The following is a 57,671-nucleotide window of genomic DNA, read 5'->3' on the forward strand; positions in this document are numbered from 1 at the left end:
CTTGATGAACACATTAAAATAAACGGCATGGAAGAATTTTTCGGTCGTGTATTAGTTCCAACAGAAGAAGTTGTTGAAATGCGTGCTGGTCAAAAACGTCGCAGTGAAAGAAAATTCTTTCATAGTTATGTTTTAGTAGAAATGGCCATGAACGAAGAAGCTTGGCATTTAGTTAAAAGTACGCCTCGTGTTCTTGGTTTCATCGGTGGTACTTCGGACCGCCCAGCACCAATTACAAATAAAGAAGCTGATGCGATCTTAAATCGTCTTGAAGAAAATGTTGATAAGCCTAAGCCTAAAACATTGTTCGAACCTGGCGAAGTTGTTCGCGTTACAGATGGTCCTTTTGCTGACTTTAACGGTGTTGTTGAAGAAGTGGATTACGAAAAGAGCCGCGTAAAAGTATCTGTATTAATATTTGGTCGTTCTACACCTGTTGAACTTGAGTTTGGTAAGGTAGAAAAAGATAAGTAATTCGTCAAGAAAAATTTATCTAAATATTGTAAAGGGTTGCGATTGTCTATATAATGCGCGACCCTTTTGTGTGTGATTTAGTTCATGTACAAAAAATGAAACTGGGAAGCCGCTGAGTAAGAAACCTCGTTCTTACTAGGCTAAGACCCAAAAAAGAGGAAGCTAAAATGGCTAAGAAAATTGAAGCGCTAATCAAGTTGCAAGTTGCAGCTGGTGCAGCGAACCCAAGTCCTCCAGTTGGTCCTGCTCTAGGTCAACATGGTGTGAACATCATGGAATTCTGTAAAGCGTTTAACGCAAAAACTGGTGAAATGGAAAAAGGCGCGCCAGTGCCAGTTGTTATTACGGTTTATAACGATCGTTCTTTCACATTCGAAACTAAGACTCCACCTGCAGCTTATTTACTTAAGAAAGCAGCTGGTATCAAGTCTGGTTCAGGTCGTCCTAACACTGAAAAAGTGGGCACAGTAACTCGTGCGCAGTTAGAAGAAATTGTTAAGACTAAAGAACCTGATCTAACAGCAGCGTCTATGGACGCAGCAGTACGCACCATTGCTGGCTCTGCCCGTGCAATGGGCTTGAATGTAGAGGGATAATCAATGGCTAAATTAACTAAACGCGCACGTTTGATACGTGAAAAAGTTGATGCAACTCGCGAATATGGCATTGACGAAGCGGTTACTCTTTTACAAGAGCTAGCTACTGCAAAATTCAAAGAAAGTATCGACGTTGCGATCAATCTTGGTATTGATCCTCGTAAATCTGACCAGAACGTTCGTGGTGCTACTGTACTACCTAACGGTACTGGTAAAGATGTACGTGTTGCGGTATTTACACAGGGTGCTAACGCAGACGCAGCTAAAGCAGCTGGCGCTGACATCGTTGGTATGGAAGACCTAGCTGAGCAAGTTAAAGCCGGCGTTATGGACTTCGACGTAGTTGTTGCATCTCCTGATGCGATGCGCGTTGTTGGTCAATTAGGTCAAATCTTAGGTCCACGTGGCCTAATGCCTAACCCTAAAGTTGGTACAGTAACTCCAGACGTAGCTACAGCAGTTAAAAATGCTAAAGCTGGTCAGGTTCGTTACCGTAACGACAAAAATGGTATTATCCATGCTTCTATTGGTAAAGTTGATTTTGATAAGGTTGCGATTGCGCAAAACCTTGAGTCACTATTAGCTGCTATCGTTAAAGCAAAACCGTCTTCAGCAAAAGGTACTTACGTAAAGAAAATTTCTCTTTCTACTACGATGGGTGCTGGTCTTGCAGTTGACCAAGGTTCTCTTTCTACTGAAAGATAATCTACGAATTCGGGTTGAAACATGAACTTAGGTTCGTGTTTCCGTCCAAGACCGTAGGTGTTGATAAGCTTAGCTTAGAAACTTAATTTCCTACGCAGATGGTGATGACCCCAGAAGAATACCTTCTGGCTTTCACCGAAGCTGTTTAAGACTTAGTCTTAAACTTAAGTAAAAGAGTTGATTGTAAAATCAATTCAAACCAGGAGAAAAGCTAATGGCCCTAAATCTTGATGGCAAAAAAGCAGTAGTTGCTGAAGTCCAAGAAGCAGCCAAAGGCGCTCTATCAGCAGTTGTTGTTGATGCTCGTGGTGTATCTGTTACTGCAATCACAAATCTTCGTAAAGAAGCACGTGAAAACGGCGTATGGATGAAGGTTGTTCGCAACACTTTAGCCAAGCTTGCAGTTGCTGGTACTGACTTCGAATGTCTTTCAGACGTATTCGTAGGTCCAACTCTTATCGCATTTTCTCATGAGCACCCAGGTGCTGGTGCGCGTATCTTTAAAGATTTCGCAAAGAAAAACGAAAAGTTTGAACTTAAGAGTGCATCGTTTGAAGGCAACGTAGTAGACGTAGACGTGCTTGCATCTCTACCTACATACGACGAAGCTATCGCACGACTAATGAGCGTTATGAAAGAAGCCTCTGCCGGCAAACTAGTGAAAACACTAGCAGCTGTAAAAGAAGCGAAAGAAGCTGCTTAATTTATAGTTTCATTTATTTGAACTATTTAGCAGTTTTTGGTGAAAGTTATTTAAAGCGAATTAATCGCTTACAAAGTAGGAATTTAAAATGTCTGTAACAAACGAACAAATCTTAGAAGCAATTGCAGAAATGTCTGTAATGCAAGTTGTAGAACTTGTTGAAGCAATGGAAGAAAAATTCGGTGTAACTGCAGCTGCTGCTGTTGTTGCTGGTCCTGCGGCTGGTGAAGCTGCTGAAGAGCAAACTGAATTCGACGTAATGTTAACGGCTGCTGGCCCTAACAAAGTTGCATCAATCAAAGCTGTACGTGCTGCGACTGGTCTTGGTCTTAAAGAAGCTAAAGGTATGGTTGAATCTGCACCTATCGCTGTTAAAGAAGCAGTTTCTAAAGGCGAAGCAGAAGAGCTTAAAGCAGCTCTTGAAGAAGCAGGCGCGTCTGTTGAAATCAAATAATCTAACTTTTGTTAGATTATCTGCCTAAGTTTTAGGCATGGGCTGGTGATAAAATATCACCGGCCTTTTTGCGCTATATCAGTTGAAAACTTTTATATTGCAATAAAATGACAGTAATATCATTCTGCTAATCGCATATAAAGAACGATTTTACTGTTAAAAGGTAGTCTGTTTAGTCTATTACTAACAGGCTTATAGGGTCAAAAATCAGCAAGCTGAGGAACCACATGGCTTACTCTTATTCTGAAAAGAAACGAATTCGTAAGGATTTTGGCAAGCGCGAACACGTTTTGGACATGCCTTATCTTCTACAAGTTCAGCTTGAATCTTATAATAAGTTCATTGAAGCGGACGTAGACGGTAATAACGGCATTGAAGCTGCATTCCGTTCTGTTTTCCCTATTAAGAGCTATTCAGGTAGCGCAGAGTTACAATTTGTTAGCTATCGCGTTGGTGAACCTGTATTTGATGTTAAAGAATGTCAAATCCGTGGTGTCACATACGCTGCACCACTGCGCGTAAAACTTCGTTTAGTTCTTATGGATAAAGAAGCTGCTCCAGGTACTGTTAAAGATATCAAAGAGCAAGAAGTTTACATGGGCGAAATGCCATTAATGACAGATAACGGTACTTTTGTAATCAATGGTACTGAGCGTGTTATCGTGTCCCAGTTACACCGTTCACCTATAGTGTATTCTTCGATCACGACAAAGGTAAAACACACTCATCTGGTAAAGTTTTATATAATGCACGTGTTATTCCTTACCGTGGTTCTTGGTTAGACTTTGAGTTTGATCCTAAAGATAACCTATTTGTACGTATTGACCGTCGTCGTAAATTACCGGCAACTATCATCCTACGTTCATTAGATTATTCTACAGAAGAAATTCTAGAATTATTCTTCGATAATATCGCTATTGAAATCAAAGGCGATAAAATCTTAATGGAACTTCAACCTTCACGCCTTCGTGGTGAAACTGCTGTTTTTGATATTAAAGATCAAGACGGTGAAGTGATTGTTGAAACTGGTCGTCGTATTACAGCCCGTCATATTCGTACGATGGAAAAATCGAAGATCAGTAAGATAGAAGTTCCACACGAATATATTATCGACAAAGTTCTTGCGAAAAACTATGTTGATGAATCAACCGGTGAAATCGTTGCTAACGCTAACGATCTAATTTCTCTTGAACTACTCGCTAAACTAGCTGAAGTAGGTCACAAGAAATTTGAAATTATCTACACTAATGAGTTAGATCACGGTTCATATATATCTGACACTCTACGTGTTGACTCTTCATCTGACCGCTTAGAAGCATTAATCGAAATTTATCGTATGATGCGCCCTGGCGAGCCACCGACAAAAGACTCTGCAGAAGCGTTGTTTGACAATCTGTTCTTCTCTCTAGAACGTTATGACTTGTCTGCTGTTGGCCGCATGAAGTTTAACCGTCGTGTTAGCCGTGACGACTTAACGGGTGAAGGTACACTAAGTAAGCAAGACATTATTGACGTAATGAAAACCCTTATCGACATTCGTGACGGTAAAGGCGACGTTGATGATATCGACCACTTAGGTAACCGTCGTATCCGTTCTGTTGGTGAAATGGCAGAAAACCAATTCCGCGTTGGTTTAGTACGTGTAGAACGTGCTGTTAAAGAGCGCTTAAGCCTTGGTGACTTAGATAGTACTACGCCACAAGACTTAATTAACGCTAAGCCTATTTCAGCTGCAATCAAAGAATTCTTTGGTTCTAGCCAATTATCTCAGTTCATGGACCAAAACAACCCGCTTTCAGAAGTGACGCACAAACGTCGTATTTCTGCATTAGGCTCAGGTGGTTTAACACGTGAACGTGCAGGTTTCGAAGTTCGAGACGTTCACCCGACTCACTATGGTCGTGTATGTCCAATCGAAACACCTGAGGGACCAAACATCGGTTTGATCAACTCATTGTCAGTTTACGCGCGAGTTAACTCATATGGTTTCTTAGAAACACCATATCGTCGTGTTGTTGATGGTGTAGTGACTGGTGAAATTGATTACCTTTCTGCAATTGAAGAAGACAAGTTCGTAATCGCTCAGGCGAGTGCGGAAATGGATGCTGAAGGTCGTTTAACTGACGAACTAGTTCCATGTCGATTTAAAAATGAATTTACTATTACGAGTATTGACCAAGTTCAGTACATGGACGTAGCACCACAACAGGTTGTATCTGTTGCGGCAAGCTTAATCCCGTTCCTTGAACACGATGATGCTAACCGTGCCTTAATGGGTGCGAACATGCAACGTCAAGCCGTTCCTACTTTACGTGCTGATAAGCCGTTAGTTGGTACTGGTGTTGAAGCCGTAGTAGCAAAAGATTCTGGTGTAACAGTAGTCGCGAAACGTGGTGGTACAGTAGATTATGCTGATGCTTCTCGTATCGTTGTTAAAGTTAACGAAAGTGAGTGTCGTCCTAATGAAGCCGGTATCGATATTTACAACTTAACTAAATACACCCGTTCTAACCAAAATACTTGTATCAACCAACGCACAACAGTTAGCGCTGGTGAACCGGTACAACGTGGTGACGTATTAGCTGACGGTCCTTCAACGGATCTAGGTGAATTGGCACTTGGTCAAAACATGCGCGTGGCATTCATGCCGTGGAATGGTTATAACTTCGAAGACTCGATACTCGTATCTGAGCGCGTTGTTAAAGAAGACCGTTTGACTACAATTCACATTCAAGAACTAAGCTGTGTTGCTCGCGACACGAAATTAGGTCCTGAAGAAGTAACTGCTGATATTCCAAACGTTGGTGAAGCTGCGCTAGGTAAACTAGATGACTCTGGTATCGTTTATATCGGTGCTGAAGTTAAAGGCGGTGACATCTTAGTTGGTAAAGTTACGCCTAAAGGCGAAACACAGCTAACTCCGGAAGAGAAACTTTTACGAGCAATCTTTGGTGAAAAAGCGTCTGACGTTAAAGACAGTTCGCTTCGCGTTCCTAACTCAGTATCTGGTACGGTTATCGACGTTCAAGTCTTTACTCGTGACGGTGTTGAGAAAGACAAACGTGCATTAGACATCGAAGAGATGCAATTAGCGCAAGCTAAGAAAGACTTAAATGAAGAGTTTAGAATCCTAGAAAACAATACATTCGCTCGTACGCGTGAATTATTAGTTTCTGGTGGCGCAGACGCAGCTTCTTTAGCTGGTCTAGTTGGTGAGAAGTTATTCCAACAAAGCCTAAGCGACGAAACTAAGCAAGACGAACTAGAGCAATTAGCGGCTAGCTACGAAGAGCTTAGAACTGAATATGATAAAAAATATGAAGTTAAACGTCGTAAGATCACTCAAGGTGATGACTTAGCACTATAGGTGTACTTAAAATTGTTAAAGTATATCTTGCTGTTAAACGTCGTATCCAATCTGATGATAAAATGGCCGGTCGTCATGGTAACAAAGGTGTAATCTCTACTATTGTTCCAGTGGAAGATATGCCTCATGATAAATATGGCGAGCCTGTTGATATCGTATTGAACCCGCTAGGTGTACCGTCGCGGATGAACGTTGGTCAGATACTAGAAACACACTTAGGTATGGCTGCTCGTGGTTTGGGTGAAAAACTTGACCGCATGATTAAAGAGCAGAAAGAACTTGCGGAAATCCGTGAATTCCTAGGCAAAATCTACGCATCTGGTACTTCTCGTCAAGAAGTTGATATTGATACTTTCTCTGATGATGAAGTTCGCCGTTTAGCACAAAACTTGCGTGCTGGTGTGCCAATTGCGACTCCAGTATTCGACGGTGCTGCCGAAGAAGAAATCAAAGACTTATTTGAACTTGCCGATATGCCTCGCAGTGGTCAATTTACCCTGTTTGATGGTCGTACTGGTAATGCGTTCGAACGTAAAGTAACTGTTGGTTACATGTACATGCTTAAACTTAACCACTTGGTTGATGACAAGATGCACGCACGTTCAACTGGTTCATACAGCCTAGTAACTCAGCAACCACTTGGTGGTAAAGCTCAGTTCGGTGGTCAGCGTTTCGGAGAGATGGAAGTATGGGCACTAGAAGCTTATGGTGCTGCTTACACGCTTCAAGAAATGCTAACTGTTAAGTCAGATGATGTTAATGGTCGTACTAAGATGTATAAAAACATCGTTGATGGTGACCATCGCATGGAACCTGCGATTCCGGAATCATTCAACGTATTGTTGAAAGAAATCCGTTCGTTAGGTTTAAACATCGAGCTGGAAGAAGAGTAAATCTAAAGGTAGCCCTTTAGGTTTCTGTAGAAATTGAGTGGTGGGGTAGACAATTGCGTTTGCCCCAATGTTTCACTCCGACAGGAGAACAAAAGTGAAAGACTTACTTAAGTTTTTGAAACAACAAAATAAAAGCGAAGAGTTTGATTCGATTCGAATCGGCTTAGCGTCTCCGGACGTAGTTCGCTCATGGTCTTTTGGTGAAGTTAAAAAGCCAGAAACCATCAACTATCGTACGTTCAAACCTGAACGCGATGGGTTGTTCTGTGCGCGTATCTTTGGTCCAGTAAAAGATTACGAATGTTTGTGTGGTAAATACAAGCGTCTTAAGCACCGTGGTGTTATCTGTGAAAAATGTGGCGTAGAAGTGACATTGACTAAAGTACGTCGTGAACGTATGGGTCATATCGAACTTGCAAGCCCAGTTGCACATATATGGTTCCTAAAATCATTACCGTCTCGTATCGGCTTAATGCTTGATATGACGTTACGTGATATTGAACGTGTCCTTTATTTTGAGTCTTATGCCGTTGTTGAAGCTGGCATGACGACACTTGAAAAAGGTCAAATGTTGTCTGAAGAAGAATATTTAGACTCATTAGAAGAGCACGGAGATGAATTTGAAGCGAAAATGGGTGCTGAAGCCGTTTTCGATCTTTTAAAAGACATCGACATCAATCAGCAATATGCTGAGATGAAAGAAGAACTTCCTACTGTTACGTCTGAAACAAAACGTAAAAAATTAACTAAACGCCTTAAATTAATGGAAGCGTTTGTTAATTCTGGTAACCGTCCTGAATGGATGGTTATGACAGTATTGCCTGTTCTTCCACCAGATCTTCGTCCATTGGTACCACTAGATGGTGGCCGTTTTGCGACGTCTGATTTGAATGACTTATACCGTCGTGTTATTAACCGTAATAACCGTTTGAAGCGTCTTTTAGACCTTGCTGCGCCTGATATTATCGTTCGCAACGAAAAACGTATGTTACAAGAAGCGGTTGATGCATTACTAGATAACGGTCGTCGTGGCCGCGCTATCACAGGTTCTAACAAACGTCCTCTTAAATCTTTGGCTGATATGATCAAAGGTAAACAGGGTCGTTTCCGTCAGAATCTACTAGGTAAGCGTGTTGACTACTCTGGTCGTTCTGTAATCACGGTTGGTCCTACTCTTAAATTGCACCAGTGTGGTCTTCCTAAGAAGATGGCACTTGAGTTATTTAAACCATTTATCTATGGCAAACTTGAACTTCGTGGCATGGCTACGACGATTAAAGCAGCTAAGAAAATGGTTGAGCGCGAAGTAGCGGAAGTTTGGGATATCTTAGATGAAGTTATCCGTGAACATCCAGTTATGTTAAACCGTGCACCAACGCTTCACAGACTTGGTATTCAAGCGTTTGAACCAGTTCTAATCGAAGGTAAAGCGATTCAGTTACACCCATTAGTATGTGCGGCATATAACGCCGACTTCGATGGTGACCAAATGGCTGTACACGTACCTTTGACTTTAGAAGCTCAGTTAGAAGCTCGTGCGTTGATGATGTCAACAAACAACATTCTTTCTCCAGCGAATGGTGAGCCAATCATCGTACCTTCACAGGACGTTGTATTAGGTTTGTACTACATGACTCGTGACCGCATTAATGCGAAAGGCGAAGGCATAGTATTCAAAGATGCAAAAGAAGCTGAGAAAGCATACCGTACAGGTTATGCCGATCTTCATGCACGTGTAAAAGTGCGCATGACTCAAGTGACTTTTGATGAAGATGGAAATCGTTCTGAGCACACAGGTCTTGTTGCTACGACTGTCGGTCGTGCAATCTTATCTATGATCGCGCCAGTTGGATTCCCGTTTGAATTCATGAACCAGGCGTTAGGCAAAAAACAAATCTCAATGTTGATCAACGAGTGTTACCGTCGTCTTGGAATTAAAGACACTGTAATTTTCGCTGACCAAATCATGTATACCGGTTTCCACTACGCGATGTTAGCGGGTAACTCTATCGGTATCGACGATTTAGTTATTCCAGATGCTAAATATGACATTATTGAAGACTCTCAAGCAGAAGTTGCTGAAATTCAAGACCAGTTCCAACAAGGTCTAGTAACAGCTGGTGAGAAATACAATAAAGTTATCGATATCTGGTCAACGGCTAACGAAAAAGTTTCTAAAGCCATGATGGACAACCTTTCTACTGAAACGGTTATAAACCGTGACGGTGTAGAGGAAACTCAACCATCATTTAACAGCGTATTTATGATGGCTGACTCTGGTGCTCGTGGTAGTGCCGCTCAGATACGTCAGCTAGCTGGTATGCGTGGCTTGATGGCTAAGCCAGATGGCTCAATCATCGAAACGCCAATCACTGCAAACTTCCGTGAAGGTCTGAACGTACTACAGTACTTCATCTCTACTCACGGTGCGCGTAAAGGTTTGGCCGATACGGCTTTGAAAACAGCTAACTCGGGTTACCTAACTCGACGTCTTGTTGATGTAGGCCAAGATTTGGTTATCAACGAAACAGACTGTGGTACGACTGAAGGTATCACGATGAAGCCATTAATCGAAGGCGGCGACGTTGTTGAGCCACTTCGTGAACGTGTACTTGGTCGTGTAACACTTACAGATGTAACAATTCCTAAGTCGAACGAAGTTTTAGTTGAAGCTGGCACTATGTTAGACGAGAAATTGTGTGACTTGTTAGAGCAGCATTCAGTTGACGAAGTTGAAGTACGTTCAATCATCACTTGTGAAAACGATTTTGGTGTTTGTGCATACTGTTACGGTCGTGACCTAGCACGTGGTCACCTGATTAACCAAGGTGAGGCAGTTGGTGTTATCGCTGCTCAATCTATCGGTGAACCAGGTACACAGCTTACGATGCGTACTTTCCACATCGGTGGTGCGGCATCTAGAAACACGGCAGCTAACAGTGTTCAAGTTAAGAGTGACGGTACTGTTCGTCTTCATAACGCGAAACACGTTACAAACCGTGATGGTAAGATTGTAATCACATCTCGTTCTGCTGAAGTAACAATTATTGACGACCAAGGTCGTGAACGCGAGCGTTATAAACTGCCATATGGTGCGGTTATGACTATCCAAGACAATGATGACGTTAAAGGTAACGACATTGTTGCAAACTGGGACCCGCATTCGCATCCAATTATTGTTGAACGTCCAGCGAAGATCCAATTCTCTGACGTTGAAGAAGCGAATACTGAAGTACAGACAGATGAACTAACTGGTTTGACTCGTACCGTTGTTAAAGACTTGTCTTTAGCTAACGCGAAAGAGCCGAAACTAATTGTAGATTCTGGCGAATCAGGTATGCAGGAAATTCGTTTACCTTCATTCACTACGATTGAAGCTAAAGACGGTTCTCAAGTTGTACCATAGGTGACGTATTAGCACGTATACCTCAAGAAGGTTCAAAAACTCGTGACATCACGGGTGGTCTACCTCGAGTTGCAGACTTGTTCGAAGCTCGTAAGCCAAAAGAACCTGCTATCCTTGCTGAAATTAGCGGTACTGTTAGTTTTGGTAAAGAAACGAAGGGTAAGAAACGCTTAGTTATTACTCCTGAGGAAGGCGATGCGCACGAAGAGATGATCCCTAAATGGCGTCAACTTAACGTGTTCGAAGGTGAATCAGTTTATACTGGTGAAGTTATTGCTGATGGCCCAGAGGCTCCGCATGACATCCTACGTCTACGTGGTATAACTGCATTCTCGAACTACATCGTAAATGAAGTTCAAGAAGTATACCGTCTACAAGGTGTAAAAATTAACGACAAGCACATTGAAGCTATCTGTCGTCAAATGTTACGTAAGGCTATCATCACTGATGCAGGTCAATCTGAGTTCCTAATTGGAGAACAGGTTGAAGTATCTAAAGTGAAAATTGCTAACCGTAAGTTATTGGCAGAAGGTAAAGACTTAGTGAAATTTGACCGAGACTTACTCGGCATAACTAAGGCTTCTTTGGCAACTGAATCGTTTATTTCTGCAGCTTCGTTCCAGAAACGACTCGTGTACTTACAGAAGCAGCTGTTTCTGGTAAACGCGATGACTTACGTGGTCTGAAAGAAAACGTTATTGTTGGCCGTCTAATCCCAGCGGGTACTGGTTTCAGTTACCACTTGGAAAAGCCGCAGCCGCAGCCGCGTTTGATAAAGTAGAAGATACTGAATCAGTAACTGCAGAAGATGCTGAACAGCAACTTGTCGCAGCGCTTAATGTTGGGAATGAGTAAGTCTCAACATTAGATAATAAAAACCCGCTAATTTAGCGGGTTTTTTGTGTCTCGACGTTAGTCAATTACAAATAAAATGCTGACCAACTGGACCAAAATGATCACAGCTGGTCGTGGTAGGTTCTAGAAAAATCCCAATGGATTAATGTCGTAGCTCACCAATAGATTTTTGGTTTGCTGATAATGTTCTAAAGCCATTTTGTGGGTTTCTCTGCCGATACCTGATTTTTTGTAGCCGCCAAATGCTGCATGAGCTGGGTACATGTGGTAACAGTTGGTCCAAACTCGTCCAGCTTGAATCTTCCTACCCATTCTAAAGGCTTTATTCATATCACGGGACCATACACCTGCCCCTAATCCAAACTCTGAGCTGTTGGCTAATTCAAGAGCTTCTGCTTCATCTTTGAATTTTGAAACTGAAATGACAGGGCCAAATATTTCCTCCTGAAAAACACGCATTTTATTATGGCCTTCAAGCAATGTAGGTTGGATGTAATAGCCGGTACTCAGATCACCATCAATTGATTCGACATTACCGCCAATTAGTACTTTCGCTCCTTCATTCTTACCTATTTCAATGTAAGACATGATTTTATCAAATTGCTCTTTGGATGCTTGAGCGCCCACCATAGTTTCAGTGTCTAATGGATCGCCTCGCTTAATAAGTTTACTTCGGGCGATAACCTTTTCGATAAATTCATCATAAATGTCCTCGTGAACAAAAAGACGAGACGGGCAGGTACATACTTCCCCTTGGTTGAAATACGCTAATACAGCGCCTTCAATGCATTTACTTTGATATTCGTCTTCGTGATCAAACACGTCTGGGAAGTAGATGTTTGGTGACTTACCACCAAGTTCAACGGTTGATGGAATAATATTTTCTGCAGCACATTTTAAAATATGAGAACCTACAGGAGTCGAACCAGTGAAGGCAATTTTGGCGATTCTATCGCTAGTTGCTAATGCTTGTCCGGCTTCGACACCAAAGCCATTTACGATATTTAGGACGCCTGGAGGAAGGACGTCTTGAATGAGTTCTGCAACAACAAGTATCGAAGCTGGTGTTTGTTCCGCTGGTTTTAGGACAACACAGTTACCAGCTGCTAATGCCGGACATAGTTTCCAAGCCGCCATTAATATAGGGAAGTTCCAGGGAATAATTTGGCCAACGACGCCAAGTGGTTCGTGTATGTGATACGACATCGTGTTTTCGTCTATTTCGGCTAGCGATCCTTCCTGTGCTCTGATGCAACCGGCAAAATAGCGGAAATGATCAATGGCTAAAGGAACGTCTGCCGCTAAGGTTTCTCGTACCGCTTTACCATTGTCCCAAGTATCTGCGACCGCAATTAGTTCTAGGTTTTGTTCCATGATATCAGCGATTTTCAGCATTAAATTTGCTCGTGTAGCCGCTGGAGTTGTGCCCCAACTGTCTTTGGCTTTGTGTGCTGCATCTAACGCAAGGTTTATATCTTTTTCATTAGAACGTGGAATTCGACAAAATGGCTGGCCGTTCACGGGACTCACATTATCGAAATATTGGCCATCAACTGGTTTTACCCATTCTCCACCAATAAAGTTTTGGTATTCATCTTTAAATTGTACGACGGCACCTTGGTGCCTCTGGTCTTTATAAATCATGGCAATTGCCCCTGTTGTGACTATTTATTATTAATTTTATAAGGGTGGTTTTCTGTACAAACCAAGAGTAAATTAGCTAGTATCTAGTGATGTTGCTGTGCTGTAAGTTCGCTTTTATTTGCTGACAGTCCGAAAGGAGAGGTTGATGATCCAAAATAGAATCGTGAAACGAACACCTAAAGTCTTAGTTGAGAACAAAGTTAGTTTTGCCGCGGAGAGCTCTGAACTCAGTATTTACGATACATATCAAAGTGCTAGCAAAGTGGGACTGGTGTCCGACCAACTGATGTTTTGTGGCATGGTATCAGGCAAAAAGATTATGCACTCCGGCGACGTACACGATGTCTTTTTACCCCATGAATCTTTTGTTATGGCCCCAAATCAAGTTGTGGAAATTGATTTCCCGAAGCAAATATAAACACGCCGACAACGTGCTTAGCTATTGAGATTGCGCCTGAACGAGTTCATTTAGTCGCCGACCAATTAAATAAAGTAAGTCCTAAAAATAAAGAGTTTGGTGATTGGCGTTATCAACATAAGGTACTTCACACTCACCATACAACGCAGACTCAAGCGCTGCTTGATCGTATCGTAGAAATTTTTACCGAAAACAATCCAGATCGACAATTTTTGATCGACCTTGCGGTAACTGAATTAAGTGCACGGTTGTTGCGACAACAAACGCGGGACTTTATTGTAGCTTATTGTCAACATGACCCTGAAGCGAATCAAATTAACGCTGTAGTGAATTACATTCTTGCAAACCTCGAACAACCACTTGATATCGAACATCTTTGTAAAATGGCTTTTATGGGCAGAACCAAGTTTTTTAGCGAATTTAAAAATCACCTAGGATGTTCGCCTATTGTTTTTCAACAACAGGAGCGATTGAAAAAAGCAGCTCGCTTATTAGAGAAAGGAATGCAAATTACAGAAGCAAGCTTCATTGTTGGCTTTCAAAACACAAGTCATTTTAGTAAAGCTTTTCGGGCGTTTTTTGGGCAGAGTCCAACATTATATAAACAACAAAAATCAAATATTTACAGGTTAAATTAATTCATCCAAAATTGTTTTAGTGATTTAACTTATTGTATTTTATGTAAAATAAGTGGGTTTGATAAGCGCGGAGCCCACTGGTGTGGATGGCACTCGTTAACTAAATAAATATTGCTGTCCTCTAAATCTTACTAAGTTTCCAAATTCCTACTGATCTTTTATTTTGATCCTAGTCATTCGCAGGTTGACAGGTTGATTTTCGAGCATTAGAATACGCCACCCCTTAATTTAGGGAGGCGCGATTGTGCGTCTATGGGTAGAAATCAACTAATCAGGAGCTTTAAATGGCAACTATTAACCAGTTGGTACGTAAGCCTCGTCGCTCTAAGACAAAACGTAATATGTCTGAAGCATTGGACGCATGTCCTCAAAGACGTGGTGTATGTACTCGTGTTTATACAACTACACCTAAGAAGCCGAACTCTGCACTACGTAAAGTAGCTCGTGTTCGTCTTACTAATGGTAACGAAGTTACATCTTATATCGGTGGTGAAGGTCATAACCTTCAGGAGCATAGCGTAATCTTAATCCGTGGTGGTCGTGTTAAAGACTTACTACAGGTGTACGTTTCCACACTGTACGTGGCGCACTTGACTGTGCTGGCGTTGCAGACCGTCGCGTAGGCCGTTCGAAATACGGTACTAAAAAGCCAAAATCTTAACGGTTCTCCGTTAGTAAGGCCAAGCAAACTTAATTATTAGTTTTGGGTTATTCCTGAAGCATACCGGAGAATTAAAATGCCAAGAAGAAGAGTCGTAGGTCAACGTAAAGTTCTTCCTGATCCTAAGTTCGGATCAGAGTTATTGACCAAATTCATCAACGTAGTAATGTTAGATGGCAAAAAAGCTGTAGCTGAGAAAATCATCTACGGTGCGTTAGACGTAGCATCAGAGAAATCTGGCAAAGCTCACCTCACAATCCTTGAAGAAGCACTAGACAACGTTCGCCCTAGCGTCGAGGTTAAATCTCGTCGTGTTGGTGGTTCTACGTACCAAGTACCTGTAGAAGTTCGTCCTGTGCGTCGTAATACACTAGCCATGCGTTGGTTAGTTGAAGCTGCCCGCAAACGAGGTGAGAAATCAATGGCTTTACGTCTAGCTCACGAATTAGCTGACGCTGCTGATAACAAAGGTTCTGCTGTTAAAAAACGTGAAGACGTTCATAAAATGGCAGACGCGAATAAAGCATTCGCTCATTACCGTTGGTAATCAACAGATTTTAGATGGAACCATTAAGAGGAATTTATGGCGCGTAAGACACCAATTGAGCAATACCGAAATATCGGCATCGTTGCTCATGTTGATGCCGGTAAAACGACAACAACTGAACGAGTACTTTTTATACTGGTCTTTCTCATAAGATCGGCGAAGTGCACGATGGTGCGGCGACTATGGACTGGATGGAACAGGAGCAGGAGCGTGGTATAACCATTACTTCTGCTGCTACCACCTGTTTTTGGCGCGGTATGGATGGTCAGTTTACTGATCATCGAATTAACATTATTGATACCCCAGGGCACGTAGACTTTACGATTGAAGTAGAGCGTTCATTACGTGTTTTGGATGGTGCAGTAGTTGTTTTGTGTGCATCTTCGGGTGTGCAACCGCAAACGGAAACGGTTTGGCGTCAAGCTGATAAGTATCATGTACCGCGTATGATCTTTGTAAACAAGATGGACCGCACAGGTGCAGACTTTTTGTCTGTTGTACAACAGATAAAAGATCGCTTGGGTGCTACACCGGTTCCAGTTCAATTACCAATAGGTGCCGAAGATAATTTTCAGGGCGTTGTTGACCTCTTTAAGATGAAAGCAATTAACTGGACTGAATCTGACCAAGGTATGTCATTCACTTATGAAGACATTCCAGCGGATATGGCAGAGTTAGCTGAAGAATACCGCCAAGAGATGATCGAAGCGGCTGCGGAAGCTAACGACGATTTGATGGACAAGTATCTTGAAGGTGAAGACCTGACAGAAGTAGAAATCAAAGCGGCCTTGCGTCAACGAACACTCAAAAATGAAATTGTTCTTTGTGCATGTGGATCGGCATTCAAAAATAAAGGCGTACAAGCTGTGCTAGACATGGTTGTCGAATTTATGCCTGCCCCCACAGATGTTCCAGCAATACAAGGTATCAATGAAGATGATTCAATTGGCGAACGCCATGCTGATGACTCTGAACCCTTTGCGGCACTTGCATTTAAAATTGCAACTGACCCATTTGTTGGTACCTTAACCTTTTTCCGCGTTTATTCTGGTGTTGTGCAAACTGGTGACAGTGTGTTCAATCCAATTAAAGGCAAAAAGAACGTTTTGGGCGTATCGTACAGATGCACTCAAACAACCGTGAAGAAATAAAAGAAGTAAGAGCGGGTGATATTGCCGCGGCCGTAGGCCTTAAAGCAGTAACCACAGGTGAAACTTTGTGTTCACCAGATCACAAGATCACGCTTGAACGAATGGAGTTTCCAGATCCAGTTATTTCTATTGCGGTAGAACCAAGATCGCAACCAGACCAAGAAAAAATGGCCGTGGCGCTAGGCAAGCTAGCAGCAGAAGACCCGTCGTTCCGAGTGGCAACTGACGAAGAATCTGGCCAAACCATTATTTCTGGCATGGGCGAACTTCATTTGGATATAATCGTTGACCGTATGCGTCGCGAGTTTAACGTTGACTGTAACGTCGGTAAGCCTCAAGTGGCCTATCGAGAATGTATTACTTCAGCGGTCGAAATTGAAGGGAAATTTATACGTCAATCAGGTGGTCGTGGCCAATATGGTCATGTCTGGTTGAAGTTAGAGCCTATGAGCGTAGAAGGCGACAAAACCTATGAATTCGTTAACGAAGTTGTAGGCGGCGTTATCCCTAAAGAGTACATTCCTGCTATTGATAAAGGTATTCAAGAGCAAATTAAGAATGGTGTACTTGCTGGGTACCCAGTATTGGGCGTCAAGGCAACATTATTTGATGGTTCATTCCATGATGTTGACTCTAATGAAATGGCGTTTAAAATTGCCGGTTCAATGGCATTCAGAGATGGAGCCTTGAAAGCATCACCTAAGTTACTCGAGCCGATGATGAAAGTAGAAGTCATTTCGCCTGAAGGTAATATGGGCGATGTTGTTGGTGACCTCAACCGCCGTCGAGGAATGATTGACGGTATGGACGATGCATAAGGCGGACTAAAAGCCATTAAAGCGCAAGTACCTCTGGCTGAAATGTTTGGATATGCAACTGCGTTGCGAAGTGCAACTCAGGGGCGAGCTTCGTACTCCATGGAATTTATGAAGTACGCTGAAGCACCTAACAATGTCGCAGACATAATAATGTCTGGCAGACGATAACTATTATTTAATTATTGCGACCTATAAATAGGTCAAATTATCAATTTAAGGAAACTTAAAAATGGCTAGACAAAAGTTTGAACGTACGAAACCGCACGTTAACGTTGGTACAATCGGTCACGTTGACCACGGTAAAACTACATTAACAGCTGCAATCTCTGCAGTTCTTTCTAAAACTTACGGTGGTGAGTCTCGCGATTTCGCACAAATCGATAATGCTCCAGAAGAGCGTGAGCGTGGTATTACAATCAATACTTCTCACATCGAGTACGATACTCCAACTCGTCACTACGCACACGTAGATTGTCCAGGACACGCCGATTATGTTAAAAACATGATCACTGGTGCTGCTCAAATGGACGGCGCGATCTTAGTAGTTGCAGCGACAGACGGCCCTATGCCTCAAACTCGTGAGCACATCCTACTTTCACGTCAGGTTGGTGTACCTTTCATCATCGTATTCATGAACAAATGTGACATGGTTGATGACGAAGAGTTACTAGAATTAGTAGAAATGGAAGTTCGTGAACTTCTTTCAGAATACGAATTCTCAGGTGACGATTTACCACTAATCGCTGGTTCTGCGTTAAAAGCTCTAGAAGGCGAAGCAGAATGGGAAGCAAAAATCATTGAGCTTGCAGAAGCACTTGATACTTATATCCCAGAGCCAGAGCGTGACATTGATAAGCCATTCATCATGCCTATCGAAGACGTATTCTCAATCTCAGGCCGTGGTACAGTAGTAACAGGTCGTGTTGAGCAAGGTATCGTAAACACTGGTGACTCAGTTGAAATCGTAGGTATCAAAGATACAACGACAACAACTTGTACAGGTGTTGAAATGTTCCGTAAATTGCTTGACGAAGGTCGTGCAGGTGAGAACATTGGTGCATTGTTACGTGGTACTAAGCGTGAAGACGTAGAACGTGGTCAAGTATTAGCGAAGCCTGGTTCAATCCAGCCTCACACTAAATTTGAATCAGAAGTATACGTATTATCAAAAGAAGAAGGCGGACGTCACACTCCATTCTTCAAAGGTTACCGTCCACAGTTCTACTTCCGTACAACTGACGTAACAGGTGCTGTTGAGCTTCCTGAAGGCGTAGAAATGGTAATGCCTTATGGTGATAACATCAAGATGGTTGTTGAGTTAATCGCACCAATCGCGATGGACGAAGGTCTACGTTTCGCAATCCGTGAAGGCGGACGTACTGTTGGTGCTGGTGTTGTAGCGTCAATCATTGCGTAATTTAAAGTCTCTTTAGAGAGAGTTTAAATTCAAAGAAGGTCACTTAGGTGGCCTTTTTTTATGGCTGAAATTTATGCAGCGGGATTATTTCGGAACAGTAAGGGCTAGAGATGGCTAAAGTAAACAAGTTGCCGGAACTGTCACCGGTAGGGCGTTTTAGTGGTTGTTTTTAGTGGCTGTTTATAGTGGCTTACACAGCAGGCCAAGTTTAATTCCCGACGATAACGTATTTATCCTTACCTTCTTTTTTGCTTGATACATAGCTTCATCGGCGTCTTTGAGTTCCAATTCAAAATCCGTCGTACTCGTAGCTTGGTTGATTTTTATGCCAAGACTAATTGTAAAGTAAATTTCGACATCCTCGATGGTCACTTTGGTATTTCTAACAGCTGCTAACAGCCGGTTTGCTAAGTTTTCCGTATCTTCATTTTCTTTAACGATGACGGCAAAAGCAAATTCCTCACCGCCATAGCGGCAGAACGCGTCTTCCTTTCTAAAAGTATTGGCAAAGCAACTCGCAACAGCTTTAAGCACTTCGTCACCAACACTATGTCCATGGCTATCATTAATTTTTTTGAAATTGTCTACATCGATAAAGCCAAACGCAACCGGAAGCGCTTGTCGCTGTGCTGAGTAAATGACTTTAGTTGCTTGATCGATAAAGTATCGTCGATTTGGAATATTGGTGAGTTGGTCTATAAATGCGATTTGCTCCAGAGTGATCTTAGCCGTCATTAATTCATTTGTTCGTTCTTCCACTCGTTTCTCTAAAGTAACTTTAAGCGCTTTGAGATCCTCATTTTTTGTTTTGAGTTGTTCTAAATGAAACTTACGCTCTGATACATCACGTTCTATCGCCGCGAAGTGAGTGACTTCACCATATTTGTTAGTAAGCGGCATGATGTTTATTTCGAGCCAATATGGACGTCCAGAACTATCATAATTTAGTAAGGTTTCAGTCACCGCCTCTTGTTTAGCCAGTGCGTCGTGAATACGTTGAGTAGATTGTTTGTCTGTTAATGCGCCTTGTAATATTCGCGGCGTCTCGCCGATGACTTCATCTTGTGTATAACCAGTAAGTTGTTCAAACGCCTTATTAACATAAATAATGTTGGGGCCAACAGGACTGTCAATCGGATTTGCTTCGGTAACGATTACAATATCTTGAGTATTTTCAACAATATCTCTGAACGAAAAAAGCTGTTTAGATTCGGTAATGTCATTAAAAGTGACTACGATAAAACTCGTTTCAGGGCTGCCGCTATTTTCCATGTAGGCATTGACCAAAAACCAACTAATATCTGGTTGAGAGCCGTCAATTGCTCCAACAATTTCATTTTCTAGGCGAGTGTTTTGATTTTTGACTTTATTAACGGGGTAGTCGTCAACGCCAATGATTTTTCCAGCTTCGTCAACAAAGTGCCACTCCGGGTCATAGGCTGTTTTACCGATTATTTGTTCATAGGACAGTCGCATTAGGCGCAAGGCTGTTGGGTTAGCATACACAACAGAGGTATCCCAAGCGTGAATAACAACGCCTATATGTGCGTGTTCTAGAAGTCTCTTTAAATTTAAATCATTTGCTAAACCAGATTCACTATTTTCCATTTGCATGTACCTGTTGTTAGTTAAATTAACCTTAGGACACAGTAATTAAATTTGAAACCTTATTAAACAAAGTATTTTTTGATAATTAATGAACAGGTGTAAACTTTTTAGTGAAAGTTCAAATGCTTGTCTACACTAATAATTAGCTATTTTAAAATCCGTTGGAGTTGGTTGCTTGAGCAAGACTCAAAATAAAACAAATTACGTGGTCGTATTAACAATCTTAATTTGCTTTGCATCCGCATTTTTAAAGGCGGGAGAGTTATCATGGCAACTGCGAAATTACACCAAAAGTGATGGCTTAGCACAAAATGCCATAACCGCAATTACTGAAGATCGTTCCGGTATGATGTGGATTGGAACTCAAAATGGCATTCATAGATTTGACGGATACGAATTCGAAATATTTCATCAAAATGTGACAAAAAGCGCTTTAGGCTTGCAAAGCGATTACATTCGAAACCTACTTGTTAGTCACAATGGCGATCTTTGGGTTGGAACAGCAAGTGGCTTACACCTTTATTCCTTTGAAAAAATCAGTTTATACCTATTGAGCCCAACATTCACTTTGGCGCAGTACAGGATATTGTCTTGTCACCAAGCGGTGAGATTTGGGTAGCAATGACGAATGGCTTATTTCGGGTTGAAGTTGCAACTAAAAAGTTAATTCCAAGTGGCTACAACAATCAAAATGTCACATCGATAAAAGTATCAGAAGGCGGTATTTACGTTGTCCTAGAAGAAAATAGGATTGAGTTTATGGGCGATTCAAAGTCAGTCCCAAAACTATTATTTAACGTCGCTAACAACCAAACGATTTATGGCTTTGAAGTTATCGATGAAACAAATCTAGTGGTAGCCACTAATTACGGCTTGGTTGCAGTAAAGCCGGATAGAACTGAGTTGTTATTCAAAGATATATTACCGTCTGTTATGGCTGCGTATTTAGACATAAACTCGGTTTTATGGGTGACGACTGGCAATGCATTGTTTCAGATTGAATCGCCGTTGAAAGACGGTAGTTACCCAAAAATCGTTCAGGCAAATTTTGATGTCAATCAAGTGCTTTCTTTCTTTGTCGACTCCAGTCAACAGATTTGGTTAGGAACGCAAAACGACGGATTATTTTTGCAAGCTCGAAATTCATCTTGGATTGAAGCCGTCACGGATAGCGGTTCCGAAGGTAATTCGCTGAGTACCATAGGCACAAGTGTGGCGGCAATTGATATCGATAGTGCGGGTGACGTTTGGCAAGGCAGTAACGAAGGTATTGCAAAGTTAGATTGGAACAACAACATCACGACTTACTATCCGTTAGGCATGATGCACGATGGCATAAGCAGCCAAATTTCAGTAATTGAAATTGATAGTGGTGATGATGTATGGGTAGGTTATCGAAATGGGCCACTAGCTAAGTTTAATGCAAAAACAAAAATGTTTGAGAGCCAAACATCTGATCTCAAGCTTTTTATAACGGATATTATTGAATTAAATGCCGACACTCTGCTCTTTACAACAAGAAGCAATGGCGTATTTACTTTTGATAAAACAGATAAAAAGCTGGATCAGTTTTCAACCAAAACGGTGACCGACCCTAGTTGGATAACAAACCGGTTTCAAACGTCTTTAAAAGTTACTGACGAATTGGTGTGGTTAGGGTCATTTGATAGTGGTTTGTTTTTATTTAATATCAGCCAAAAGACCGTCGAAAAGCACTTTGGCAAAAGCGAAACAGCCCCTTTTTTACTGCAAATTTAGTGGTAAGTTTAATGACCACTGATGAAAACAACCTCTATGTTGGGACTACAAATGGATTGTCTTTATTAGATATTTCCGCTAACAAAATAGATCACTTTACCCATGTTCCTTACCTTACTCACCAAACCATCTATGGCATAGTGCAGGATAGAGATGGTTTTATTTGGTTAACCACAGATTCAGGGATCATTCGACTTGAGCCAAGTGGTAACGATTTACGAGTGTTTAGTATTGAGGATGGCCTGCCAAATAATGAATTTAACTCCAACTCACTATTTCAAAATGATCAATTTATTTATGCCGGAGGGGTGGGTGGGGTAGCCAAACTTGATACTTCAAAAATACCAAGTATTGGAAATGCACCCGAGGTTTATTTGTCCGACTTATACCTGTTTGGTAAAAAGGTAGTCGTTGGCGACGAGTCGAAGCTATTGAACAAGTCCCTAGAGAAGTCAAAGCGAGTAGCGTTAGACTATTTTCAAAACGCATTTAGCATAGGTTTTGGTGCGATAAACTTTCAAACACCGTTAAAAGTTAAGTACAAATATCAGCTACAACCATTTGATCAAAATTGGACGATAACAGACCATAAAAGGCGACTGGCAACTTACACTAATCTAGATCCTAGTACATACATTTTTTCTGTCCAAGCGTCGATTGACGGGGTTAATTGGAGTGAATCTAAGGCACTACAATTTGACATATCTCCAGCACCTTGGGCTTCGCCATTCGCTTATTTTATTTATCTTACCACTGCTTTATTTATATTGAGTTTGGTACTAATTTTAGTTCGGCGTAAGCGTCAATTTGAACAAAAAACTTTTCAACAGATCAGTAAAAAAGAGCAAGAATTGTCATTGGCTTTGTGGGGAGTGGTGATGAGTTTTGGAATTTTAATGTAAGAGAAAATACCTTGCACCGACGAAACTCGCTAGGTTCGGCAGAATATAGAGAAATGCAAAGCGGCGACGACTTTGAAGCCCACATTCACCCTGATGATGCCGGACAGGTGCGTAAAGCCCTAACTGCCAGCATTTTTGAAAGTATTGATTCTTTTGAGGTCACTTATCGGTTGAAAGATAAAGCTGGTAAATGGTTTTGGGTGCTAGGTAAAGGAACCGTAAGTGAACGAGACCCTGTCACCGGTCGACCAACGTTAATTTCGGGGCAAATAAAAACATTGATGAATTAAAGCGCGCAGAGGAAGCCTTAACATTAGCTAATGATGAATTAGAAGAAAAAGTAAAAGAAAGAACCTTTGAACTAGTTGAAGCGAACAAAGAAATTACACAAACATTGTTTCAATTAAAGTCGATGCAGGAAAAGCTTGTTGAATCGGAAAAAATGGCCAGCTTGGGGAATATGGTTGCAGGAGTTGCGCATGAAATTAATACGCCTTTAGGAGTTGCAATTACGTCATTGTCGTACTCCGAAAAGTCGATGGCTGAGTTATTAGAAAGAGCAAAAAACAAAAGTTTATCAAACGCCAAATTTTCTAAATTGGGTGAGGAAACCATGACGGGACTTTTGTTAGCGCAACGCAACTTATCGAGGGCAGGCGAGTTAGTTAATAGTTTTAAACAAGTTTCTGTTGACCAGTCGAGTGAACAAATACGCGAGTTTAATCTCAAAGATTTAGTCGATGATACCGTAGCGACATTGAGGCCAAAGTTTAAAAATACTGAGTTTTCGATTAGTGCCGATATCCCTGATGATATAAAAATGACGAGTTATCCTAGCTTGTTGTCTCAGGTTATAGTCAACTTTATTACTAACTCACTTACCCATGGCTTTAAAGGCATGAAAAAGGGCTCGATTGTATTATCAGCGTCTTACAATTCGCAAGACTCCATTATCCTTATTTATAAAGACTCGGGCATTGGAATTGACGAGGCTAACTGGGAAAAGGTATTTGAACCGTTTTTTACCACGAATAGAAACAAAGGTAATACCGGTCTAGGTATGCATATTAGTTATAATCTTGTGACCCAAAAATTGGGTGGCGATATCGTATTAAATAGTCGTCTAGGCGACGGCGTAGAAATATATATCAACTTACCAATTAAAGTAAAAAGTGATAAATAACTAGGCGTATGGGATAGGATCTCATAAACTATTTTAAAGTAAATTTGAGTTAGTTGTTTTATCCGCTATTAAGGCGGTCAAGCTAACCAAGATAAGTGCAATTGTAATTTTTCTGGGATGTATCAATGAATAAAAAGTTAGTTTCTTTAGTTATTTTGATGTCGGCTGTTTCTGCTTGCTCAACGTCTCCAACGGGACGCAATCAATTGGCATTCGTGTCAAAAGACAAACTTGCTACCATGGGAACTGAATCATTTGAACAAATGAAACAAGAAATCCCAATTAGCACTAATCAAGCATTAATCAATTTTGTGCAGTGTGTGGCGGACGAAATCACACCAAATGTGAGTAAAGAAGCACACAGCGGCGATTGGGAAGTTGTATTATTTGACTCTCCACAAATTAATGCATTTGCACTGCCGGGCGGTAAAATTGGTGTTTACACAGGCATCCTCGATGTTACCGAAAATCAGGATCAATTAGCTGCAATCATGGGTCATGAAGTAGGGCATGTAATTGCAGAGCATTCAAATGAGCGTTTGTCTTCAAATCAAGCGGCCTCAGGCGTACAACAATTGGCCGGCGTATTATTAGGTGGTCAAGATGAACAAGTACAGAAGTATTCACAAGCAGCATTAGGTATGGGGCTACAATACGGCATATTAATGCCTTATGGTCGTACTCACGAAAAAGAAGCTGATATCATAGGTCAAGAGCTTATGGCTAAGTCTGGTTTTAGACCAGAAGCGGCAGTTGATCTTTGGCATAACATGGCAAAATTAAGCGACTCTGCTCCAATGGAGTTTTTATCAACGCATCCATCTAATGAAACGCGTATCGATAAGCTAACTGAGCATTTAGCAGTGACTAAACCTATGTTTGATAGCAGTACGCAAAAACCAAAATGTTATAAACCAAGTTAAATTAAGTCTGTTTGAATTAAATTGGAAACATCATAAACGGAGTCGACGTACTCCGTTTTTTATATGCTCAATTTGTAAGAAAGCAATAATAATGAGGGCAAAATACGTCGCGTCAATTGGCAGAACGCCGTCATCCCCGCAGCTTGTAACGTTAGTTCGCCTTGTAGGCTGTGCCTTTCTTTGCCTTGCAGGCGGCTATTTCGACTGCGTCGACCTTACTTTTGCAACAGCCGCTCTTGTTTCTAAGATCATGTAACCAAAAGGCCGCTTTCGACCAAATCCCTAATCCTTATTTAAGATTTATATTATCGTCGAAGACGGAATGTAAATTCGTCCGTGAATACATTCCTTGCAACGGCGTCCCTGCCGTTCACTTCGAGATATAAATCTCAACTAAGGGGATTTAGACGAAGGAAAAAGTCACCTGAACTTTAGGTGTAATAACACGTTGTTTTAAAGAAAAACCGTCATTCCGATTAAACAGAAAAAAACGTCATCCCCGTAGCTTGTAAAATTAGTCAGCCACAGCGATATTAGGGACCTCCAACCGAGTGCAGAGGAAGTCCATAGTTCGCCTTAAATTGGCTCAAATTGTTCAGAACAAAAAACGTCATCCCAAAAGAGCCACAGCGATATTAGGGATCTCCAACCGAGTGCAGAGGAAGTCCATAGTTCGCCTTAAATTGGCTCAAATTGTTCAGAACAAAAAACGTCATCCCAAAAGAGCCACAGCGATATTAGGGATCTCCAACCGAGTGCAGAGGAAGTCCATAGTTCGCCTTGTAGGCTGTGCCTTTCTTTGCCTTGCAGGCGGCTATTTCGACTGCGTCGACCTTACTTCTTGCAACAGCCCAAAAAGTAGGCAAAAGGCCGCTTTCGACCAAATCCCTAATCCTTATTTAAGATTTATATTATCGTCGAAGACGGAATGTAAATTCGTCCATGAATACATTCCTTGCAACGGCGTCCCTGCCGTTCACTTCGAGATATAAATCTCAACTAAGGGGATTTAGACGAAGGAAAAAGTCACCTGAACTTTAGGTGTAATAACACGTTGTTTTAAAGAAAAACCGTCATTCCAATTAAACAGAAAAAACGTCATCTCCGTAGCTTGTAAAATTAGTCAGCCACAGCGATATTAGGGACCTCCAACCGAGTGCAGAGGAAGTCCATAGTTCGCCTTAAATTGGCTCATAATAACCAGAACATAACTTCCTCAGCGCTTTGAAGGAGATCTCAAATATCGCTTCGCGATTTTGAGATGACGGGTAATACGCAGAGGCAGTCCATAATTCGCTTTAAGCTTTTTACCTATTCCGCTAATAAGGCGGCCAGCACATAAACTAGTGGTGCGTTCCAGTTAATGGCAATTTCATTGGTCGCGAAGCTACACCAGTCATCGATGTAAGTGCGAGCCGGTTCGGTATAGAGGTAATTACAGCCATCTTGTCTCCCGCTGTGTGGACCACCTGCAACCATACCCGGAATAGGTTCTGCAATGCCGTCGCTGTCTGAAATACGATGGTGTGGAAACATAGGACTTTTTGAACCAAATCCAGTCACAAAAGAGTAGTCCGTCGGGTTACGTCCTAATACGTAGTCAAGAATGTTTATGGCCACTTCCCGATACGTTTGGTCGTCTGTCAGTTTATGTGCCTGCATTAGGATCAATGCTTTGTTTAACGCCACTGAATTGCTGCCCCAAACAAAGTCAGACGCTATCATAGGTACTTTATAGCTGCTGTCTTGGTATTGACCAACAAGCTTGTCGGCTAAAGTAAGCTGATCCGCTTTAATCTCGGCATATTTAACCGGGTCGATAATGTCTTCACCCTGAAATAGTAAAGTACTTGTGGCTAAATAAGCCACGTAAGACCATGACGGCACGGCGACATCGCTACGATACTTAAGGTAATGATTAAAGTAATCGATGTTTTTTGTGGTAATAAATAACTCTGCAGCAGCCTGAGCAAATTCATCATTAAAAAACGAATCACCATATTCGCCACTACTGACATCCGCGGGTTGTTGATAGATTTCCATTGGATGCGCTACAGCCCAACTCCAAGCTGATTCGGCGGCGGCCAACCATTGCTCACGTTTACCTGACATTGCAGTGTCAAATGGTTGATACACGCGATTCGACATTGCTAAAACAGCGGCAAAATTTAGTGTTGCGGCGGTGGATTTACCTATCACATAGCGGTCTCTTTTATCCTCGTCTGGCATTTCTTGACTAAGTACCAATTTAACGTAGTGAGCTTATGGTACACACCACCGTCAGGGTCTTGCATTGTCGCAAGCCAATCTATGTTCCAAAGAGTTTCATTTAGAATATCTGGTATTAGGTCATCTGTTTCTGGGATATTAATCGCGCGGTTGTCGTAAAAATCAGGAAAGTGCTCGTATGCAGCCAATAAAGTGTATGTGGTAATGCCCGAATTAACGACGTATTTGCCGTAATCACCCGCGTCATACCAGCCTTTAGGGAGGAAATAACCGTTAACTCCGGGCGCTCTGTGCTGGCGGCAGAAGCGTGAACTTTAACCTGCTCATCTGAATGCCCAGCGGCACGGGTCCATTGTTGACTATAAGGGGCTTCGATAGCTGTACCCGAACGGTTAAAATAATAAGATTTCAAAGCCGCGTCATGTAAAGGGTCAAATACTGTTGAACCAATATCAAAGTTGTGAGATTCATCTACACCAGCGACTCTTATGAAATACTGACCTTCAGTTTTAAATGGTGAAAAGTCTGCAATCTTAAACTGCGTATCGCCGGCAACTTGCCAACTTGCGGCTGTGGATAAGGTTCCTTCAAATACAACGGTGCCAGTATCCTTTGAAACTAAGGCAAATGAACTACTCGAAACATTAGGTACAACTGCAACTTTGTTTTCATTCGGTAAAAAGCCGACTTGGTTGAGTTGGATTTGTTCTACGGTGGTTTCCTGTTGTTCTTCTGGAAGTTCATTTTGTGTTGTTGGCGGTTCAGATTTATCGCCATTCGAACTGCCACATGCGACAGTCAAAGTGGCTAGCAACGTAATTGCTAATATTTTATTAATATTCATTTTTTCCCCGGGTTCAATTTTTATTCAATTGCACACTTTGCAACTACAGGTTAGTTGCAAAACGTTTTAATAAACGTCATTGTCTGAGAATGATTTTTTATTCTAATTTACTGTGGCAGACTTTAATCGACTCGGTTATTTTATAAAATACTGAGAAAAAGTCGTTCAACTATAGTCTTTGGCCGTACAACTTTATGCAAAAGTGTTTATTTGAACCATAAAAAGCAATATTTAGCATCGTGATTAATTATGATAGGTGAATAAATTTACCGTATTGAAATATTCTCTCTTAGAGACCAAATGTACTATTTTTCCAAAAGGTAAAGGCAATTAATGAAATCGGTCATCTTTAATACGCACGATTTGGTATTAATCTTCACTATGTATATATGTATACTTTTTGCGCTTTTCCTCGTGACTTTAAAAAAGGGCAAGAAACTAAGTAACTATTTACTCGCTGCTTTTTTATTAACGCAAGCGGCAATTCCACTCGATAATTTGATTAACTTTGGCGAAGCATTTCGACTTGTTGCCTTGGAATATTCGCCAAATTTATTTTTCACCTTTGGATTAGCCTATTGGCTTGAAGCCCCCTTACTTTTACTCTATATCAGATCATTAATTTATCGCGATTATAAACTGGCAAAAATGGACTTATTGTACTTCGCGCCGTTTGTGCTTTTTGCCATATATTTTGCGAACACTTGGTTGATGCTTGATGATCAAGTCAAACTGGCGGCATTGCTTGGCAATAGCATTGAGGAAACGCCATCTGTCGACAGGGTGCTACATATTATTCGAGAAAGTTTACGGTTTGGCTTTGGTGTTTTATGTTTAATTGAATTACATCGCTACCAAAATCAAATAAAAAATGAAGTCGCATTTTTAGAAGATGTAGATTCTAACCTGATTAAAAGTCCTTGTTGTCGGCTTTTTAGTGATAAGAATAGACGCTATCTTTGTAGCGTTAGCGATTATCTTTTCATACGAAATTGGCATTTTAGTCGACCACGAAACCCTTGGCCTTACTTCAAATTATGTTGTGATGTTTTTGATCACCGGCCTGATATTTTTTAGTGCGGGCTATTCTTCAATTTTTAAAGGCATAGATACCGAGCTTGTCAATGAAAAACACGATGAAAATTTAACGCCATTTGATGCGGAACAAATTGCCCAAATAGAGCGCTACATGCTGGAACAAAAACCGTATTTGAATCACTTGCTCACGCTCGAAAATCTAGCCAATCAATTGGATATTTCATCCCGTCACTTGTCGTCGATTATCAATCGTCACTTTGAGAAAAACTTTTTGAGTTTATTAATTTGTATCGGATTGAAGAAAGTAAGTCATTACTTACAACCGCACAAAACAAAAAAATGACCATGTTAGACATTATGGATTTAGCGGGTTTTAACAGTAAGGCAACGTTTAATACGTTTTTCAAAAAGCTGGTGGGCGTGACGCCAACACAATTTAGAAAAGATTATTGGCAATCGCAAAATCAAGACGAGAGTTAGATTGATGTAACCCTACAGCAATACAGTAGGGTTCCTATTTAAAAACTTTTTAGCTGTTTTGTTATGACAGCATTTGTTGGATATAAGCGTGGTGATCTGGCATAAGGTTGGCTGAATTTGCAATTACTGACTCAATATTTTGCAGTCGTCGTTGAATTTCAACATCAGATAGCCTGTCGACTAGTGGATGATAATTATTGGCTTTTATCCCCTGACCCTGCATAACCGCAAGCCACGACGTTTCATTAAACAGCTCATCATCTTGACGAAATATCCGGCCAGTTTCTTTATACATTTCTATTTTTTGCTGCAACGTTGATGGTATCGGCATAGCTTGGCAATAGCGCCAGAAATCAGAGTCATCGCGTTCAGTCGCTTTGTAATGCAATACAATAAAATCCCTAATTCGAAGGTATTCCTTTTCTGTTTGTTGGTTAAACAAATCAATGTCGCATTGATTGATATTTTTGTACGGGAACAAGGTCATTAATTTGGCAATAGCTGATTGAATTAAATGCAACCCAGTTGACTCGAGTGGTTCGACAAAACCAGCGGCAAGGCCAATCGCAATACAGTTTTTGTTCCAGCTTTTTTGCGCATTCCAGTCGTCCAGCGCAACATATTAATATCAGCGATGGGTGAGGATTCCAGTTGTTGTAATAATACCTCCTGAGCGGCGTTATCGTCGATAAAGTCACTTGAATAGACATAACCATTGCCAATTCTGTTTTGCAGCGGAATACGCCAAGTCCAGCCCACACTTTGGGCGGTTGATTTAGTATAAGGTGTAATGTTTTGAGCTGTTATTGTATGGCAAGGTACTGCAGCTGCTCGGTTACACGGTAGGTAATGACTCCAATCGTCAAATCCGGTTTTTAGAGCTTGTTCAATTAATATCCCTTTAAAACCAGAACAATCGATAAACAAATCGCCAGTTATCTGCTGGCCGTCTTCAAGAAATAAGGTCTGAATATTACCGATATCGGCATTTAAGCCAACGTCCATCACTTTGCCGTTTAGCTTAGTCACGCCGCGCTTTGTTGCATAACTGGACAAAAATTTTGCATATAACGTCGCGTCAAAATGATAGGCATAGTTAATGCCCGCTAACGGTGAGTTTTGTTGTTGCTGCGGATGCATAAATTTATTTTGATATGCGGCAACCGCCGTGAGTGAGTATTGCGAGAGGTCACTCGCCTTACCAAGTTGTTGCATCTTCAACCAATAATGATGAAAGGGTAGAGCGTCAATATTGGTGCCGTATGTACCAAAAGGGTGAAAATAGGCGTGGCCTTTTTTTGCCAATCAACAAATTCAATACCGAGTTTAAATGTCGCATTGGTGAAGTCTAAAAATTCTTTTTCATCGATGTCTAAAATTCGATTAAATAACTGTACCTGCGGGATAGTCGCTTCGCCTACAGAAACAGTACCAATTTGGTCTGATTCAATAAGAGTGATGTCACATAGTTCGGGGCCTAACACTTTAGCCAGCGCCGAAGCTGTCATCCATCCGGCTGAACCACCACCGACAATTACGATAGACTTAACGGTGTTGGGATTCGTCGTGTAACTCATTACGTTTACCTCAAGTAAAAAGCTGCCAACCATAAATGGCGGCAGCTTTTGCTCCAATTTAATTACCGATTCGACCTAATAAATCATTAGGTCTCACGACAAATTAAAACACTCGGTTTTAAAAATTACCTTTAACAACTAGGCTAAACCGGCGGTCACTTACAAACCATGAACGTGAGGCTTGGTTGCCGTCGTTGTCTATTTGCATTGTTGTATGTGCAACTTCATTGGTTAAGTTGCTGCCTTGAAGACCGACTTTTATGTTTTCACTGACATCATAAAATATCGAAGCGTCAACTTGTCCACCGGCTTTGTTATATATAGGCAACTGAGTGATAACATCTTTGGTCGTTAACAAATAATCTGAGCGCCAGTTGTACGCAATACGTGCGTTAACACCGTATTTTTCATACATACCTACAAGATTGAAGTTGTCTTGGGATAGACCCTCTAATGGAAGGTTGTCAAACGCTATGCCTTCACCTTCTTCAGAGTTAGGTTTATCCGGGGATAAGCCTGGGTTTGGTGAACCCTCTTCATCGATATAAGTGTAGTTGAATTGAATACCTAAGCCACTAAACGCCCCGGGTAAAAAGTCGAAAAATTGCTGATACGCTATCTCCGCCCCTTTTATCGAACCTTCATCACCATTTGTCGCCCCGTCTACTTGCACTATTTGCGTTGAACCGTTGTTGGTGTATTCACGGTCAACTGAGCCATTAATAAAATAATTGCTCAGATCTTTGTAGAATAAAGAGGTTGTTAACGATCCCACGCCTTCGGCAAAATACCACTCTAATGCTAAATCATAACTGTAAGACTCCATTGGTTTTAAGAATGGATTGCCAGATTTAGCGGTATAACGTGAATATCGTGCATCTGTGATTTCTCTGTCGTCGCCATCACCAGTATAGGTGATGACCTGATCTTCAGCGGTAATGGCTACGTAGTTTCGCAGGTTACCTAAATCTGGTAAGGCAATGGCTTCAGAAAAACCAAAGCGAAGCAACAATTCATCAGTTAAGTTAAACTTGACGTTTACGCTAGGTAAAACATTTGAATACGAGCTCGATGCAGTTTGTTCTACAGAACCCGCGTCACCAAACGCAGCTTGATCAGCTGGTAAAAAGTGATCTGGGTCAGTGGTTGGCTGAGCCGGATCGCCTACGGAATCAGGGAACGTAATAAACCCTTTTGTATCGTTTTCAATTTTTACATATCTAAAACCAAGGTTACCGCTGAAATCAATATCGCCGATTTCACCCTCAAAATTTGCTTTGACATAAATGGCATTACTGGTTTCAACGGTGTCATTTATTTCATTTGGAATAAAGTGGCCTTCGGCGCCATCACGACTACCCAATGCACTCCAGCCTGGGGTTAAGCTAGCAAAAGCACTTTCAGCATTCGTGTAATCGGTTGCTAAAGAGACTTTAGGGAATAGAAACGCTTCTTCGCCTGCTGAATTTAAAACACCGCCGCGGGCAAAGTTGTCAAACGAAATCTGCTCGTATTGATTGTTTAAGCTTGCACCTAATTCATCGCCCTCAGCGTCAAACCAAGCACTGCCATTGCCAGCCCAAGCTTCAGATAACCAACCCCAGTTGTAAGTGGATTGGCGAGTGATTTGCTCGCGCTTAGCGTGTCGAACACCTATTTTTAAAGAGGTGAAAAACCCTTCGTCCAACGTATATTGCGCGTCAGTTGCAAAGGCTAATTCGTTACCCTCATTGTCTGAGATGTGGTCCATTGCACTACGCCAAAAATAGTTGTGCGGGTTAGTAAAATACCCCGTCTCACCGTTATTAGCGGGATTGATAATAGAAATATCTGGATGTTCATCGCCGTGTTGAGCAATTCCAACGACGGCTCTGCTTGCACCCATTACTGAAAAATCTAAAATTTCAGATGTTGAGTTTACATACTGAAGATCAAGGTTAAATGCCCAAGTATCATTCGGGCGGTAGCGAATGTTAAAACCAAAATCATCAACAAGCGAATCTTGATTTCGTTGACGAGTGATCATGGCATGTTGCGCACCAAATTCGCCACCAGGTTGTCGTTCGGCGTCGTTTCCGCGCCATCCCGCTGTTGAGGTAATTAGACCCGATTCAAATAAGCCTTGGTCGGTCACTTCAAAAGAGGTGCCCGCGGCTGGAACTAAGTCATTGATAACGGCGTCGTCTGCCATTTCAATTGCGTTTTCAGTCCATGCTAGTGATGAGTCAGAACGAATAAACTGCGCGGTTGCAAGAATTGTGCGGTCTTCATTCTCCCATTGTACCGTACTTGCAAACCCTTCACGTTTACGGTCATCTTGCTTACGAGTGAGGCGAGTTGTGCGAGGCACCATAACTTGCTGCCCATCAACGAGTTGATTCTGTAATTCGTAGCGGCCAATTTGCGTACCGTCAGATTGTGCTTTTAGTTCAGAATTAGAATAGTTAAATAACACCCCAATTCGACCATTACTTATATCAAAGTTCTCGCTGTATAAACCTGAAAACGACGGCGTTGTCTCGTCAATAAAATCACTGTGTGTGGCATCTACGGTAAACGCTAAAACACGTTCATCGGAGTCAAATGGTTTACGAGTGATCAAGTTTACGGTTCCAGCAATACCACCTTCAATCATATCAGCAGATTGGTTTTATATAGCTCTACGCCCCCCATCAACTCAGGCGGTACATCTTGAAAGCTCAAACCCCGTCCCGAGTCCGCGGTAAATGTATCTCGGCCATTAAACTCACTGCGGGTATGGGTAAGCCCACGAACCACCACACCACTGCCTTCCACACCGTAGTGATCAGGGTCATTGGCTCCGGCAAAACGTTCGATAGAAACACCCGGTAAACGTACTATCGCTTCCAATACGCTACGGTCAGGCAAAGAGCCGATATCTTTTGCTGAAATAGCATCTAATACGGTTTCGCCTTCGCGTTTCATATTTTGTGCATCGATTAAGTTAGAGCGAGTTCCTCGGACTTCAATAACTTCGATGTCACCGGTTTTAGCTGTATCTTCTGGTTCCGCAGCCCATAGTGACGTCGCCATTGGGAGGCTCAAAATTGCTGAACTAATTATTGAGAGCTTAAAGTTAGGACGTTGATTAATAGTCCTATTTTCTTTGATAGTTTTTTCATTATTTCCCCGTTGTATTGTTTGTTTCTGCTGGTATTAGTTGCTGAAGCTAATACGTCGCTTTTTATAAGTTATGGCTTGTTGTGTTGAAAGCTCACCTAACTATTTTTTAATTTTCATATTCGTTTTTAGAGAACAAGGCGTCGAATGTCGTCTAACTAGATGAGAGAACTGAAATTTGAACGTTCAATTTTAATAATTCAACATGAATTCTTTTTCTAACCCTTGTAATTAAAGGGGTGAGGCGATTTTGTAGAGATGAAATTAATTTGTCTCTAAATTTGGCTGATATAGTTCAATTATTCTCACTTGTGGAAAGTTGAACGTTCAAATGGTGAAGTTGACATGCACTTGGTCGAATCGATTAAGGATGAGTTGGTAAACTTTGCTCTGCTTAATTAATCAACATGCAGAGCAGCGGTTACCAAAAAATGAAAATAAAAAAACACTAATATTAGCTTCTTTAACAAGCACGATATTGCTGAGTTGTTCAGCAACAGACTGGTTGGCAAAAAGTGAAGTTCAGGCAAGTACAGGAAAGCCAACATTTGCGTTCCAAGATGAAAATCTTTCAGTTGAACAACGAGTCAACGACTTAGTCAGTCAGATGACACTTGAGGAAAAAGTCGGGCAGTTATTTGACAAAGCACCCGCAATTGAGCGTTTACAAGTCCCTGCCTATAAATGGTGGAATGAAGCTTTGCATGGCGTTGCTCGTGCTGGAACTGCAACGGTATTTCCCCAAGCTATTGGTTTAGCAGCGACTTTTGACGAAGACTTAATGCTTAAAGTAGGAACTGCAATTTCTGATGAAGGGCGTGCAAAACACCATGCGTTTTTAGCTGAAAATAACCGCTCTATGTATACCGGACTGACTTATTGGTCGCCAAACATCAATATTTTTAGAGATCCACGTTGGGGCAGAAGTAGGAAACTTACGGTGAAGACCCATACCTTACCACGCGCATCGCAATCAATTTTGTGAACGGTTTACAGGGCGATGATGACAAATATTTAAAGTCAGTGGCAACCTTAAAACACTATGCCGTGCACAGTGGCCCTGAAGTCACTCGCCATAGTGATGACTATGCTGCAACACCGAAAGATTTGTCTGAAACTTATTTGTCTGCGTTTAGGGACGTAATATCAGAAACAAACGTTGCGTCGGTTATGTGTGCATATAACAGTGTAAACGGCACACCGGCTTGTGGTAACAACGAACTTATTCAAAACAAGCTACGCACTGAGTTTAATTTTACCGGATATATTGTTTCAGACTGCGGAGCAATCGCGGACTTTTATGATAGAAAATCTCATAATGTTGTTAAAACAGAAGCGGCCGCAGCTGCTATGGCGGTTAAGGCAGGGACAGATTTAAACTGTGGCGACCATCACGGCAATACATTTAGTTATTTAACGGAAGCGGTAAATAGCGGACTAATTGACGAGACTGAGATTGATGTCGCCGTTAAACGTCTGTTTGAAGCTCGATTTAAACTAGGTATGTTTGACGCAAAAAATAATGTGCCATATTCAACGATACCGCTAGATGTAGTGGGCTCACAAACCCACCTGTCACTTAGTCAGCAAGCGGCCGAAAAATCGTTAGTATTGTTAAAAAACGATAATTTACTGCCACTAAAAGGCAATGAAAAAATCGCTCTAATTGGTCCAAATGCTGATAACTTTATGGTGCTTGTAGGTAATTATTATGGTCAGCCAGTAAATCCTATTACCCCAAAACAAGCGCTAATGAAAAAGCTTGGCGCCGCACAAGTGAAATATACACCGGGGGCGAGCTTAACGGGAGAAGTGTATACTCATTTTACACCTATCCCTGCGGAACATTTTTTCATATCGATCATAGTGGCCTTCAACAATCTGGTTTGATTGCCGAATATTATCCTGATCCCCACTTTAATCGGCAGTTAGCCAAGCGCCAAATTGTTGAAAATATCGACTTTAATTGGCAGCGCTCGCCAATCAACAACGCCATTGAACAAGAGTTTTCTGTCCGATGGCGGGGGCAATTAAAACCAAGTAAAACGGCTGAGTATCAGTTCAAAGCGCATAACTTGGCATTTACCATAGATGGCAGAAGCGTTAATGGCGTGGTTAAACTTAATGCGGGAACAACTTACGAATTTAATGCCGAAAGCAAAATTAGTCATTACTGGCATAGCAATGTTATTCAGCCAAGTGCGTCTTTATCCTGGTTGGATCATTCACGTAACTTGACCGAAGAAGCACTAAGCGCAGCTCGCGACTCTGATGTTGTGGTCTTTGTCGGCGGCATCAGCGCTAATTTAGAAGGTGAAGAAATGCCATTGGCCATTGACGGTTTTTCTCACGGCGATAGAACGCACATTAATTTGCCACAATCACAGGAAAAATTACTTAAAAAGCTGAAACAAATAGGCAAGCCAATTGTCTTTGTTAATATGAGTGGGAGTGCCATTGCGCTCAACTGGCAGGACCAAAATGTTGACGCGATAATTCAGGGATTTTATCCAGGTGAAGCGACAGGAACTGCGTTAACTCGCTTGTTGTATGGCGAGTTTAGTCCTTCTGGCAAACTGCCCATCACGTTTTATAAATCGGTTACCGACTTGCCGGCTTTTAACGATTATTCAATGGCGAACCGGACCTATAAGTATTACAGAAGGGGATGTGTTGTATCCGTTTGGCTTCGGCTTAAGTTACGCAGACGTCAAATATAAAAATTTAACCCACACATTGAATGAGCAAAGCGGTGAATTGCAACTTAGTGTTTCCCTTTCTAACGCCAGTGATAGAGCTACGGAGGAAGTGGTACAAGTGTATTTTAGTATGCCTGATTCACCGGTTAAAACCCCCATTCGACAGTTAGTTAGTTTCAAACGGGTAGGGCTTGCAGGACACTCAACGCAACAAGTCAACATTACTGTGCCTAAAAATAAACTGACCTACATTGATGATGCCGGTTTTGCTCAACCGTATCAGGGACGCTTAGCGGTAACTGTGGGGGCAGGGCAAGGCATTAAAATATCGCAAGATAGATTTCAGACCACCGAACTATCCTTGCCTTAATCGCTATAGGTGGAACGCAACAAAATGACAAACTCATCAGTTAAAGGTAATACGGCAGAAAATAAAACGACAACGATGTTGAAAACTGAGTTAGCGGGCAATCGCGATAATTTGTTTCAGATCTTTTTGGTGGCATGTGTTGCAACAATTGGTGGGTTTTTATTTGGTTTCGACAGTGGCGTGATAAATGGCACGGTTGATGGATTAAAATTTGCGTTTCATTCTGACAGCATAGGCACCGGATTTAACGTTGCGAGTATGCTATTAGGCTGTGCAATTGGTGCTTTTGGGGCTGGATTGAGCGCCGATAGCTTTGGCCGAAAAAGCGTATTACTGGTGTCGGCGGTGTTATTTATCGTCAGTGCCTAGGGCTCTGGCATTGCTACATCGTCAATGGAGTTTGTGGTTTATCGGTTAATAGGAGGGCTAGCCGTTGGCGGGGCTTCAGTCTTAGCGCCAGCCTATATTAGTGAAATAGCCCCTGTGCGATTTCGAGGAATGTTGTCGTCAATTCAACAAATGGCGATTATTGCCGGATTGTTTTGTTCTTTTTAAGCAATTATTTGCTGGTGGAAGTATCTGGAAATTCAATCGAACCACTATGGCTGGGCTTTGAAACTTGGCGTTGGATGTTTTGGATTGAGCTTTTACCTGCACTTTTGTTTTTTGCCTGTCTGTTACTTATCCCTGAAAGTCCGCGTTATTTAGCGATAACTAATCAGCATACAAAAGGCATGAATGTCCTTGGTCGATTGTTTGGTAAAAATAAAGCCAGTGCAATTTGGCAAGATATTCGAACATCAATTGATAACAATTCAGCGATAAAAATAACCGACGTACTTAACCCAAATAGCAGCAAGCTTAAGGCGGTTATTTGGATTGGGATTGGGCTTGCGGTTTTACAGCAACTGGCAGGGGTTAATGTCGTTTTTTATTACGGCGCAGTATTGTGGCAGGCTGTTGGGTTTTCTGAATCGGATGCGCTGCTGATTAATATTATTAGTGGCGCAATAAGCATTGTCGCCTGCTTTATCGCTTTGATGTTAATTGACAAAATAGGTCGAAAGCCGCTTTTACTCATTGGTTCAGTGGGCATGACCTTTTCGTTATTTGGTATCGCAACGGCATTTGCCAACGGTACAATTGGAGCCGATGGTCAGTTAGATCTAGGCAGTTGGAGTTTTACCGCGTTACTGCAAGTTCACCTATATGTTTTCTTTTTAATTTTTCATGGGGCCCCATCATGTGGGTTATGTTGGGGAAATGTTTCCCAATAAAATACGAGGTTCGGGCTTGGCTATTGCTGGTTTAGCGCAGTGGTTGGCAAACTTTTTATTACCATGACCTTCCCACTGTTGTTAACAGGTATTGGATTGGCGACGACATTTTCTTTTTATACTTTGTTTGCATTTAGCTCAATATTATTTGTTTTATGGTTTGTGGTGGAAACAAAAGGTAAAAAGCTGGAGCAAATGACATAAATTTAAATAGTATCGTCTTTATTTTGTAAACTGGTTTTGATATTTTCCGATAATAGAAAAAGTTCTATGCCGCCAAGTTTATTGGCGTATCGACCTTGTCTATCAATATCGGTGTGCTTGTAAGGATTATATGTAAACAATTGGACTGTTATGATGAATCCTTGTCTTATTTTCGAGCTAAATCAGTTGTCTGCTTATTTTACGTACATCAAGTTCGCTTTATACCCACAAACATTAAGGCGTGAATTTTGAGACTCATTTCACTTGTATTAACCGCTATTATTTTAAATTTAATGTTCAATTGTTATGTCAATGCAGATACAAATGTCTTTGTTATCGACGACACACCTAAATGCCAACCCCTTGGTATTGCCGAGCAAAATATTTGCGTGGAAGTGACGGCCGTAAACCAAGAGTGCGAAGATAGTATCCTTGGCGAATTTCTTGAGTCATGCACTGTAGATATCGAATACATTGTGACGTCAAATTACGAGGGGGACTCTTATATAAAAACATTTGTCGATTGTGCCGTGATCACTGAAGTTAAAAGTGAAGTTTTAGGAAATACTCAGATATATGAAGATTCATCTGAAACCAACATCTCCCTTTTTGAAAACCAATCAGCAGAACGTACAACGGATTTTTTGTTTATGTACAGCCATCGCGCGCAGGCCAATGAAGTGCAAATTACCAAAGCGGGTTGCCGTATATCAGAAGCAAATATTTGGTAATAGGCACCATCAGGAAATGTTAATTATAAAAACAAGACTAATGCTCGTCGTTCAACCTATGCTCATAATTGATCCAAACAAAACCCCTTAATTCTTTTAACAGGAACAAGGGGCAAGGTATTGAAGATTAATAGGCAACAGTGCCACGAATTGGGTAGTTATCTTGGTTACGAACGAAGGCTAAACCTCTAACAACTACGTCTAGTTCTGGGCGCAAAAATGGCGTATTAGAGATATTAACGGCTTGTAAATTCCCTAATTCGTTAATGACAAATAACGCCGGTTCTGAATAGTTATGGTCCGTCTCTTGTTCTGTTCGCGGTTGTGAAATATAAAGACCAAGTTGCTTCATTTGTTGCTCTGTTAAGCCGTATGCAATTGGATACGTGATGTTGAGCTTTTCCATGTTTTCTACTAGCTGATCTTTGGAATCCGCTGATACTGCTGAAACGCTAACGCCGATGCCTTTTAATGCCGATTGATGTTCTTCGAGAAGATTTAAATATCGGATACAGAGAGGGCAGTGCTTACCTCTATATACCACTATCATTTGCCAGTCAGCACCTCCGTGTGCCTTACTTAAATTAACAGTTGAGCCATCAATAAGCTTAGCGTCAACGTCTGGAAAAGGACTGCCCGTGGTTAATTTTATTGAAAGTGTCATGTTGTTCTCTTAGATTGCATTTAGGCTTACTAAATTGATTGCATAATGTACGTGCTTTAAAGGCCGATTACAGTGACAAACTATTAGGTAAACATGAAAGGTCAGTAACGTTGAATTTAACTGGATTCAGATGTTACTGACATAAAAAGTTTCTTTCTTTAACCGTTTACTTAACTGTAAATTTAACGTCTTGGTCACGTAACAAATAGAGTGCGAAACATGCCGCCCACATTGGCCATGCGGTAAAAAATAACAAGTTGTTAAAACCGTCTAAATATTGATTATACGATGACAAGGTCGACATGCCGTGCATGACAAAAATAATGCCGTAGGTGATCCGCTTTTTAATGCCCGCCATAAACGCAACAACCAAAAGCATTTGAATAGCGCCCAATATGTAAGCAATCATATCAGTGGAGCCACTTATTCCGTAAAAGTGTTCAAAAATACGTGCGCTGTGTCCTGGATTGACAAATTTGTCCAACGTCCACATTATCATGACGATAAAGACCCCAAGGCGCAGCGAAAACAAAGACCACTGCAAACGACTATTCATATCAAAATTCGTTGAATTACTCATAAAACAAAAACTTCCTAAACTAAAATTTCTAAACATTAGGTTTAGTAAGACCGTGCTTATGGTTTTATCTTTCAAATAAATTTTTCTATTTTGAAAGTTAGAAACAAAATAAATCGCTTGAAAGTTATTTGTCCGTGTTTAGGTCTTAATAGTTATCTACACAACAGCTAGCTACAAAGAGTGCACTTTTGAAACATCATAATTTGACCTTAACTATCGCCTTTATCTTAAATACCCCACTTGCCATCAATGCGGCACCTGCTGCAAAAGATGAGTCGGTAGAAGTAATTGAAATTTATAGTCAAAAGATAATACGCAGGGCTTGTCAGTTAAGGACACGGCTGTTAATGGCCCTTTTGGTGATAATTTAGCAATACAAGACATCGCTCGCTCGGTCACGCCTATTTCAAGTGAACTCATTGAACAACTGAACATTACAACCTTACAAGATGTGTTGGCTGTAAGCCCAAATACGTATTCGGCAAGTGGCTTTGGAGCGCCAAGTTTACCGACCATTCGAGGTCAATTAGGAGAGTTATTTCAAGATGGCATTCGCCGCCAAGCGGGCAACAATGGTTTTGGTATTCCACTGTCGTTTAATTCGGTAGAACAAATTGATGTGGTAAAAGGCGCGCCACCGGTGTTATTTGGCTCTAGCCAGCGTAATGGGGGTTTTGTTAATTTACATTCAAAAAAGCATCAACTTATGATACCAAAGGAAAGTTGAGTTTATCTGCCGGTCGTTGGGATCAATATCGGGCACTAGTCGATTTTCAAGCGCCTATTATAAAAGATAAAATCGGGTTAAGAGTTAGCGCTGAACATGTGGATAGCGGCAGTTTTTATGACTTTTCTAGCACGCAAAGTGACAGCTTCTATGCTGCACTATCAATATTACCGGACAATAAAAGCAGCTGGGATATTAACTTTGAATACTTCAAGGTGGAATTTACAGACAATGCGGGGATTAACCGTCCAACCCAAGCACTAATTGATGATGGCTTATACATCACGGGGCAGGGAGTTCAGGAAAACGGCAGCACCATTCCAAAAGCGGGTTCTATTATCTCGCCTACGGGACAAGTAAAAATAGACAGAAGCATGGTACTGACTGACCCAGCTAATCTAAATAATGCCAGCACCTATTTAATTCATAGTATTTATAAACGAGAGCTTACAACTCATTTGTCGCTTAAAAACACCAGTTATTTTCAACATTTAGCACGTGAAGAAATCGCCCAAAATAGCTTTGTTGAAATTATTGATGGGGCAGACACTGCGCAAAGTCGTACTGAAATAACATATCAATGGGACGATACACAACAAACCATTTTTGCTTTCGACATCCGATATAACGATGTCTTAGGTTATAGCCAATTTACCACCGAAGCAGATTCACCGATTGACTTAACCGGGCCAATTTCAAACCGCAGAATACCGTTAACAGAGGAACAAAAGGCCCGCTTAGTTGAGCTCAGACCCGGGGTTTTTGTATCTCCTGGTGGTCAATATGACGTAAATAATGACGGTACGGGTGACTTCAATTTGTCGGATACAACGGATTCGCGTTCATGGCAAACCGGGCTTGCAATACAGCAAGATTCACAGTGGACCGAGAAATTGCGAACAAGTTTCGGGTATCGTGTCGACTTTTATGATGTTACCGCTGAGGACCCAATTGCCCCGGCAAATCAAATTGCCGCAAGCGACAGCATTAGCGATACGCTTCATTCAGGCCAAATTAGTTTTAATTACAACTTAGACAGTGATTTAACTTTGTATGGCGCGGCAAGCTACAACGAAGCAACGTCAAACAGCATGGCCGGCGGAAGCACACTAGGAGCGGATAACACGATTAATCCTCTTAACTTTGCAACAGAAAATACCTTAGCGGAGTTTGGCTTAAAGTATGTACCCGCCGACAGTGACTGGTACGCTGACGGCGCTTTGTTCAGCCAGCGTCGCAGTTTACGAAATCGTGATGGCAGCAATACCGGAATTCGCACAGAAGGTTTCGAGTCTCAGGTGTTTTACGATGCCTATCCTTTTTGGTTTAGCGCTGGTTACAGCTATATAGACGCAAGATACGACGACTCAGGTAGCGCTCAAGACTCTGCCCAAATCGCCGACGCATTTGATAATTCTAGACCAGATATTATTGCAGGTAACAGCATTGGCGCACCAAGCTATACAGCATTTGCGGCGTCAAACAGACAAGTACAGGGGATCCCAGAGCAATCTTTAAGCTTAAATGGCAATTATTCAATTAATTTAAAATGGAAAGCGGGTTTCTCAGGTCTATATACCAAGAGCTATCCATTGGACTTTCTAGGAACCGTTAAAATACGTGATCAATACACACTAAATATAAATTCGATTTATGCGTTTACCCCAACCACTAAATTACGTTTCGATATTAATAATGTGACTAATCAGAAAAATTGGCGTCCGGTATTTGAAGGTGGATATTTTGGGGCGACTTTAGTTTTTCCTGAATTACCAATTAACGCCAAATTAACGCTTACTCATAATTTCTAAAATAAGGTTTTAAAAGAAATAACATGATGAAAAAAATACTTTTAATATTGATTGCAGCGTTAGCTGTTGGTCTATTCTTTCATTTTGACTTGCACCAATTATTGACACTCGATGGCTTAAAAGGCTCGATGGATCAGTTTAGTCAATGGCGTGAGCAGTCTCCTGTTTTAGTCATCGGTGTATTCTTTATAATGTATGTACTCGTCACTGCGCTTTCTTTGCCTGGCGCTGCAATTCTAACTTTGGCCGCGGGTGCTTTGTTTGGATTGTTAGAGGGTTTAGTTATCGTGTCTTTTGCGTCTAGCATTGGCGCTACATTGGCATTTTTGGTATCGCGATATTTATTACGTGACACGATTCAAAAACGATTCCCAGAGCGCTTGACTGCAATTGATGCGGGTGTTGCAAAAGAAGGCGCTTTCTATTTATTTACCCTGCGCCTCGTACCAGTGTTTCCGTTCTTTTTAATCAATTTATTAATGGGCGTAACAGCGATAAAGTCGTGGACATTCTACTGGGTTAGTCAAATAGGCATGTTAGCGGGCACATTTGTATTTGTTAACGCCGGTACGCAACTGGCACAAATTGACAGTTTATCGGGCATATTATCATTCAATCTTATTGTGTCTTTTGCGTTACTTGGTTTTTTCCCGTTAATTGCGAAAGCTATTTTAAACGTGTTTAAGAAAAAACGTGTTTATAAAAATTATACTAAACCGAAAAAGTTTGACCGTAATATGGTCGTTATTGGTGCCGGTGCTGGTGGACTTGTCACAAGTTATATTGCTGCGGCAGTCAAAGCAAAAGTTACCCTTATTGAAGCCGGAGAGATGGGAGGCGATTGCTTAAATTATGGTTGTGTCCCCAGCAAAGCCATTATTAAAAGCGCCAAAATAGCCGAGCAGATCCGTCATGGAGAACATTACGGTTTAGAAAACTCGACGCCACAGTTTTCTTTCAAAAAGGTTATGGCCAGAGTGCATAAAGTGATTGCCGATGTTGCTCCCCATGACAGTGTCGAGCGCTACACAAACTTAGGTGTTGAAGTCATAAAAGGATACGGCAAATTAATTGACCCGTGGACAGTGGAAATTAAGCTTAATGACGGCAGCAAACAAACATTAACGGCCCGTACCATCGTTATTGCAACCGGTGCTCGCCCATTTGTTCCGCCGTTACCTGGCATTGAAGAAACCGGTTATGTGACGAGTGATACTCTATGGACTAAATTTGCTGAACTAGACGAAGCTCCTAAAAAGTTAGTCGTACTAGGTGGTGGTCCAATTGGTTGCGAACTTGCACAAAGCTTTGCACGATTGGGGTCAAGCGTAACTCAGATTGAAATGGCAGAACGGATTATGATCAAAGAAGATCTTGAAGTGTCTACCTTTGCCCACGAGTCATTAACCGAAAGTGGCGTTAATATTTTAACCTCTCATCAAGCGTTACGATGTGAAACTCGCGACGATAAAAAGTACATCGTAGTGAAGCAGCAACTGGATGGCAAAACTCAAGAAGTGGCTATTGAATACGACGAGTTATTGTGTGCGGTTGGACGGAGCGCGCGCCTTAAAGGTTATGGTCTAGAAGAGTTAGGCATAGAGACAAACCGGACTATTTTAACCAACGAATACTTAGAGACGTTATACCCAAATATTTATGCCGCAGGGGATATTGTTGGTCCTTATCAGTTTACTCACGTAGCCGCTCATCAAGGTTGGTATGCCGCGGTAAACGGTTTATTTGGCCATCTTAAAAAGTTTAAAGTCGACTACCGAGTTATTCCTTGGACGACGTTTATTGACCCAGAAGTAGCCCGTGTTGGACTAAACGAGCAGGATGCAATAGACAAAGGCATCGACTTTGAAATCACGCGTTTTGAGTTTGAAGAACTCGACCGAGCGATTACCGACAGCGCAACTAAAGGTTTTATTAAAGTCATTACCCCTAAAGGCAAAGACAAAATACTCGGTGTAACTGTGGTCTCTGAGCACGCCGGCGATTTAATTGCAGAATTTGTACTCGCCATGAAGCACGGATTAGGGCTTAACAAAATACTTGGCACAATCCACAGCTACCCAACATGGGCTGAAGGCAATAAATACGCGGCGGGAGAATGGAAACGCAATCATGCGCCTGAAACTGTTTTAAACTTACTTGAAAAATACCACACATGGCGCAGAGGTTAATTTGACTAAATCACTATTAAAGCCAGCATTGTTCGGGGTGTCGCTACTTGTGATTTCGTTCACAAGTAACGCCAAAAATATGCACGACAGCTGGAACAATGTGCTCAGTAAACATGTTGTTTCAATTAATAATAACCACAGTACTGAAGTAGACTACAAGGCAATTAAACGCGAGCATGCGGAACTGCAAATGTACCTAGATTCATTGGCTGCAGTAACGCAAACTGAGTTTGAGCAATGGAGTAAGTCAAAACAGTTGGCGTTTTTAATCAATGCCTATAATGCATGGACGGTTGAACTTATTGTTTCGAATATCGACGATGACAAAACATCATCTCAAAACCTTGAGTCGATTAAAGACCTAGGCAGTTTTTTAGTTCACCATGGAGTAAAGACTTCATCCCTTTGTTGGAGAAAACACGGAGTTTAGATAATATTGAACACGATTTAATTCGTGGCGCCGTTGATGAGAACGGTAACTCAAAATACAATGAACCGCGCATTCACTTTGCGGTAAACTGCGCGAGTATTGGTTGCCCGGCACTTCGTGAAGAAGCATACACAGCTATCGACTTAGAGCGCCAGTTAGAGGCGCAAACAGTGCGTTTTTTATCAGATGCGACACGTAATATTGCGCATAAAAATAAGCTTAGCGTATCTTCTATATTTAAGTGGTACGGCGATGATTTTGAACAAGGCTTTCGGGGCGCAAACTCTCTACAGCAGTTTTTTGCTCAATACGCCCAAGCTCTTAATTTAACTTCGGCACAGCAAAAGTTACTCAAGGAAGACAATATGAAAGTGAAATTTTTAGATTACAACTGGAAGCTAAATGCACGTCAGTAGGTTTGGGAAAATATTAACGCGGTACGGCATTTGCTGCGTCGCGTTTTTATTTCCTTAACAATAAGTATTAACTCTAATGCAAGTGCCGCCAATACGGATCTGAACTTGCGTTGGCAGGGCATTGAACAATTGGGTAAAAACCAAGATGTGTACTTTCATGCTTATGGGGCGGTGACCCACAAATTAATGCCTATATTCAATGGGCTGCCCAGCAAGTAAAAGCCCTATACGATATTAATTTACATCATGTGAAACTAAGTGATACGAGCGAAGCGGTAAGTCGAGTTTTAGCTGAAAAGTCAGCAAACAATGATACGCAGGGCAGTGTCGATTTAGTTTGGATTAATGGCGCCAATTTTGCCACTATGAGCGAGCATTCGCTGTTATTAAAGCAGTGGGCCAATTACCTGCCAAATTTTAAGTACACCGACCCGACAAACAACCCCGCTGTTAATTTTGATTTTGGTATTCCAACTCAAGGGATGGAGGCTCCGTGGGGACAAGCTTCTCTTACTTTTTATTACGACAGTTTAGCTACCGATAATCCGCCAACAACATTAGATGAACTCGTTATCTGGAGTGCCAAAAACACTGGCCGGTTTAGCTATCCTAAACCCCCTGACTTTCTTGGATTAAGCTTTCTCAAATATGCTCTAGTGATATTGCATCAAGATAGCGCGATTGAGATTCAATCCTTGCTAAACCAACCGGTGACTGACCAAAGCAAAGTGGTGGTATTAAGTCCGCTTTGGGATTTTTTAGATAAGCTTCATCCGACATTGTGGCGCAATGGCAAACATTTTATGACAAGTGGTGCGCAACTACGACGGTTAGTGGACGATACTGAACTTAGCTTAGCTTTTACGTTTTCTGCACCTGAAGTACCCGCTGCCGTTAAACGTTATGATTTACCGGCGAGTATTCGCAGTTATGCTATGTCAGATGGCAGTTTAAGTAATACCCACTTTGTTGCTATTCCTTACAATGCGGCTCACTCGAATAGTGCGCAACTGGTTGCTAATTTTCTGCTCAATCCGCGAGCTCAGGCAGAAAAACAAAAAAGTAATATCTGGGGTGATAGAACTGTGTTGATTCATTCAATGCTGGAAAATAAACAGTCAGCATGGTTTAAAGCTCAGGAACCTCACCCGAGTGCCTTACCCTTTAATAGCATTCGTCGTACCTTAAGTGAACCTCATCCCGATTGGGTCAACGCGATTATTCAAGGTTGGAACGTTCGTTACGGGGTTAGCAAATGAATGTTGAACCGACTAAAACCACAAACATTGAATATAAAACCGATTTGTTTACTCACATTGTAAAATTCAGTCCACGGTTTTTACTCGCCTGTTTATTGATCCCAGTATTGGCAGGTTTAATTGGCGTTGTGTTACCGGCATTTGGATGGGCTCCTGCTTTAAGCCAATATAAGATTGGCCTTCATGGGTTTACTGCGCTGTGGCAAACTCCGGGGCTGGTACAAATGGCAATGTTGAGTATTAGTACCGGTTTAATTAGCACGTTACTCGCCTTTATTATTACCTTAATGATCTTAGCGGCCTTTTTTAATACGGTTTGGCTCAACTACATCCAGCGTTTGTTAAGCCCCATTTTAGTTATCCCGCATGCCGCCGCAGCGATTGCTATTGGTTTTCTTATTGCACCCTCTGGTATGTTATCCCGATTGGTCTCCCCTAGCTGAGCGGTTGGGAATTATCGCCCTAGGGATCTTTCCGCATGACGCAATGGGGATTAGTATTATATTAGGGTTAACCTTAAAAGAGTTGCCGTTTTTGCTACTTATGGCGCTAGGCGTACTTGCGCAACCTGAGCTAGGTAAAAGCTCAGAGCGCAACACAAAGTTGCGCTTAGCTTAGGTTACTGTCCAATGACGGCCTTTTTTAAAGTCATATTGCCTAACCTATACCCTTTGTTGCGGCTACCCATTTTAGCTGTACTCGCCTATGCCAGTGCCAGTGTGGAAATGCCACTCATATTAGGACCTAATACGCCACCGACACTTGCCGTTGCTATAATGCAGTGGTTTAACGACGTTGATTTAAATCTAAAAATTAAGGCGTCAGCAGGGGCATTATTGCAGTTAGCGATAACCGGTGGATTGCTTATGTTGTGGTTGTTCGGAGAAAAGGTCGTAATGTATTTTTGTCGTGACTTGCTTACCAATGGCGAGCGCGAATACAGCGGGGCATTTTGGCAAAAGCTCACTTCGGTATTAATCACTGGGGTAATAGGTTTTATCTTATTAGCACTGGTCGGGCTGATATTATCGTCGGTCGCTGGTTTTTGGCGTTTTCCATCGGCGATCCCAGACCAATTAGTCTTGTCGCATTTCCAAAGTGCTTTAACTCAAATGGCCGGCCCTGTTATAAACACCTTAAACATAGGTATCGTTAGCACGGCATTGGCCATACTACTGACGTTATTATGTTTAGAATCAGAGCAGTTACGAAATAAATCTGTTTCACGTTTTATGAGCTTCATTATCTATTTACCTCTGCTCGTCCCGAGTATTGCTTTTTTATTTGGATTGGTGTGGTTACAACAATTAGCAAGTAATTTATCGGTGTTTGTCAGTGTCGTGCTGACTCACTTATTGTTTGTTTTACCCTACGTATTTTTATCGTTAGCTGGCAGTTATCGACGTTTAGATCCTAGGTTTTCAAATGTGGCGGCAAGCTTAGGGGCAAAGCCACACAAGGTCTTTTTGAAAGTTAAACTTCCACAATTATTTGCACCCATTTTAATCGCAGCTGCATTAGGATTAGCCATTAGCTTTGGCCAATACTTACCCACTCTACTTGTCGGAGGTGGACGAATTTCGACAATTACGACCGAAGCCGTTGCTTTAGCCAATGGTGCAAGTCGGCGTACGAGTGCGGTTTATGCCATTATGCAAATGGTTTTGCCGCTTATTGGGTTTATCATAGCTTGGTTATTGCCTAAGTTTTTTATAAAAGCGCGCATCACTAAAGGGTTAATATGCAGTCATCTTTACAAATAAAAAATCTGCAATTGTTTCGTCAAAAGCAATTGTTACTTAGCTTAAACGAGCAAGTGAATGGCGGTGAGATACTGACGATCATGGGGCCGTCTGGCAGCGGTAAATCGAGTTTGTTAAATTGGTTAACCGCAGGTCTCAATAGTCATTTTCACGCTGAAGGTGAGGTCTGGCTTAATGGCAAAAATGTTAACGGACTGCCTTCACACTTACGACATATAGGCGTGTTGTATCAAGATGCGTTATTGTTTTCTCATCTCACCGTTGGTGGCAATATTGCATTTGCGATGCCTAAGGGTAATAAAAAGCAACGTATAGAAAAAATAGAACAGATGCTCGAAACATTTGGTCTAGCAGGTATGGCCAATCGACATCCTGATGAATTGTCTGGGGGCAACAGGCACGAGTTGCTTTACTGCGAATGTTGCTAAGCGAACCGAAAGCTATTTTACTCGATGAACCGTTTAGTAAGTTAGATGCGCAATTGCGCGCTGAGACTCGGCAGTTGGTTTTTGACACCATCCGCAATCATAAGTTACCGGCAATTATGGTTACACATGATCATAGTGATGCTGAGGCTGCAAACGGTAAAGTGATCACCTTAAACACAGGACAAGCTAAATGTTAGATAGATTCATCACGCCGATTATAAAACCTGTTTTACAGCCAGTTGTGATGCTTTTGCACAAACGTAAAGTCACTGCGGATCAACTGACTGTCGTCGGTTTTTTAATTGGCTTATTAGCGGTGCCTTTATTGGCATTTCAGCAGTGGTATGCGGCACTTGCTGCGATTGTGTTAAATCGAATATTCGATGGCCTTGATGGTGCTTTAGCTCGTTATAGTAAACAAAGTTCAAGCGCTGGTGGCTTTTTAGATATCACCCTCGATTTCTTATTTTATGCGGCCATACCGCTAGGCTTTGTAATTGCTAATCCTGAGCAAAATGCCATCGCCGGATCTGTACTATTGGCAACCTTTATTGGCACCGGTTCGAGTTTTTTAGCGTTCGCTATTGCTGCAGAAAAATTTAAACTCGATAAACCGCAATTTAAGTATAAAAGCTTTTACTATTTAAATGGCTTAACAGAAGGAACGGAGACCATTGCGTTGTTTGTCGCCTTTTGTCTTTGGCCGCAACATTTTGCGTTATTAGCGTATGGATTTGCCTTTGCCTGTGCGATTACGATAGTTACGCGGATACATGGCGGCTACCACACACTAAAACAGCAAGAGGCTATTTTGCAGTCTCCTCAAGAGGTTACTCATGACCAATGAAATAGGGTGGCGTCTAGGCTGTTTTTTTCTATTTTAATTATCATGATGTGGCTTGAGTGGCAAAAGCCAGCACGGCATTCACCCATTAAAGCCCGCACGCGGTGGTTTGCCAACTTTGGGTTAATATTTGTATCCTCAGTAGTCGCACGTCTAACAGTCCCTATAGGGTTAACGGCATTAGCCATTAGTAATCAGCAGCAGGGATTTGGGTTATTTAATAATATAAATGCGCCTAGTATCGTCATCGTTGTGCTTAGTTTAATACTGCTCGATATATTGATTTATTGGCAGCATAGATTGTTCCATAAAGTGCCCATGTTATGGCGTTTGCACCGCGTACACCATGCTGATATTCATGTTGATACGAGTACCGGTCTTAGGTTCCATCCTATTGAAATTGTTCTTAGTATTGTTATCAAGATTGTCGCCGTCGGGTTACTGGGTATACCAGCGATTGCGGTACTTATATTCGAAATTGCGTTAAATGGCCTCGCGCTGTTCAATCATGCCAATATTCGTTTACCTCAAAGTATTGAGAAACCATTACGACTCATATTGATGACACAAGTTTTACACCGTATTCACCATAGCCAAAAAGTCTCTGAGACAAATTCAAATTATGGATTTAGCGTTATTTGGTGGGACAAGTTGTTTGGTAGCTATAAAAACGAAGCGACAAAAACCGATGAAGAGCTTGATATTGGCTTAAAGGAATATCCAAAAGCTAAACAAAATGCTTCGTTGTTTGGGCTGTTAATGATGCCGTTTAAAGGCAAATGAATATTGGGTAATGTAGCTCAGTTTAAAAAGTTTAGTTGTCGCTAAACCGCCGACCGTTGGTCGGAATATACTGTCAGCGCAAACCTAAAACTTATCCCAAATACAGTTGCTCATCCACTGTATCTATTTGCTCCTTTGGTAAAAATTTATTTGCGTAATGTAAGTAAACTTTACTTTTAATGAATAGCTGAAAAACGGCTAAGTCAATGTGCTCTTCAATCGCCATTTTATGTAATATATTGAGAGAAACACTAAGTGGTTTCGCTTTTTTATATGGACGGTCGGAGGCGGTTAATGCCTCAAAAATATCAGCTAAAGCCAAAATACGTTCAGGGATACTGAGTTCGTCCCCTTTTAATCTGCGGGGATAACCATCTCCACGCATGGTTTCATGGTGAGTAGATGCAATACGCGGGACATTTTCTAGCTCTGGCGGAAATGGAATTTGATCCAAAATTTTTATCGTACTAATAATGTGTTCGTTTATTATAAATCGATCCTCAGTCGTTAACGTGCCTTTCATGACCGTCAAATTATATATTTCACCTAGGTTGGCCAAATTTTCAGGTATCGCCATTTTAATCCCAAGACTGTCAGGCAGTTTATGTTCTTTAGCGTGTTGCTTGATATGTCCTTCTTTATCGGCCAGCAAATATTCAACCGCTGGCAGTGGCGCGCTTTCATTTACAAGCTCTCTTTCTTCCTGTGGTGAAAGTCCGAGTTGGTCGTCAAAATAACGAAGCCACGTTTGTTGAGCTAATTGTTTGATTTTTTGTTCGGCTTCACTTGAGAGACCTTCACTTCCAATATTTGAATGTGCAATAAAAGCAAAATCGTGTTGCAGTTGTTGTTGCTCTTTTCGGCATTTTTCCAAAAGTTCGGCTTTATCTTCAGGAGAGGTTTGTAATGCATTTAAATAAGTAATTTCAATATCGCGATGAAGCACTTCAAAGCGCATTCTAACTTCATGGATCCGATTATAAATGCATTCTAATTTTGAGCCTTTATCAACAATATGCTCTGGGGTCGTTATTTTGCCACAATCATGTAACCACGCCGCAGTGGTTAATTCTCGCCATTGTTGTTCAGAAGTAATATCAAAGCTTTCAAAAATACCGGTGTTTTCCTTACAAGCGACTTTTAATAACATTTCACTCAGCTCAGGGACTCGATTGCAATGTCCACCTGTGTAGGGGGATTTATCATCTATTGCCTGAGCTATCAGCTTCACCATGGCATCAATAAGACCTTTTTGAGCCAACTCATGATTATACAAGTTGTTAGACATTTTTTTGATTGCTAAGGATAGGCGTTTTACTTCAATAATATTGCTCGGCGCTACTTTAACCACACTGTAGTCCTGATTAGAGATCTGTTGAGTTTGCAGCAACAGTGTATTAAATGTTGTGGTTACCGGGGACGCAAATAGATAGGTTAATGGCAATAAAATGGCAATGACAGCCATCGTTATTAAACTGCTTTCAATTACGCTTTTATATACGGGGGCAAATAGGGTGCTTTCATCGATTGCCAAAACCAGCAATTGATCTTGAGAAAGTGATGATCCAAGCTCACTAAAATAGAGCAGTTTATTCTCACCTTGATACTCAAAATAATGCAGTGATTCTAAAGTGGTTTTACGAGCCTGATCAATCGCTTGGATATAAGGCAACACTCGCACAGTTGATTTGTCCTGAGTGTTAAATAGCCATTTTTTTCAAGTTGTGGGATATGAATGTTTTGCAATTCAGCTAACGCACGATTAATTATGGGCAGCAAAGGCGCATGTTCCTTTTGCAGTAACATGCGTAGCTTAGTGTCAATTTGAACCCCATCTAAGGAAAAGTCTTTTAATACCTTAAGGTTATCTACACCAAACTCTTTTAATAAATTATCCATGATTAACGCGATGTCTAAGGCAGCATCCACTTTATTAGACGCTAAGAGCTCAATCATTTCATGGTTTTTAGTAAAGCTTACAATTTCTATTTGTGGATGAGACTGTTCGATTTCTTTGGCAATCGACCACCCACTGCCAATGGCTAGTTTTTTACCATGCAACTGCGATAATGAACTGAAATTCTGGTTTTTCTTCACCAATAACCCTAATGGCAAATTACCGTAGGCGTCTGACAATAATCCGAGATCTCGGTTTTCCTGAGTGTCGTAAACTCCATTTAAAATATCTAATTTCTTAGTTTTAAATTGCTCTGTGAATTGTTGCCAGCTAAAACCATTAACAAAATTTAATTTTATCCCTGTTTTTTCACTAATCATTTTTAACGCATCTACGGCATAACCCTTTGGTGCTCCCGAAAGTGAAAAGTCGATAGGTTGCCAATCTTCGCCATTTGAAATCCGCATTGAAGCAAGTTGGTTGACATAGTTTTTTCGTCCGTAGTGAGCTTTAAAGGTGTAATGCTTTTTAGTCTTTCATCAAGGACCGGAGAATTAGATTGCGCAATCAACTCGCCGTTTTGTTTAATAAGGTAGGCTTCTCCAGAAAATGCATTGGCGTGCATCGCTAGATTCTGTGAAAGGTTAAATAAGCTTACGTCTAAACCGATAACCCCTTTATTATTGGGTAACTTTTTGGAATACGTGATCCCAGGTAATTGAGAAAACTGAAATAAATAAGGCGCGCCTTGCGTGGTTTGTTTACTCGCCTGTGTATACCAAGGTCTTAAAACAGGATTGTAGTTTGTCGGTTTTGTGGTTTGATTGGTTTGTTGTAAATTTTTATCATAGTAAGTTAACACTTGCAGATTGGGGTCTTGATCGACATTTATCGCTAGTGTTAACCAAATATCATTATCCTCAGCAAAATATTGTTTTCGAGCTCCGGTTGTATTTAAATTCACAACCTCAAAAAGTTTCCCTCTGGCGTCGCCATGTAAAGACCAAAAACAAGTGGATTACTGGCCATCATTTCACTTATTAAATTGAGTTTGGTGCGCGGTGACTGAGCTTCGATATCTGGATATATTGATAAAAGGTCGACGAGTAACTTAGCTTGAACGTCATTATTTTGCAGTGCTTTTTTAGATTGCCCAACAAATTGTTCAAACTCTTTTAAAGCATGTTTTTCTAATTGAGAGGTGCTGTAATAATATTGAAGCGATAACGTTATTATCGCAACAATGCAGCAAACAAGAGCTAACGCAGTGACAACAGCAAAACGAACTGAAAAGCGAAAACTGGCAAAAGAAAATGTTAATTTATCCATAAACCCAATGTACAATTTATATCCATATTCAGCCTATCAAACTATACTTTTTTGCCTTAAAGTTCTAGCTTAACTTTCTATTTAGGGCGTAAATTTAAAAAATCGAATTTACCAGTAAGCCAGTAAAAATGCGGATGTTGTTATTTCCAGTATTAAATTGATAATACGACCGTGACGTTCTTCTGAATTGGGTTACGCAACCCAAGCATAATATTAAGATTTCTTTTTAGTTACTTTACACGTTGGGAAGCCTGAACACCCCCAGAATGTTGTACCCGCATTGGCTCCTTTTCGAGCGGTACGAAGGACCATGGCATTACCGCATTTAGGACATAATGGTTTGTTTTTATTGCGTTCAATATTGGCAATGTGCATATCTTTAGAAACCACCGTTGATGATATGGCGTTTTCGATAATCACAGAGTAGTTATGAATAGTGTCACTATTCAAGACTTCATGGCGTTGAGATTTTATTAAAGGAATTAGGCCGCTTTTAGTAACAACATTTTTCGGCATTTCAGTTTTGAACTGGCAACTGCCTACAAAGACGACAATATTAAAAATTGTGCTTGAATTTGCGCCAAGTAACTTTTCTATAGCTTTTACATGTTTATAATTTTGAAGAATCGGATTATAAAATTTGTATTTATTTTTATATATTGTTTGTGTCCATTGTCTTTGTTTTTCCCCACCAAATATCCAGCCTCTCAGGTTTTTAGTTTCAATGACAAATATGCCATATGGACTTATTAGAATATGATCTATTTGGGTGGTTCCATCGGGTGTGATAAGTGTGACATCATGGAATGTGGGGTATTTTTGGCCATGCTGTCCAAAAATATTTAGTTTGCGAGCGATCATCCTTTCGCCTGCACTTCCTTTATAGTTCGACGTTTTTGCTAGTAAAAAAACAGCAGGCCAAATATTAATATAAGTAAGAAGAATGTTTCGGTCATTAATTCATTTTATCCCCTGTTTGGCTTAACACTAAGGATTTAGAAAGAAGCTGTTTTTCTGAATTGGACATAAAAAACCTCCTATTTCAATTAAGAATAGCAGTAGGCTTTAAATCATCAAACCGTAATATAAAGTTTCAGGATCAATTGTTTTAATAGTGCGGGAGAGTGATAAAGTTTCACACTAAACTATAAATTTGCGACTCATTAAGAAAGAACATCCTCTAATTAGGTGGCCAAATATCCTTGACCACTGCAAACAGAGATAAGTAACTCATAATTGTCCATTTAGCGAGTTTGGTGCTAACTAGCTTCTGCCCCGTTATGAGTTAACGTAAATACTCTAAGGGCCCCATTAAACGGTCAACCGACCGTTCAATTACACCTCTAGCGTTTTCATTATCCCGCACCTTTCAACTGTACTGTCTGAAGAACAGGCTTTCTTCATTATTTGAAGTTCTGATTTTAATGCTTTTAACTCCTTTATTCGCTGGTTAACTAAATCGAGCTGTTTTGCAATCAAGTCATTTATCGAGGAGCAACTTTCCTCTGGTCTGTGCTTAAGGTCAATCAATGTCTTAATATCTAACAAAGGAATATCAAGGTTTCGACAATGTTTTACGAATTCTAGTTCTTTCAAAGATTTTTCATCATATAGCCGAAAATTTCCTTCGCTGCGGCTGGGTCGATTAAGCAACCCTTCCTTTTCGTAATATCTAATTGTCTGTATGGAGCATCCAGAAACCTTAGATAGTTGGCCTATTTTCATATTTTTTAACCCTTGCTTGACTCTATAGTTACTATAGGTTTTATAGTTGTGCAAAGCAAAACTAACTAAGTGATAATGATATGAACAAGAGCTATTTAGTTGAAACAAAAATACTAAATTTTAGTCACGATGCGATTCAACGATTGATTAAAGAACGAGGTTGGCAGAATTTAGACGATTACAATAAGGTTGGTGCCGCCTACACTTTTGTTAAAGACGAGATTCAGTTCGGATATAACCGCAGCGATGACATAGCCGCAAATGAAGTTTTGGCTGATGGATATGGACAGTGCAATACCAAAGGAGACTTGTTAATGGCCCTATTAAGGGCACTTAGCATTGAGTGCCGATTTCATGGCTTTACGATTGACCAGCAACTTCAAAAAGGCGCAATACCTTCATATGTATTTTGGCTTGCGCCTAAATATATTATCCATAGTTGGGTTGAAATATTCTTAGATGGTGAGTGGATCAATTTAGAAGGCTTTATTCTGGATGATACATATCTAACTTCAATCAAGTCTAAGTTTAGCCAAATTAAAGATAGTTTCTGTGGATATGGAATCGCTACAACATGTTTGTCAAATCCTGAGACCGAGTGGACTGGAAAAGATACATACATTCAAAAAGAAGGCATTCATGATGACTTTGGTTTATACAACTCGCCAGATGAATTTTACAGCCAGAAAGGGACTAATTTATCAGGAGTAAAACGTTGGTTATATCAATCAATGATTCGTCATCTTATCAATATGAATGTCAATCGACTGAGAAAGACTAGCAACCAAAGCAGAGGTTAGAATGCACAGCCACAATCATAGTCACCACCATGCGCATGATAAAAATGAGCGCATTGGTTGGACGTTTTTCTTAATGTCACTTTTACCATCATTGAATTTATTGGTGGTTGGCTAACCAATAGTACTGCAATCATGGCTGACGCGGTTCATGATTTAGGTGACAGCATATCTATCGGTTTTGCTTGGTTGTTGAGTCACTTTTCAGATAAACAAGCGTCTTCAACGTACAGTTACGGTTATAAGCGTTTATCACTGTTTGGTGCTTTAATAAATAGCGTAGTTTTAATTGTTGGCTCTATCTTTATATTAGTTGAA

General features: G+C 41.1%; 40 protein-coding genes and 16 pseudogenes (2 of these 56 only partly in view). 40 read left to right on the top strand and 16 right to left on the bottom strand.

From position 1 onward, the window contains the following. The 7 genes and pseudogenes from nusG to rpoC all read left to right on the top strand — a co-directional run. Positions 1-474, top strand: partial view of a transcription termination/antitermination protein NusG gene (nusG, locus tag PN838_RS17440; RefSeq protein ID WP_272181467.1) — the 3' portion only. The gene continues 84 nt to the left of window position 1, outside the view; the window shows 474 of its 558 coding nt (coding positions 85-558); its start codon lies beyond the left edge, outside the window; its stop codon occupies positions 472-474. Positions 475-641: 167 nt separating this feature from the next. Next, on the top strand, positions 642-1,070 hold the full coding sequence (rplK, locus tag PN838_RS17445) for a 50S ribosomal protein L11 (protein WP_215963886.1): 429 nt from the start codon (positions 642-644) through the stop codon (positions 1,068-1,070). 3 nt (positions 1,071-1,073) lie between these two features. Then, positions 1,074-1,775, top strand: coding sequence for a 50S ribosomal protein L1 (gene rplA, locus PN838_RS17450; RefSeq protein ID WP_215963885.1), 702 nt, complete (start codon positions 1,074-1,076; stop codon positions 1,773-1,775). A 214-nt stretch (positions 1,776-1,989) separates the two neighbouring features. Beyond that, positions 1,990-2,478, top strand: a complete 489-nt coding sequence (gene rplJ / locus PN838_RS17455) for a 50S ribosomal protein L10 (RefSeq protein ID WP_215963884.1) — start codon at positions 1,990-1,992, stop codon at positions 2,476-2,478. An 88-nt stretch (positions 2,479-2,566) separates the two neighbouring features. Further along, a complete protein-coding gene (rplL, locus tag PN838_RS17460; protein WP_215963883.1) occupies positions 2,567-2,932 on the top strand; it encodes a 50S ribosomal protein L7/L12 in 366 nt (121 codons plus the stop codon). 227 nt (positions 2,933-3,159) lie between these two features. Further along, positions 3,160-7,192: pseudogene (gene rpoB / locus PN838_RS17465) on the top strand (DNA-directed RNA polymerase subunit beta). Positions 7,193-7,286: 94 nt separating this feature from the next. Beyond that, positions 7,287-11,453, top strand: a pseudogene (rpoC, locus tag PN838_RS17470) (DNA-directed RNA polymerase subunit beta'). Positions 11,454-11,576: 123 nt separating this feature from the next. On the opposite strand, the gene exaC reads toward rpoC, so the two are convergent. Next, positions 11,577-13,097 (bottom strand): acetaldehyde dehydrogenase ExaC, encoded by a 1,521-nt coding sequence (gene exaC, locus PN838_RS17475; RefSeq protein WP_272181468.1) that lies wholly within the window; start codon positions 13,095-13,097, stop codon positions 11,577-11,579. A gap of 145 nt (positions 13,098-13,242) precedes the next feature. Here exaC and PN838_RS17480 point away from each other — a divergent pair. The 6 genes and pseudogenes from PN838_RS17480 to tuf form a co-directional block, all read left to right on the top strand. Continuing rightward, a pseudogene (locus tag PN838_RS17480) lies at positions 13,243-13,724 on the top strand (AraC family transcriptional regulator N-terminal domain-containing protein); the annotation flags it as partial. Between the two features lie 3 nt (positions 13,725-13,727). After that, positions 13,728-14,153: a helix-turn-helix domain-containing protein gene (locus PN838_RS17485; protein WP_272182636.1), complete on the top strand. Its 426-nt coding sequence runs from the start codon at positions 13,728-13,730 to the stop codon at positions 14,151-14,153. Positions 14,154-14,437: 284 nt separating this feature from the next. Continuing rightward, positions 14,438-14,814 (top strand): annotated as a pseudogene (gene rpsL / locus PN838_RS17490) (30S ribosomal protein S12). Between the two features lie 76 nt (positions 14,815-14,890). Further along, positions 14,891-15,361: a 30S ribosomal protein S7 gene (gene rpsG / locus PN838_RS17495; protein WP_215963877.1), complete on the top strand. Its 471-nt coding sequence runs from the start codon at positions 14,891-14,893 to the stop codon at positions 15,359-15,361. Positions 15,362-15,397: 36 nt separating this feature from the next. Beyond that, positions 15,398-17,498, top strand: a pseudogene (fusA, locus tag PN838_RS17500) (elongation factor G). 61 nt (positions 17,499-17,559) lie between these two features. Beyond that, positions 17,560-18,747: an elongation factor Tu gene (gene tuf, locus PN838_RS17505; RefSeq protein ID WP_272181469.1), complete on the top strand. Its 1,188-nt coding sequence runs from the start codon at positions 17,560-17,562 to the stop codon at positions 18,745-18,747. 180 nt (positions 18,748-18,927) lie between these two features. On the opposite strand, the gene PN838_RS17510 is transcribed toward tuf, so the two are convergent. Next, positions 18,928-20,355 (bottom strand): diguanylate cyclase, encoded by a 1,428-nt coding sequence (locus PN838_RS17510; protein WP_272181470.1) that lies wholly within the window; start codon positions 20,353-20,355, stop codon positions 18,928-18,930. Between the two features lie 175 nt (positions 20,356-20,530). Between PN838_RS17510 and PN838_RS17515 the strand changes: the two genes are divergently transcribed. From PN838_RS17515 to PN838_RS17540, 6 genes are all read left to right on the top strand, one after another. Continuing rightward, positions 20,531-20,974 (top strand): ligand-binding sensor domain-containing protein, encoded by a 444-nt coding sequence (locus PN838_RS17515; RefSeq protein ID WP_272181471.1) that lies wholly within the window; start codon positions 20,531-20,533, stop codon positions 20,972-20,974. Beyond that, entirely contained in the window at positions 20,947-22,113 is a 1,167-nt protein-coding gene (locus PN838_RS17520; RefSeq protein WP_272181472.1) for a ligand-binding sensor domain-containing protein, read from the top strand. Before PN838_RS17515 ends, PN838_RS17520 begins: the two co-directional genes overlap by 28 nt. An 11-nt stretch (positions 22,114-22,124) precedes the next feature. Continuing rightward, entirely contained in the window at positions 22,125-23,015 is an 891-nt protein-coding gene (locus PN838_RS17525) for a triple tyrosine motif-containing protein (protein WP_272181473.1), read from the top strand. Between the two features lie 11 nt (positions 23,016-23,026). Beyond that, positions 23,027-23,305, top strand: a complete 279-nt coding sequence (locus PN838_RS17530) for a PAS domain-containing protein (protein ID WP_272181474.1) — start codon at positions 23,027-23,029, stop codon at positions 23,303-23,305. A gap of 104 nt (positions 23,306-23,409) precedes the next feature. Further along, positions 23,410-24,198: a sensor histidine kinase gene (locus PN838_RS17535; protein WP_272181475.1), complete on the top strand. Its 789-nt coding sequence runs from the start codon at positions 23,410-23,412 to the stop codon at positions 24,196-24,198. Positions 24,199-24,323: 125 nt separating this feature from the next. Further along, on the top strand, positions 24,324-25,121 hold the full coding sequence (locus tag PN838_RS17540; protein ID WP_215962622.1) for a M48 family metallopeptidase: 798 nt from the start codon (positions 24,324-24,326) through the stop codon (positions 25,119-25,121). A gap of 1,311 nt (positions 25,122-26,432) precedes the next feature. Here the strand turns inward: PN838_RS17540 and PN838_RS17545 are convergent. The 3 genes and pseudogenes from PN838_RS17545 to PN838_RS17550 form a co-directional block, all read right to left on the bottom strand. Continuing rightward, complete coding sequence (locus tag PN838_RS17545; protein WP_272181476.1) at positions 26,433-27,350, bottom strand: glycoside hydrolase family 9 protein; 918 nt, start codon at positions 27,348-27,350, stop codon at positions 26,433-26,435. Further along, positions 27,317-27,559: pseudogene (locus PN838_RS27525) on the bottom strand (hypothetical protein); the annotation flags it as partial. The pseudogene PN838_RS27525 and the gene PN838_RS17545, both read right to left, overlap by 34 nt. Continuing rightward, a complete protein-coding gene (locus PN838_RS17550) occupies positions 27,466-28,194 on the bottom strand; it encodes a cellulase N-terminal Ig-like domain-containing protein (protein WP_272181477.1) in 729 nt (242 codons plus the stop codon). The pseudogene PN838_RS27525 and the gene PN838_RS17550, both read right to left, overlap by 94 nt. Before the next feature lie 363 nt (positions 28,195-28,557). Between PN838_RS17550 and PN838_RS17555 the strand changes: the two genes are divergently transcribed. From PN838_RS17555 to PN838_RS17565, 3 genes are read left to right on the top strand one after another with little or no spacing between them, the layout of a single operon-like run. Beyond that, the gene (locus PN838_RS17555) at positions 28,558-29,271 is read left to right on the top strand and encodes a hypothetical protein (protein ID WP_272181478.1); all 714 of its coding nucleotides are present in this window, start codon (positions 28,558-28,560) and stop codon (positions 29,269-29,271) included. Then, positions 29,237-29,575, top strand: a complete 339-nt coding sequence (locus PN838_RS17560) for a hypothetical protein (protein WP_272182718.1) — start codon at positions 29,237-29,239, stop codon at positions 29,573-29,575. Before PN838_RS17555 ends, PN838_RS17560 begins: the two co-directional genes overlap by 35 nt. Next, entirely contained in the window at positions 29,518-29,712 is a 195-nt protein-coding gene (locus tag PN838_RS17565; RefSeq protein WP_272181479.1) for a helix-turn-helix domain-containing protein, read from the top strand. Before PN838_RS17560 ends, PN838_RS17565 begins: the two co-directional genes overlap by 58 nt. Positions 29,713-29,773: 61 nt before the next feature. Here the strand turns inward: PN838_RS17565 and PN838_RS27530 are convergent. From PN838_RS27530 to PN838_RS17590, 3 genes and pseudogenes are all read right to left on the bottom strand, one after another. Beyond that, positions 29,774-31,322, bottom strand: a pseudogene (locus PN838_RS27530) (tryptophan halogenase family protein). Positions 31,323-31,407: 85 nt separating this feature from the next. Next, a complete protein-coding gene (locus PN838_RS17585; protein ID WP_272181481.1) occupies positions 31,408-33,924 on the bottom strand; it encodes a TonB-dependent receptor in 2,517 nt (838 codons plus the stop codon). Beyond that, positions 33,921-34,343, bottom strand: coding sequence for a TonB-dependent receptor plug domain-containing protein (locus PN838_RS17590; protein WP_272181482.1), 423 nt, complete (start codon positions 34,341-34,343; stop codon positions 33,921-33,923). The genes PN838_RS17585 and PN838_RS17590 overlap by 4 nt, the downstream gene beginning before the upstream one ends. Before the next feature lie 472 nt (positions 34,344-34,815). On the opposite strand from PN838_RS17590, the gene PN838_RS17595 reads away from it, so the two are divergent. From PN838_RS17595 to PN838_RS17630, 8 genes and pseudogenes are all read left to right on the top strand, one after another. Next, positions 34,816-35,415 carry a glycoside hydrolase family 3 N-terminal domain-containing protein gene (locus PN838_RS17595; protein ID WP_272181483.1) on the top strand — a complete coding sequence of 200 codons (600 nt, stop codon included), beginning with the start codon at positions 34,816-34,818 and terminating at the stop codon, positions 35,413-35,415. Then, entirely contained in the window at positions 35,412-36,320 is a 909-nt protein-coding gene (locus PN838_RS17600; RefSeq protein WP_272181484.1) for a glycoside hydrolase family 3 protein, read from the top strand. The genes PN838_RS17595 and PN838_RS17600 overlap by 4 nt, the downstream gene beginning before the upstream one ends. Continuing rightward, complete coding sequence (locus PN838_RS17605) at positions 36,317-37,150, top strand: glycoside hydrolase family 3 C-terminal domain-containing protein (RefSeq protein ID WP_272181485.1); 834 nt, start codon at positions 36,317-36,319, stop codon at positions 37,148-37,150. Before PN838_RS17600 ends, PN838_RS17605 begins: the two co-directional genes overlap by 4 nt. A gap of 16 nt (positions 37,151-37,166) precedes the next feature. Continuing rightward, positions 37,167-37,499, top strand: coding sequence for a fibronectin type III-like domain-contianing protein (locus tag PN838_RS17610; protein ID WP_272181486.1), 333 nt, complete (start codon positions 37,167-37,169; stop codon positions 37,497-37,499). A gap of 75 nt (positions 37,500-37,574) precedes the next feature. Beyond that, a pseudogene (locus tag PN838_RS17615) lies at positions 37,575-38,054 on the top strand (MFS transporter). Positions 38,055-38,068: 14 nt separating this feature from the next. Beyond that, a complete protein-coding gene (locus PN838_RS17620) occupies positions 38,069-38,776 on the top strand; it encodes an MFS transporter (RefSeq protein ID WP_272181487.1) in 708 nt (235 codons plus the stop codon). Positions 38,777-38,792: 16 nt separating this feature from the next. Then, positions 38,793-38,980, top strand: a pseudogene (locus PN838_RS17625) (MFS transporter); the annotation flags it as partial. Between the two features lie 248 nt (positions 38,981-39,228). Further along, positions 39,229-39,711 (top strand): hypothetical protein, encoded by a 483-nt coding sequence (locus PN838_RS17630; RefSeq protein ID WP_272181488.1) that lies wholly within the window; start codon positions 39,229-39,231, stop codon positions 39,709-39,711. A gap of 127 nt (positions 39,712-39,838) precedes the next feature. Here the strand turns inward: PN838_RS17630 and PN838_RS17635 are convergent, their stop codons facing one another. Both PN838_RS17635 and PN838_RS17640 read right to left on the bottom strand, forming a co-directional pair. Beyond that, positions 39,839-40,375, bottom strand: coding sequence for a redoxin domain-containing protein (locus PN838_RS17635; protein ID WP_215962613.1), 537 nt, complete (start codon positions 40,373-40,375; stop codon positions 39,839-39,841). Between the two features lie 166 nt (positions 40,376-40,541). Further along, the gene (locus PN838_RS17640) at positions 40,542-40,955 is read right to left on the bottom strand and encodes a hypothetical protein (RefSeq protein ID WP_215962612.1); all 414 of its coding nucleotides are present in this window, start codon (positions 40,953-40,955) and stop codon (positions 40,542-40,544) included. A 188-nt stretch (positions 40,956-41,143) separates the two neighbouring features. Between PN838_RS17640 and PN838_RS17645 the strand changes: the two are divergent. From PN838_RS17645 to PN838_RS17680, 8 genes and pseudogenes are all read left to right on the top strand, one after another. After that, positions 41,144-43,493: pseudogene (locus tag PN838_RS17645) on the top strand (TonB-dependent receptor). A 23-nt stretch (positions 43,494-43,516) separates the two neighbouring features. After that, positions 43,517-45,682, top strand: a complete 2,166-nt coding sequence (locus tag PN838_RS17650) for a dihydrolipoyl dehydrogenase family protein (RefSeq protein WP_272181489.1) — start codon at positions 43,517-43,519, stop codon at positions 45,680-45,682. 1 nt (position 45,683) lies between these two features. Beyond that, a pseudogene (locus PN838_RS17655) lies at positions 45,684-46,528 on the top strand (DUF547 domain-containing protein). After that, positions 46,515-47,787, top strand: a pseudogene (locus PN838_RS17660) (ABC transporter substrate-binding protein). The pseudogenes PN838_RS17655 and PN838_RS17660 overlap by 14 nt, the downstream one beginning before the upstream one ends. Continuing rightward, positions 47,784-49,550: pseudogene (locus PN838_RS17665) on the top strand (ABC transporter permease). Before PN838_RS17660 ends, PN838_RS17665 begins: the two co-directional pseudogenes overlap by 4 nt. Continuing rightward, positions 49,529-50,175: pseudogene (locus PN838_RS17670) on the top strand (ATP-binding cassette domain-containing protein). Before PN838_RS17665 ends, PN838_RS17670 begins: the two co-directional pseudogenes overlap by 22 nt. Further along, entirely contained in the window at positions 50,169-50,825 is a 657-nt protein-coding gene (locus PN838_RS17675; protein ID WP_272181490.1) for a CDP-alcohol phosphatidyltransferase family protein, read from the top strand. The pseudogene PN838_RS17670 and the gene PN838_RS17675 overlap by 7 nt, the downstream one beginning before the upstream one ends. Then, positions 50,815-51,605, top strand: a pseudogene (locus PN838_RS17680) (sterol desaturase family protein). The gene PN838_RS17675 and the pseudogene PN838_RS17680 overlap by 11 nt, the downstream one beginning before the upstream one ends. A 91-nt stretch (positions 51,606-51,696) precedes the next feature. On the opposite strand, the gene PN838_RS17685 reads toward PN838_RS17680, so the two are convergent. The 6 genes from PN838_RS17685 to PN838_RS17710 all read right to left on the bottom strand — a co-directional run bounded on the left by PN838_RS17685 (position 51,697) and on the right by PN838_RS17710 (position 56,556). Next, positions 51,697-53,280, bottom strand: coding sequence for an HD-GYP domain-containing protein (locus tag PN838_RS17685; RefSeq protein WP_272181491.1), 1,584 nt, complete (start codon positions 53,278-53,280; stop codon positions 51,697-51,699). Next, positions 53,232-53,969, bottom strand: coding sequence for a transporter substrate-binding domain-containing protein (locus PN838_RS17690; RefSeq protein WP_272181492.1), 738 nt, complete (start codon positions 53,967-53,969; stop codon positions 53,232-53,234). Before PN838_RS17690 ends, PN838_RS17685 begins: the two co-directional genes overlap by 49 nt. Continuing rightward, positions 53,894-54,466 carry a cache domain-containing protein gene (locus PN838_RS17695; protein ID WP_272181493.1) on the bottom strand — a complete coding sequence of 191 codons (573 nt, stop codon included), beginning with the start codon at positions 54,464-54,466 and terminating at the stop codon, positions 53,894-53,896. Before PN838_RS17695 ends, PN838_RS17690 begins: the two co-directional genes overlap by 76 nt. Further along, positions 54,463-54,831 (bottom strand): hypothetical protein, encoded by a 369-nt coding sequence (locus PN838_RS17700; protein WP_272181494.1) that lies wholly within the window; start codon positions 54,829-54,831, stop codon positions 54,463-54,465. The genes PN838_RS17695 and PN838_RS17700 overlap by 4 nt, the downstream gene beginning before the upstream one ends. A 213-nt stretch (positions 54,832-55,044) precedes the next feature. Next, a complete protein-coding gene (locus PN838_RS17705; protein WP_441295804.1) occupies positions 55,045-55,692 on the bottom strand; it encodes a nuclease-related domain-containing protein in 648 nt (215 codons plus the stop codon). A gap of 474 nt (positions 55,693-56,166) precedes the next feature. Beyond that, on the bottom strand, positions 56,167-56,556 hold the full coding sequence (locus tag PN838_RS17710; protein ID WP_272181495.1) for a Cd(II)/Pb(II)-responsive transcriptional regulator: 390 nt from the start codon (positions 56,554-56,556) through the stop codon (positions 56,167-56,169). 80 nt (positions 56,557-56,636) lie between these two features. Between PN838_RS17710 and PN838_RS17715 the strand changes: the two genes are divergently transcribed. Beyond that, on the top strand, positions 56,637-57,356 hold the full coding sequence (locus tag PN838_RS17715; protein WP_272181496.1) for a transglutaminase-like domain-containing protein: 720 nt from the start codon (positions 56,637-56,639) through the stop codon (positions 57,354-57,356). Position 57,357: 1 nt separating this feature from the next. After that, positions 57,358-57,671, top strand: a pseudogene (locus tag PN838_RS17720) (cation diffusion facilitator family transporter) (it continues 573 nt past the right edge of the window).

Origin of the sequence: Psychrosphaera algicola, from assembly GCF_028401425.1 — a bacterium.
In the GTDB taxonomy this organism is placed as follows: Bacteria; Pseudomonadota; Gammaproteobacteria; order Enterobacterales; family Alteromonadaceae; genus Psychrosphaera; species Psychrosphaera algicola.

What these genes read in the sequence shown, in the direction of transcription:
- PN838_RS17700 (WP_272181494.1), bottom strand. Translation starts at nt 54,831, where the DNA reads ATGGATAAATTAACATTTTCTTTTGCCAGTTTTCGCTTTTCAGTTCGT.
- rplJ (WP_215963884.1), top strand. Translation starts at nt 1,990, where the DNA reads ATGGCCCTAAATCTTGATGGCAAAAAAGCAGTAGTTGCTGAAGTCCAA.
- PN838_RS17635 (WP_215962613.1), bottom strand. Translation starts at nt 40,375, where the DNA reads ATGACACTTTCAATAAAATTAACCACGGGCAGTCCTTTTCCAGACGTT.
- PN838_RS17550 (WP_272181477.1), bottom strand. Translation starts at nt 28,194, where the DNA reads ATGAATATTAATAAAATATTAGCAATTACGTTGCTAGCCACTTTGACT.
- PN838_RS17590 (WP_272181482.1), bottom strand. Translation starts at nt 34,343, where the DNA reads ATGGCGACGTCACTATGGGCTGCGGAACCAGAAGATACAGCTAAAACC.
- exaC (WP_272181468.1), bottom strand. Translation starts at nt 13,097, where the DNA reads ATGATTTATAAAGACCAGAGGCACCAAGGTGCCGTCGTACAATTTAAA.
- PN838_RS17675 (WP_272181490.1), top strand. Translation starts at nt 50,169, where the DNA reads ATGTTAGATAGATTCATCACGCCGATTATAAAACCTGTTTTACAGCCA.
- rpsG (WP_215963877.1), top strand. Translation starts at nt 14,891, where the DNA reads ATGCCAAGAAGAAGAGTCGTAGGTCAACGTAAAGTTCTTCCTGATCCT.
- tuf (WP_272181469.1), top strand. Translation starts at nt 17,560, where the DNA reads ATGGCTAGACAAAAGTTTGAACGTACGAAACCGCACGTTAACGTTGGT.
- rplK (WP_215963886.1), top strand. Translation starts at nt 642, where the DNA reads ATGGCTAAGAAAATTGAAGCGCTAATCAAGTTGCAAGTTGCAGCTGGT.
- rplA (WP_215963885.1), top strand. Translation starts at nt 1,074, where the DNA reads ATGGCTAAATTAACTAAACGCGCACGTTTGATACGTGAAAAAGTTGAT.
- rplL (WP_215963883.1), top strand. Translation starts at nt 2,567, where the DNA reads ATGTCTGTAACAAACGAACAAATCTTAGAAGCAATTGCAGAAATGTCT.
- PN838_RS17690 (WP_272181492.1), bottom strand. Translation starts at nt 53,969, where the DNA reads ATGCGGATTTCAAATGGCGAAGATTGGCAACCTATCGACTTTTCACTT.
- PN838_RS17540 (WP_215962622.1), top strand. Translation starts at nt 24,324, where the DNA reads ATGAATAAAAAGTTAGTTTCTTTAGTTATTTTGATGTCGGCTGTTTCT.
- PN838_RS17640 (WP_215962612.1), bottom strand. Translation starts at nt 40,955, where the DNA reads ATGAGTAATTCAACGAATTTTGATATGAATAGTCGTTTGCAGTGGTCT.
- PN838_RS17525 (WP_272181473.1), top strand. Translation starts at nt 22,125, where the DNA reads ATGACCACTGATGAAAACAACCTCTATGTTGGGACTACAAATGGATTG.
- PN838_RS17510 (WP_272181470.1), bottom strand. Translation starts at nt 20,355, where the DNA reads ATGGAAAATAGTGAATCTGGTTTAGCAAATGATTTAAATTTAAAGAGA.
- PN838_RS17650 (WP_272181489.1), top strand. Translation starts at nt 43,517, where the DNA reads ATGATGAAAAAAATACTTTTAATATTGATTGCAGCGTTAGCTGTTGGT.
- PN838_RS17585 (WP_272181481.1), bottom strand. Translation starts at nt 33,924, where the DNA reads ATGATTGAAGGTGGTATTGCTGGAACCGTAAACTTGATCACTCGTAAA.
- PN838_RS17545 (WP_272181476.1), bottom strand. Translation starts at nt 27,350, where the DNA reads ATGCCAGACGAGGATAAAAGAGACCGCTATGTGATAGGTAAATCCACC.
- PN838_RS17715 (WP_272181496.1), top strand. Translation starts at nt 56,637, where the DNA reads ATGAACAAGAGCTATTTAGTTGAAACAAAAATACTAAATTTTAGTCAC.
- PN838_RS17710 (WP_272181495.1), bottom strand. Translation starts at nt 56,556, where the DNA reads ATGAAAATAGGCCAACTATCTAAGGTTTCTGGATGCTCCATACAGACA.
- PN838_RS17705 (WP_441295804.1), bottom strand. Translation starts at nt 55,692, where the DNA reads ATGATCGCTCGCAAACTAAATATTTTTGGACAGCATGGCCAAAAATAC.